This window comes from Acinetobacter sp. GN11 (assembly GCF_054823985.1).
The window spans coordinates 1-46,306 of the sequence record NZ_JRVL01000003.1 but is presented as its reverse complement, the minus strand read 5'-3'; the positions used below and the strand labels follow the sequence as shown (position 1 = coordinate 46,306).

The 46,306-nt window shown below is 39.6% G+C and carries 39 protein-coding genes and 1 pseudogene; 31 read left to right on the top strand and 9 right to left on the bottom strand.

What is annotated here, in order from left to right; all coding sequences use genetic code 11:
• A partial coding sequence (locus tag NL42_RS00435; RefSeq protein ID WP_461311383.1) for a sulfate ABC transporter substrate-binding protein occupies window positions 1-944 on the top strand: 944 nt, incomplete at its 5' end.
• A 79-nt stretch (window positions 945-1,023) separates the two neighbouring features.
• On the opposite strand, the gene NL42_RS00430 is transcribed toward NL42_RS00435, so the two are convergent.
• The gene (locus NL42_RS00430) at window positions 1,024-1,623 is read right to left on the bottom strand and encodes a TetR/AcrR family transcriptional regulator (RefSeq protein ID WP_461311382.1); all 600 of its coding nucleotides are present in this window, start codon (window positions 1,621-1,623) and stop codon (window positions 1,024-1,026) included.
• A 122-nt stretch (window positions 1,624-1,745) separates the two neighbouring features.
• Between NL42_RS00430 and NL42_RS00425 the strand changes: the two genes are divergently transcribed.
• From NL42_RS00425 to NL42_RS00390, 8 genes are all read left to right on the top strand, one after another.
• On the top strand, window positions 1,746-2,351 hold the full coding sequence (locus NL42_RS00425) for an NAD(P)H-dependent oxidoreductase (RefSeq protein WP_461311381.1): 606 nt from the start codon (window positions 1,746-1,748) through the stop codon (window positions 2,349-2,351).
• 257 nt (window positions 2,352-2,608) lie between these two features.
• Window positions 2,609-3,532, top strand: a complete 924-nt coding sequence (gene rsmH, locus NL42_RS00420) for a 16S rRNA (cytosine(1402)-N(4))-methyltransferase RsmH (RefSeq protein ID WP_461311380.1) — start codon at window positions 2,609-2,611, stop codon at window positions 3,530-3,532.
• Window positions 3,532-3,864, top strand: coding sequence for a cell division protein FtsL (gene ftsL / locus NL42_RS00415; RefSeq protein WP_004789835.1), 333 nt, complete (start codon window positions 3,532-3,534; stop codon window positions 3,862-3,864). The genes rsmH and ftsL overlap by 1 nt, the downstream gene beginning before the upstream one ends.
• Before the next feature lie 11 nt (window positions 3,865-3,875).
• Window positions 3,876-5,708 (top strand): penicillin-binding protein PBP3, encoded by a 1,833-nt coding sequence (gene ftsI / locus NL42_RS00410; protein WP_461311379.1) that lies wholly within the window; start codon window positions 3,876-3,878, stop codon window positions 5,706-5,708.
• Between the two features lie 3 nt (window positions 5,709-5,711).
• Entirely contained in the window at window positions 5,712-7,211 is a 1,500-nt protein-coding gene (locus tag NL42_RS00405; protein WP_461311378.1) for a UDP-N-acetylmuramoyl-L-alanyl-D-glutamate--2,6-diaminopimelate ligase, read from the top strand.
• Between the two features lie 8 nt (window positions 7,212-7,219).
• Window positions 7,220-8,620: a UDP-N-acetylmuramoyl-tripeptide--D-alanyl-D-alanine ligase gene (locus NL42_RS00400; protein ID WP_461311377.1), complete on the top strand. Its 1,401-nt coding sequence runs from the start codon at window positions 7,220-7,222 to the stop codon at window positions 8,618-8,620.
• Complete coding sequence (gene mraY / locus NL42_RS00395) at window positions 8,621-9,739, top strand: phospho-N-acetylmuramoyl-pentapeptide-transferase (RefSeq protein ID WP_461311376.1); 1,119 nt, start codon at window positions 8,621-8,623, stop codon at window positions 9,737-9,739. It abuts the gene before it with no gap.
• A gap of 52 nt (window positions 9,740-9,791) precedes the next feature.
• Entirely contained in the window at window positions 9,792-10,610 is an 819-nt protein-coding gene (locus NL42_RS00390) for a putative RNA methyltransferase (RefSeq protein WP_461311375.1), read from the top strand.
• 91 nt (window positions 10,611-10,701) lie between these two features.
• On the opposite strand, the gene ponA is transcribed toward NL42_RS00390, so the two are convergent.
• Entirely contained in the window at window positions 10,702-13,263 is a 2,562-nt protein-coding gene (ponA, locus tag NL42_RS00385) for a penicillin-binding protein PBP1a (protein ID WP_461311374.1), read from the bottom strand.
• Between the two features lie 161 nt (window positions 13,264-13,424).
• On the opposite strand from ponA, the gene NL42_RS00380 reads away from it, so the two are divergent.
• The 16 genes from NL42_RS00380 (at window position 13,425) to NL42_RS00305 (ending at window position 33,638) form a co-directional block, all read left to right on the top strand.
• Window positions 13,425-14,483, top strand: a complete 1,059-nt coding sequence (locus NL42_RS00380; RefSeq protein ID WP_461311373.1) for a pilus assembly protein PilM — start codon at window positions 13,425-13,427, stop codon at window positions 14,481-14,483.
• On the top strand, window positions 14,483-15,124 hold the full coding sequence (locus tag NL42_RS00375) for a PilN domain-containing protein (RefSeq protein ID WP_461311372.1): 642 nt from the start codon (window positions 14,483-14,485) through the stop codon (window positions 15,122-15,124). Before NL42_RS00380 ends, NL42_RS00375 begins: the two co-directional genes overlap by 1 nt.
• On the top strand, window positions 15,121-15,870 hold the full coding sequence (locus NL42_RS00370; RefSeq protein ID WP_461311371.1) for a type IV pilus inner membrane component PilO: 750 nt from the start codon (window positions 15,121-15,123) through the stop codon (window positions 15,868-15,870). Before NL42_RS00375 ends, NL42_RS00370 begins: the two co-directional genes overlap by 4 nt.
• A gap of 10 nt (window positions 15,871-15,880) precedes the next feature.
• Window positions 15,881-16,408 carry a pilus assembly protein PilP gene (locus NL42_RS00365; protein ID WP_461311370.1) on the top strand — a complete coding sequence of 176 codons (528 nt, stop codon included), beginning with the start codon at window positions 15,881-15,883 and terminating at the stop codon, window positions 16,406-16,408.
• A 62-nt stretch (window positions 16,409-16,470) separates the two neighbouring features.
• Window positions 16,471-18,582 (top strand): type IV pilus secretin PilQ, encoded by a 2,112-nt coding sequence (pilQ, locus tag NL42_RS00360; RefSeq protein ID WP_461311369.1) that lies wholly within the window; start codon window positions 16,471-16,473, stop codon window positions 18,580-18,582.
• 11 nt (window positions 18,583-18,593) lie between these two features.
• A complete protein-coding gene (gene aroK / locus NL42_RS00355) occupies window positions 18,594-19,163 on the top strand; it encodes a shikimate kinase AroK (protein WP_004789808.1) in 570 nt (189 codons plus the stop codon).
• Between the two features lie 28 nt (window positions 19,164-19,191).
• Window positions 19,192-20,274 (top strand): 3-dehydroquinate synthase, encoded by a 1,083-nt coding sequence (aroB, locus tag NL42_RS00350; RefSeq protein ID WP_461311368.1) that lies wholly within the window; start codon window positions 19,192-19,194, stop codon window positions 20,272-20,274.
• 16 nt (window positions 20,275-20,290) lie between these two features.
• A complete protein-coding gene (locus tag NL42_RS00345; protein WP_461311367.1) occupies window positions 20,291-21,172 on the top strand; it encodes a hypothetical protein in 882 nt (293 codons plus the stop codon).
• A gap of 461 nt (window positions 21,173-21,633) precedes the next feature.
• Window positions 21,634-26,109, top strand: a complete 4,476-nt coding sequence (gene gltB / locus NL42_RS00340) for a glutamate synthase large subunit (protein ID WP_461311366.1) — start codon at window positions 21,634-21,636, stop codon at window positions 26,107-26,109.
• A 69-nt stretch (window positions 26,110-26,178) separates the two neighbouring features.
• Window positions 26,179-27,600 carry a glutamate synthase subunit beta gene (locus NL42_RS00335; RefSeq protein ID WP_461311365.1) on the top strand — a complete coding sequence of 474 codons (1,422 nt, stop codon included), beginning with the start codon at window positions 26,179-26,181 and terminating at the stop codon, window positions 27,598-27,600.
• A 174-nt stretch (window positions 27,601-27,774) separates the two neighbouring features.
• Complete coding sequence (locus tag NL42_RS00330; RefSeq protein WP_461311364.1) at window positions 27,775-28,638, top strand: metal-dependent hydrolase; 864 nt, start codon at window positions 27,775-27,777, stop codon at window positions 28,636-28,638.
• A gap of 155 nt (window positions 28,639-28,793) precedes the next feature.
• On the top strand, window positions 28,794-29,384 hold the full coding sequence (locus NL42_RS00325; RefSeq protein WP_013196703.1) for a LemA family protein: 591 nt from the start codon (window positions 28,794-28,796) through the stop codon (window positions 29,382-29,384).
• Window positions 29,385-29,408: 24 nt separating this feature from the next.
• On the top strand, window positions 29,409-30,491 hold the full coding sequence (locus NL42_RS00320) for a TPM domain-containing protein (RefSeq protein WP_461311363.1): 1,083 nt from the start codon (window positions 29,409-29,411) through the stop codon (window positions 30,489-30,491).
• Window positions 30,485-31,045, top strand: a complete 561-nt coding sequence (locus tag NL42_RS00315; protein ID WP_461311362.1) for a TPM domain-containing protein — start codon at window positions 30,485-30,487, stop codon at window positions 31,043-31,045. The genes NL42_RS00320 and NL42_RS00315 overlap by 7 nt, the downstream gene beginning before the upstream one ends.
• Window positions 31,046-31,393: 348 nt before the next feature.
• The gene (locus NL42_RS00310; protein WP_461311361.1) at window positions 31,394-31,837 is read left to right on the top strand and encodes a pilin; all 444 of its coding nucleotides are present in this window, start codon (window positions 31,394-31,396) and stop codon (window positions 31,835-31,837) included.
• A gap of 172 nt (window positions 31,838-32,009) precedes the next feature.
• Complete coding sequence (locus NL42_RS00305; protein WP_461311360.1) at window positions 32,010-33,638, top strand: PglL family O-oligosaccharyltransferase; 1,629 nt, start codon at window positions 32,010-32,012, stop codon at window positions 33,636-33,638.
• Between the two features lie 43 nt (window positions 33,639-33,681).
• Here the strand turns inward: NL42_RS00305 and bfr are convergent, their stop codons facing one another.
• From bfr to gmk, 7 genes and pseudogenes are all read right to left on the bottom strand, one after another.
• The gene (gene bfr / locus NL42_RS00300; protein ID WP_016140000.1) at window positions 33,682-34,146 is read right to left on the bottom strand and encodes a heteropolymeric bacterioferritin subunit Bfr; all 465 of its coding nucleotides are present in this window, start codon (window positions 34,144-34,146) and stop codon (window positions 33,682-33,684) included.
• Between the two features lie 245 nt (window positions 34,147-34,391).
• Window positions 34,392-34,586: a bacterioferritin-associated ferredoxin gene (locus NL42_RS00295; protein WP_461311359.1), complete on the bottom strand. Its 195-nt coding sequence runs from the start codon at window positions 34,584-34,586 to the stop codon at window positions 34,392-34,394.
• 220 nt (window positions 34,587-34,806) lie between these two features.
• Window positions 34,807-35,190: a RidA family protein gene (locus tag NL42_RS00290; protein WP_004789789.1), complete on the bottom strand. Its 384-nt coding sequence runs from the start codon at window positions 35,188-35,190 to the stop codon at window positions 34,807-34,809.
• A gap of 144 nt (window positions 35,191-35,334) precedes the next feature.
• Window positions 35,335-37,440: a RelA/SpoT family protein gene (locus NL42_RS00285; protein WP_461311358.1), complete on the bottom strand. Its 2,106-nt coding sequence runs from the start codon at window positions 37,438-37,440 to the stop codon at window positions 35,335-35,337.
• 39 nt (window positions 37,441-37,479) lie between these two features.
• Window positions 37,480-37,569, bottom strand: a pseudogene (locus NL42_RS00280) (hypothetical protein); the annotation flags it as partial.
• 80 nt (window positions 37,570-37,649) lie between these two features.
• Entirely contained in the window at window positions 37,650-37,928 is a 279-nt protein-coding gene (gene rpoZ, locus NL42_RS00275) for a DNA-directed RNA polymerase subunit omega (RefSeq protein ID WP_002116990.1), read from the bottom strand.
• Window positions 37,929-38,000: 72 nt separating this feature from the next.
• Window positions 38,001-38,630, bottom strand: a complete 630-nt coding sequence (gmk, locus tag NL42_RS00270; protein ID WP_461311357.1) for a guanylate kinase — start codon at window positions 38,628-38,630, stop codon at window positions 38,001-38,003.
• Between the two features lie 122 nt (window positions 38,631-38,752).
• Here gmk and ispH point away from each other — a divergent pair, with 122 nt between their 5' ends.
• The 6 genes from ispH to NL42_RS00240 all read left to right on the top strand — a co-directional run.
• Window positions 38,753-39,703 carry a 4-hydroxy-3-methylbut-2-enyl diphosphate reductase gene (ispH, locus tag NL42_RS00265; RefSeq protein WP_461311356.1) on the top strand — a complete coding sequence of 317 codons (951 nt, stop codon included), beginning with the start codon at window positions 38,753-38,755 and terminating at the stop codon, window positions 39,701-39,703.
• 171 nt (window positions 39,704-39,874) lie between these two features.
• The gene (locus NL42_RS00260) at window positions 39,875-40,321 is read left to right on the top strand and encodes a pilus assembly FimT family protein (protein ID WP_461311355.1); all 447 of its coding nucleotides are present in this window, start codon (window positions 39,875-39,877) and stop codon (window positions 40,319-40,321) included.
• Complete coding sequence (gene pilV, locus NL42_RS00255) at window positions 40,318-40,839, top strand: type IV pilus modification protein PilV (RefSeq protein WP_461311354.1); 522 nt, start codon at window positions 40,318-40,320, stop codon at window positions 40,837-40,839. The genes NL42_RS00260 and pilV overlap by 4 nt, the downstream gene beginning before the upstream one ends.
• 1 nt (window position 40,840) lies before the next feature.
• The gene (locus NL42_RS00250) at window positions 40,841-41,869 is read left to right on the top strand and encodes a PilW family protein (RefSeq protein ID WP_461311353.1); all 1,029 of its coding nucleotides are present in this window, start codon (window positions 40,841-40,843) and stop codon (window positions 41,867-41,869) included.
• On the top strand, window positions 41,869-42,615 hold the full coding sequence (locus tag NL42_RS00245; protein ID WP_263031924.1) for a PilX N-terminal domain-containing pilus assembly protein: 747 nt from the start codon (window positions 41,869-41,871) through the stop codon (window positions 42,613-42,615). Before NL42_RS00250 ends, NL42_RS00245 begins: the two co-directional genes overlap by 1 nt.
• Window positions 42,616-42,639: 24 nt before the next feature.
• Window positions 42,640-46,306: PilC/PilY family type IV pilus protein (locus NL42_RS00240; RefSeq protein ID WP_461311352.1), on the top strand; the 3,667-nt coding region annotated here is incomplete at its 3' end.

Here is a 46,306-nt window from a genome sequence, read left to right as displayed (position 1 = left end):
CTCAAGCTGCTACTTCTTTTTTAAACGTTTCTTATGATCCGACCCGAGAATTTTATCAAGAATATAATCAGGCTTTTGGGAAGTTCTGGAAGCAGCGTACAGGTCAGGATGTTGAGTTTAAACAGTCGCATGGTGGATCTGGTAAACAAGCTCGGGCAGTAGCTACGGGTCTTGAAGCTGATGTTGTAACGTTAGCGTTGGCGAATGATATTGATGAGATTGTGAAAGCTGGTTTTATCCAACCGAATTGGCAAAAAGAATTTCCGAATAATTCTGCACCTTATACCTCTACGGTTGTGTTCCTCGTACGAAAAGGTAATCCAAAAAATATACGTGACTGGAATGACTTAACCAAACCGGGTGTGGAAATTATCACTCCTAACCCTAAAACAGGGGGCGCACCTCGTTGGATTTATTTGTCGGCATGGGGTTATGCCTTAAAACAGCCGGGCGGAAATGATGCCAAAGCTCGTGAGTTAGTTAAAAAACTTTATCACAATGTAAAAGTACTTGATTCGGGAGCACGTGGTTCATTAACAACATTTGCCGAACGTGGCATTGGTGATGTTTTATTATCATGGGAAAACGAAGCTTTATTGGCAACAAAAGGACCAGATAAAGATAAATATGAAATTGTTTACCCATCAGTTTCAATTTTGGCAGAACCATCCGTCGCAATTGTAGATAAAACCGTTGATAAAGATGGGAACCGAACATTAGCAAAAGGCTATTTGAACTTTTTATATTCACCATTAGGGCAAGAGTTGGCTGCTAAACATTATTTCCGACCGCGTAATGCTCAAGTCGCCGCTAAATATGTAGCACAATTCCCAAAAATTAAATTATTTACCATTAATGATGTTTTTGGTGGGTGGGCCAAAGCTCAAAAAACTCACTTTGCTAATGGGGCCGTCTTTGATCAAATTTATGATGGGAAGCAATAATTAATTAAGCTTTTGCTTAGAGCCGCTTATTTAATCATTAAGCGGCTTTTTTGTATTTTTACATCTCATTTTGATTAACTTAGAAATCGCCCAATCTTTTTAATAAAGTGTTGATAAAGATATTAATGTAGTGGTCTATATCATCTTTAAAAATCATATATTGTAAGGCTAGCCCATAACTTAATGATACAAGCTCTATGACAATAGAATCATAGTCATCAGGCTCAGTCATATCCATTAAAGAAAAGAACTGCTTCATAATTTTAGTTACTTCTTGCTGATGAGTTTTCCAAACCTTTTGATACTCCTTAGCGAAGGTAATATCACGTGCAGCAAATAGTTGTAGTTCTATTGATATTTTAAGCCATTCATCGTTTCTAAAAAAAGCGGTCAGCCATTGGCACAATGAATCAATGAGTTGCTCTGTATTTGAGGGGGCACTGGTAAAGATTTCTTTTAATTGTAAATTCTCTTTAGCGAATTGAAGCTGCATAAGCTCAAGCAAAAACTCTTCTTTATTGTTGAAATTCGAGTAGAAGGCACCTTGAGTATAGCCTGCCTGTTTAGAAAGATTCCTGATTGATACCGCGTTATAACCATATTCAGAAATGAGGGCAAACCCAGCGTCAATGAGATGCTGTCGAGTTTGTATCTGTTTTTCATTGCGAGAAAGAGTCATAAGAGCCAGATAAAAGAATAGTTGAGATATCACTTGATATCTTAATTTTTATAAGATATTTTCGCTACTTATTTATTTCAGATATCAACTGATATCTGACTGCGCGACAATAAAGGCGATATATGTCTCAAGTCTCTAAACGTATTGTAGTTATTAATGGTCATCCATCTGATACTAGTTTTAATCATGCATTGGCTCACAACTATGTGGAGCACGTAAAAACATTAGGTGTTCACGTAGATCTTCTCGAGATTGCGAAGTTGGATTTCGAGCCTAATTTAAAATATGGTTATGAGAAACGGATGGATCTGGAACCTGATTTAATGAATGCGCTTGAAAAAATTCAGGCTGCTGATCATTTGGTATGGTTTTTTCCAGTTTGGTGGGGAGGGCTTCCAGCCATCGCTAAAGGTTTTATTGACCGACTCTTTTTACCAAATCTTGTCTTTAGTTACCGAGAAAATAGTAATCGCGTTATTGGTCATTTACAGTCCAAATCAGCACGACTGATTACGACTTTAGATCAGCCAGGCTGGTTTTATCGTTGGTACTATGGCGAGCCAAGTACGCGTCAACTTAAAAAAGCGACTTTGCAATTTTGTGGGGTTAGTAAAGTCAAAGTTAATTATGTTGGAACAGTGCGTGGAGCAAGTTCAGACCAAAGGCAAAAATGGTTAAATCAAATCGGTAAATACGCCGAGAAAGATTGCCAACACATCTCTTCCTAAGGCGAATCTGTGAGCTTCTCTAAGGAATAATCGTAAAAGAAAAAGAGAATTTTTTAGGTGAAGCGTTTAATAAAAAGTTTTATAAATTCGTATTTAACGCTAAAAAATTATTCTTAGTTTCTTATTTTGCTTAAAAAGTGCTAACAAAACGGTTTTATCTATGAAAAATTAATATTTTCCTACAAAAAGCCGTTTGGCGTTGGTCATAAACAAGGTGATAATGTGCAGTTACATTTTCACGCTATGATTTAACACCTATGTCGCATATTTCTGTCTTACTTTCCGAGACCATTGAGAGCTTATTGGCAGATCGCACAACTGGGGTGTATATCGATGCAACCTTTGGAAGAGGTGGGCATACCCGTTTATTGCTTTCTAAACTTGATGAAAATGCGCGAGTGTACGCATTTGATAAAGACCCTCAAGCATTGGAAGTTGCTGCTACTTTGGCACAAGAAGATTCAAGATTTACCATTATTCATGCCAGTTTTGCTGATATCAAAGAGAAGATGCAGGAAATTGGCGTGATGAGTGTTGATGGAATTATGGCTGATCTGGGGGTTTCATCTCCTCAACTTGATCAGGCTGAGCGTGGTTTTAGTTTCATGCAAGATGGTCCGTTGGACATGCGAATGGATAATTCTAAGGGTTTAACTGCGGCCGAGTGGTTACTTAAAATTGAAGAAGAACAATTAGCAAATATTATTTATCAATATGGTGAAGAGCGTTATAGTCGACGTATTGCTAAAGCCATTAAACTCGCTGGAAAACTAGAAACGACAGCCCAATTGGCGGAAGTTGTTAAAACTGCTCATCCAAAATGGGAAAAACATAAACATCCAGCGACACGTGCATTTCAGGCTATTCGGATTGCTATTAATAAAGAGCTCGAAGATATTGAAGTGTTTTTGCCGCAAGCTGTAGACTTACTCAAACCGGAAGGACGTTTGTCTGTTATTAGTTTCCATTCTCTTGAAGACCGACTGATTAAGCAGTTTATTCAAAAAGAATCAACGTTAGCAGAAGATTTCGGTTGGGGAATGCCTGAGCAGCGTGTAGATACAAGAAGAGTAAAGAAAATTTCACGGGTTCGTGCGAGTGAAGAAGAAGTAAAAGCGAACCCTCGATCACGTAGTGCATGGCTTCGGGTTGCTGAACGCTTGGAAGAAAAAGGCGCGTAATGAAAAGCAGTGATGAAATCGCCACCACAGAAAACAAAGTGGTGAAAAAAGTTGTGGTGTATACAGTATTAGTGGCGCTTGTCTTTATAAGTGCCATGATGGTGGTATTTCAAGTATTTGAATATCGTCATGATTATAGAGAGCTTAGCTCTTATATGCGTGAACGTGATGATCTCAATGCTGAATGGGGGCGTTTGCTCATTGAGCAACAAACCTTTGGTGCAACGGCACAGATTGGTACGCGTGCTGTAACTCAGCTAAGGATGTTTTCTCCACCGGCTGCAGAAACGGTGGTAATTTCTTTACCAATGACCTCAGAGCAAAATAAGTAAGGCCTTGCTGTATGGTAGATAAGCGAACAAAACAAACACGGAAAAAACAACAGTCTATTTCGGAAAAACCAACTCTTGCCTTTGATATGTGGCGGTTTTATCTGCTCTGGGCAGTAGTGTTACTCTGTTTTGTTGTTTTAATTGCACGTGCATTTTATGTACAAGTAATTAATAAGGATTTTTTACAAAACAAGGCCAATGCCAATATTTTGCGTACTGAGCGTGTGGAAGCTATGCGTGGCGTGATTAGTGACCGCCATGGTGTACCTTTGGCAATTAGTACACCAATCATGAAAATCGTAATGGATCCACGTGATTATTTCGATACCAAGCACTTATATGACCAGATTACAGCGGAATTAAAGAAAGATCCGAATAATCGTAAATTAAAAAGACAATTACCCGATAAAAACTTGAATCTTGATGAGTTGGCAGACGTCGTTGGTTTAGATCATGCTGATCTTAAAAAACAGATGAATGCACGACCGCGTTCTCGTTATTTAGTTTTGAAAAAAGAAATACCGCCGCAACAAGCAGATCTCATTACGAAGGGTAACTTTCAAGGTGTATATGCCGAGAAAACGTATAAACGTTATTATCCTCAACCACAGCCAAATGCCCAGATCATTGGTTTAACTAACAGTGAAGGCCAAGGGATTGAAGGCTTGGAAATGCAGCTCAATAAACAGCTGTCGGGTGTGGATGGTGAGCAAAAAGTTATTCGTGATAAGCGCGGAAATCGCTTAAAAGTTTCAGAGGTTATCCGTGAGGGTGAGCCGGGCGAAAACATCACTTTAAGTATCGACTCTCGTTTGCAATACATTATGTATAGAGAGTTGACCGCAGCTGGTGTTGCAAATAATGCGCGTTCGGCAACTGCAATTGCTGTAGATGTTAAAACTGGTGAAATTCTGGCAATGACCAGTTGGCCGTCATATAACCCGAATGATAAAAATGGTTTGTCTAATAAAGATGCCATGCGTAACCGCGGTGCGATTGATATGTTCGAACCGGGTTCAACCATGAAACCATTTACAATTTCTTCCGCATTAGAAACTGGCCAATATACGCCTAACACGATTGTAAATACGTCTCCGGGTTCAATGCGTTTAGGTTGGCATACGATTCGTGATACCCATAACTATGGTGCTTTAACTGTAAGTGGCGTGATTATCAAATCTTCAAACGTAGGTTCTGCAAAAATTGCATTGTCACTTCCAAAAGAAACACTGCCAAGCTTCTTTAATCGTGCCGGTTTTGGTAAACGCTCGGCTGTGAAATTTCCAGGGGAAAGCTCAGGTTTAGTGCTTCCGGTAAGTAAATTAAACTCTTCCCAAATTGGTACCATGGCTTATGGTTATGGCCTAAATGCGACTATTCTTCAATTGGCGCAAGGCTATGCAATGCTTGCAAATCATGGCGAGAAAATGCCTTTAAGCCTACATAAGTTAGATCAGGCGCCTAAAGGGGAACAAGTTCTTGCTCCAAAAATTGCCGATCAGGTTTTGCTCATGCTAGAGCAGGTTACGATGCCTGGTGGTACTGCAAAACAAGCTAATATTCCCGGTTATCGTGTTGGTGGTAAAACAGGTACAGCTCATAAACTTCGTGCAGACCGTAAAGGTTATTCAAATAGTGAATACCGTGCTTTATTTGCTGGTGTAGCTCCGATTAGTGACCCGCGTTTAGCCGTTATTGTCGTTGTTGAAAACCCGCAAGGCCGCTATTACGGTGGTTTGGTTGCGGCACCTGTTTTTGCGCGCATTATGCAAGAATCATTGCGTTTAATGAATGTGCCGCTTGATAAGCCCCTTGATACTTCAGTAAATCCTATTCGCAGGTAAGCTATGTCTGTTTCTTTTCAAGAAATTAATCCAGTCGAGATTAATGCACAGTGGTCTAAGCAGCCCTTTCATGGCTTTAGTCTAGATAGCCGTAAGGTTGAATCGGGCCAAATTTTTATTGCTTTGACCAGTTATAGCCAACCTGAAAAAACACGTGCTTTTGCTGAGTCAGCTTTAGCGAATGGTGCACTTGCGATCATTAGCGAGACTGAGCTGGGTGTGGCAAATGAATGGGTATGCCCTGATGTACGTCAGCGTATGGGCGAATGGCAAGAGCGTTATTTGCAACATATAAATCCTGTTACACCAGCACGTATTGTTGCAGTAACAGGCACAAATGGTAAAACGACAATTTCGCGTCTAGTTGCTGAATTAATTAGTTCACAACAACAGCCCTGTGCAGTGATGGGTACAACTGGTAATGGTATTTTGCCTGATCTGACGCCATCAACTCATACTACGCTCGATGCTTTACAACTACAAAATGCATTACATGATTATGCTAAACAAGGTGCAACTTTCGCTTCTTTGGAAGCAAGCTCACATGGTTTAGAGCAAGGTCGTTTAAATGGTTGTGCGATTGAAATTGCTGTTTATAGTAATTTGAGTCGTGATCATCTGGATTATCATGGCACTTTAGAGGCTTACGCAGAAGCAAAGGCTCTTTTATTCCGTTTTAATTCTTTAAAAGTAGCTGTTATTAATCTTGATGATGAACATGCTGCTCTTATGATAAATGCAGCAAAACAAAATCCTGCTCAGCCAAAGATTCTGACGTATTCACTTACCCAAAATACTGCTGATTATTATATTAGTGACTTAAGTTACAGTTTGGCAGGGGCGACTTTTAATTTAGTCAGCTCGCAAGGTTCTTTTGCTGTTCAAAGTCCATTATTGGGGCATTTCAATGTTGAAAACCTGATTGCAGCACTTATTGCTGCTGAGCAAGCAGGTTTTGATTTAAAAGCTTTAGTCGCTTTTGTTCCTAAGCTCATTGGTGCGCCGGGACGAATGCAGGTCATTCGCGACAGTGAGCGTTTATTTGTTGTGGATTATGCACACACACCCGATGCTTTGATCCAGGTGCTTAAGACTTTAAAACGTCATGTATCTAATCAGCTTTGGGCAGTATTCGGATGTGGTGGAGATCGTGATCGTGGTAAACGTCCACTCATGACTCAAGCTGCTTTGAATGGAGCGAATCCGATTATTCTGACTTCGGATAATCCAAGAACTGAAGATCCCGAACAAATTTTTGCTGATATGAAGCAAGGAATTGATTTCTCTGGACATCGCATGCAGGAAATTCATGATCGCCGTGAAGCAATTAAGTTTGTTGCACAGCAAGCTCAAGCTGGTGATATTGTGGTTATTGCTGGTAAAGGTCATGAAAACTATCAAGAAATTAATGGTGTGCGTCACTGGTTTGATGATGTTGTCGAAGTACAATCAGCAATTTCTGCACAGCACCATACTGTAGACGCTGCTTACCCTGCACAATAGGATTATTTATGCATACTTCAACCACTAGTACCGTGCCTTTGGAACCGTGGACAGCTCAACAATTACAACAGGCAACGCAGGGTTATTGGCATAAAGACCAGATCCCTCAAACTGAAATTAAACGTATTTTGACGGATTCTCGTCATGCGGAAAGTGGAGACGCCTTTTTAGCACTTAAGGGTGAACGTTTTGACGCGCACGACTTTGTAGCTCAGGTTGCAGCGAATGGTTGTCAAATCGCTATTGTTGAACGCCCTTTAAATGTAGATATTGCACAATTGGTTGTGGCCGATACTCGCTTGGCTCTGGGGCAACTAGGAGCTTATCGTCGTGAGCAAAATACCCAATTAAAAGTGATTGCGTTAACAGGTAGTAGCGGTAAAACCACAGCTAAAGAAATGTTGGGAAGTATACTATCGCGCTTAGCTCCGACATTAATTACCCGTGGTAATTTAAATAATGACCTTGGTGTACCCATGATGCTGCTAGAGCTTCGCAAGGAACATCAATATGCAGTGATGGAGCTGGGTGCAAGCCATCAAGGCGAGATTGATTACACATCAAAACTTGTTCAGCCCAATGTTGCAGGCATTTTGAATATTGGTACCGCTCATTTGGGTGAATTTGGCGGGCGTGAAGGTATTTGCCGAGCTAAATCGGAAATTTATCGTCATATTTTACCAAATGGCGTTGCAATCGTACCGCAACAAGATGATTTCACTGCTGAGATTCTTGACGCCGCAAAAGCGCATCGTATTTCTACATTTGGTGTAGGTGGCGATGTCTATGCAACAGATATTGAATTATTACCTCAATCAACAAATTTTACGCTACATACGCCGCAAGGCGTCAGTGCTGTTAGACTCCCTTTTGCAGGCGAGCATAATGTTCAAAATGCAACCGCAGCTGTAGCCTTTGCTTTAGCAATTGGTATTGGACTAGAAGATATTGTCCAAGGCTTAGAGCAAGCTCAGGGAGCTAAAGGCCGTCTTAACTTTATTCAAAAGTCACCTTACTTATTTATTGATGATACTTATAATGCCAATCCGACTTCAATGCGCGCTGCTGCACAAGTGTTGTTGCAGCAACAAGGCGTAAAAGTGATGGTCATGGGGGATATTGGTGAGTTAGGTGATAGTAGTTGGCAAGAACATCACGATTTAGGTCGTGATCTTGCCGAGCTTCCTTTAGATCATATTATTGCAGTTGGGCAGTTTGCTTCAGCCGCTCTCGAGGGTGCAGACTCTCATTCCAATAAAGTGAAAGCATTTCAGACACAAGCTGAGGCGCTTCCATTTCTAATCAATCTAATCCAAACACATCAACCACAGTCCATGAGTTTCCTGTTTAAAGGTTCTCGCTTTACTCATATGGAAACGTTGATGGCTGATTTGATGGAGAAACTTTAAATGCTGTTATGGTTGTTTGAACACCTTGCGGGCTATCATAGTTCGTTTCAGGTCGTTCGTTATTTAACATTACGTTCTTTACTCAGTGTATTAACTTCACTGACCATTGGTTTGGTCCTTGGGCCGATCATGATTCGTAAATTACAAGCGTTAAAATACGGTCAGGCAGTAAGTTCATTTGCTCCTGAGAATCATGCTAAAAAGATGGGTACACCAACCATGGGTGGGATTTTAATTCTGCTTTCAATTGGTATTAGTACTTTACTTTGGGCTGATTTATCTAACCCTTATGTCTGGATTGTGCTTGGTGTAATGGTCGTGTTCGGTGCAGTTGGCTGGGCAGATGACTGGATTAAAATTCGCTATAAAGACAATGCTGGTTTACCTGCTCGTAAGAAATTCTTCTGGACTTCAGTTGCATCCCTTGGGGCTGGTATTGCTTTATATTTAATCGCAACCCAACAGTCGAATGCTGATCATACTGCAAACATGCTGGATTTATTGATTCCATTCTTTAAGAATCTTTCAATTCCACTCTCTATGGTTCCTTTAGGCTTGGCATTTATTGTATTTACCTATCTGGTTATTAATGGCGCCTCTAACGCCGTTAATTTAACTGATGGTTTAGATGGTCTGGCAATCATGCCTGTTGTAATGGTTGCTACTGGCTTAGGTGTATTTGCTTACTTGTCAGGTGATATTCGTTTTGCTAACTATTTGCATATTCCATATGTGAAATACACCTCTGAGCTTGTTGTAATCTGTTCTGCCATGATTGGTGCAGGTCTGGCATTTCTTTGGTATAACGCACACCCAGCTCAAATCTTTATGGGCGATGTTGGTGCTTTAGCTTTAGGCGCGATGCTTGGAACGATTGCTGTTATGGTACGCCAAGAAATCGTATTTGCGATTATGGGTGGTGTGTTTGTAATGGAGGCAGTATCTGTCTTCCTGCAAATCGGGTCGCTGCGGATGCGAAATAAACGTGTGTTCTTAATGGCGCCGCTACATCATCACTATGAAAAGCAGGGCTGGAAAGAAACCCAAGTCGTGATTCGTTTTTGGATTATTACAATTATATTAGTAGTTTTAGGTCTAATGACTTTAAAATTGCGTTAAGAAAGGTTTTCACAAGAGCCGGCATTGCCGGCTTTTTTATTGAGAGAAAAACATGAGCGTATTGATGTGTCCTGTTTGCCGTCAGCCTTTAGATCTACTGGATAAAACTTGGCGTTGTGAAAGAGGGCATAGTTATGACATTGCAAAACAAGGTTATGTTAATTTACATGTTGTACAACATAAACATAGTAAAAACCCTGGAGATACGCCAGAGTCGGTCGATGCACGAAGAGCTTTTTTACAAGGTGGTTATTATCAGCCCTTACAACATGCTGTAGTCGCTTTATTAAAACAATTAAGTGTAAAAACCGTACTTGATATTGGGTGTGGTGAAGGTTACTACACTAGTGCTATGCAGCAAGTCGTTGAGCAATGTGTTGGTGTTGATATTGCAAAAAATGCGGTACAACGCGCAGCAAAGCTTAATACTGAGGTGACTTGGGTTGTGGGGACAGGTGCGACTTTGCCTGTGCTTGATCAAAGCATGGATGCATGTACCAGTTTGTTTAGCCCAATTCCACAAGCAGAAATTGCTCGAGTTTTAAAAGATGATGGATATTTAATTGTTGTCACTCCTGCATCTGAGCATTTATATGCAATGCGTGAAGCTTTATTTGAACAGGTTAACCCCCATACACCAGAGAAGTTTATAGAGCAGTTGCAAGATTTGTTTGAGCTTAAGCAAGAGCAAATCATTGATGCCCCTTTTGTGCTTGACCAACAGGCTTTAAAAAATCTGATAGCTATGACGCCGTATGCTTATAAAGCATCTCCTGAGCGTCGTTTGCAGTTAGAGCAGCAGTCGCAATTAGATGTAACGGCATCTTTTCAAATTTATGTCTTTCAGAAACGTAATAAAACAGCTAGCTAACCGTCCATTTTTAAAAGCGTAAAAAGCCATCTAATGATTTATTTTTAAGAGCGCAAAAAAAGAAGCCATCTGATGATGGCTTCTTTTTTTGCTATTCGATCTGATTAATCAGATTTTCTAGTTCATCTTTCTCACGCTTCGGTGCTGCTCCCTGTGAAGGCTTCATAGCAGGAGGTGCAGCTTTTGATGGAATAACAATTTCCTCACCTGGTAAATCGGAGAAGTCATTGTTATTGCTCAGTTTTGGTTGTGGCGGTGCTGGGCGATATAGTGGGCGTGCTAATGGTGGAGCTGCACGATAGGTTTTCTTATCGCCTACTTCGGTAACGGCTGCTTGTTTATCACGTGAAATAGGGCCTTGAGCATCTTTATCTAAACGAACCCAAGATGCTGGCGTACCTTGCAATGCTTGACCCATAAAGTTAATCCAGATCGGTAATGCAGCAATACCGCCATACTCACGACGGCCAAGCGTAGTCGGTTGGTCAAATCCAACCCACGTTACAGTCACTAACTTGCCGTTAAAGCCTGCAAACCATGCATCTTTTGCATCGTTGGTTGTGCCTGTTTTACCGCCTAAATCACTACGGCCAATTTTAAGTGCGGCACGGCCTGTACCATGCTCAATTACATCACGTAAGATGTTCGCCATATCGTAAGCAGAGCTTGATTTTAAAATACGTTGAGCTTGGCGATATTCACTGTTTGCTTTGTCAGTCTGTTTAAGATTAAGTTGCTTAGCTGCCTTTTCTTTCTGCTCTACGTCTTTGTTAGTAACTTCAATGACTTCATCATCTGTTGTTGTCGCTTTCTGCTCGTCATCAGTTGTGTCTGGCGCATTAATACATGGAATACATGCATATTCTGGCTTAGCTTGATAAATCACTTTACCGTATGCATCTTCAATACGCTGAATAAAGTGTGGTTGAACGCGATAACCACCATTTGCAAAAGTTGCGTATCCAGTTGCCATTTGAATTGGTAAAACTTGAGGTGTACCTAGAGCAATGGTGTAGTTACGTGGAATTTGATCTTCTTGTAAACCAAAATCCATGAATAACTGGCGCGTACGTTCAATTCCCACAGTTTGTAAAAGGCGTACTGATACGGTATTACGAGACAAATACAAAGCACGACGTAATGGAATCATTCCTAAATAACGACCGTCTGAGTTTCTCGGTGTCCACTTACCAATTGTGATAGGGCTATCATTCACCATGCTGTACGGCGTCATACCGCGTTCAAGTGCCAATGCATAGACAAACGGTTTGATTGTTGAACCGGGTTGGCGCCAGCCTTGTAAGGCACGGTTAAATTTCGATTGATAGAAGTTATAACCACCTACAATTGCTTCAATTGAACCATCATTCGGGTTAATCGCAATAAGTTGTCCTTGAACTTTTGGAACCTGAACTAAAGACCATGCTGTTTTTGCATCATTTGGACGTAAGCGAACAATATCTTTAACTTGAACAATTTGAGATGCGCGCGAAGGAGCACCACCTACACTATTCGCATTGCGATATGGACGAGCCCATGACATACCGGACCACTGTACAGTAACGGTTGTGCCATCTTGCATGAGTGCATCAAAAGAGCTGCTATTTACCTTGGTGACTTGTGCCGGGTAGGTATTGGCATATGCTCTAAATTCATTTAACGGCTTATCGTGTGCTTCCGCACCACGCCAGCCATGACGGCGGTCATAAGCTTCAAGACCATCTTGCACAGATTTCTCAGCAATCGCTTGGCGTTTAGCATTGATGGTTGTGTAGACTTTATAGCCAGAATCAATGGCTTGTTCACCAAAATGCTTTACAAGCTCTGAACGAACCATTTCACCCGCATACGGGTGAATATTATTTAAATCCCGATTGGGCATGTTGAGGTTAATCGGTTCAGCTACAGCTTTTTGATATTCTGCTTGAGAGATATAGCCCAGCTGTAACATACGACCTAAAATCCAATTACGTCTTTCAAGTGCACGCTCAGGATTAACCACGGGGTTGTATTTAGACGGTGCTTTTGGCAAACCTGCGATCATTGCCATTTGGGCAATGCTCAGATCATTAATACTTTTGTTGTAATAAATTTTGGCTGCTGCTGCGATACCGTAGGCATTTTTTCCTAAGAAGATTTTATTCACATAAAGACTGAGAATCTCTTCTTTGGATAAATTTTGCTCAATTTTTCGAGCCAAAAAGATCTCGGTTATTTTACGTTTTAAGGTTCTTTCTGGGCTCAAATAATAGTTCTTTGCAACCTGCATGGTAATGGTTGAACCACCAGTTTGCACATCAGAACCAGTCACACTTTCACTTAAAGCACGCCCTAAACCCTTAAAACTGATCCCGCTATGTTCAAAGAAAGAAGAGTCTTCTGCTGCTAAAAATGCATGAATAAAAGCAGGAGGAATTTGTTTGTATTCAACAGGAATAGAAAGCTTACCACCATACTCGGCAATCAGTTGATTATCTGATGTGTAGACCTGTAGAGGTTTTAAAAGCGGAGCTTTTTTTAGTGAACTCATTTCAGGGAGCGATGGGGCGATATAGAGATACATGCCATAAAAGCCCATCGGAAGTGAGACTAAGATAATAATAATGATCAAAAAAATTGGACGCACGAAGCCCAAACTGGATAGCTTTTTCATGATAAGTAAGCTTTAATAAGATCGAATACAAACTAATTGTGGTCAGTATAGCCTTTAGACATGCGGATTGTTAGATGAGATATTGTATCCGTGTAAAAATAAAGACCTAGATTATTGGTTTGTAATTTTTTTTGGGGATAAAAAAATAATAGGACAATAGTGTGCTCAGGTTATATCGTAAACCGAATAAGGGGTTAATGGGTGTCGATATTAGTTCGACTTCTGTTAAGTTGTTAGAGCTCTCTGTTAAGAACGGTAAGTATTGGGTGGAAAGCTATGCTTTGATGCCTTTACCCGAGAACAGTGTAGTTGAAAAAAATATCTTGAATCCAGAGGCAGTTGCAGAAGCTTTGGAACGGGCGATGAATTTAGCAAATCCCCAAACCAGTAACGCTGCAATTGCTGTTCCAACATCGACGGTTATTCATAAAACCATCGAAATGGATGCAGAGATGAATGATGATGAGCGAGAAGTTCAGATTCGATTAGATGCGGAGCAGTATATACCGTTCCCTTTGGACGAAGTGAGCCTTGATTTTGAGGTTTTACCAGATCGCCTGCCTAATCCAAACCGTGTGAATGTACTTTTAGTTGCAACAAGAACAGAAAATGTTGAAACACGTGTAGAAGTACTGGAACTGGTGGATTTAACGCCTAAGCTTGCTGATGTCGAAAGTTATGCTGTCGAGCGTGCTTTTAGTGTATTTGCTGATAGCTTGCCAATGGGTGCAAATATCATTGGTATTTTAGATATCGGCCATACCATGACGACATTATCGGTTATGCAAAGTGGCAAAATCATTTATACCCGTGAACAAGTCTTCGGTGGCAAACAGCTTACTTTGGAAATTCAAAGCCGTTATGGTTTGTCTTTAGAAGAAGCAGGGCGAGCTAAAAAAGAACGCTCTTTACCCGATGACTATGACATTGAAGTTTTAGAGCCATTTTTAGATGCGGTCGTACAACAAGCAGCTAGGTCTCTACAATTTTTCTTCTCTTCGTCACAGTTCAATGAAATAGACCATATTTTACTAGCGGGCGGGAATGCCAATATTCCTGGGCTTGCCAAATTGTTGCAACAAAAACTTGGTTACCGTGTGACCATTGCCAATCCATTTTTACAAATGGGTTTTTCTCCTCAAGTCGACATTCAAAAACTTGAAAATGATGCCTCATCATTAATGGTGGCATGTGGCTTGGCTTTAAGGAGTTTTGATTAATGGCGACAATTAATTTACTCCCTTGGCGTGATGGGCTTAGGGAGCAGCGCAAAAAACAATTTATTATTTTCTGTTTTGGGGTCGTTGTTCTGGGGATCACCACTGTATTTTCTGGGTGGTTTTATTTGAATCAAAAATTAAATGATCAAGAGCAAGCGAATCAACTCATCACTAGTACAAACCAGAGTCTAGATCAACAGCTTAAAACCTTAAATGGTCTGCAAGAACAGCGTGATGCCATTATCGAGCGTATGAAACTTATTCAGGGATTGCAAAGTCAGCGCCCTGTTGTCGTGCGTTTGGTGGATGAATTGGTACGTGTGACGCCTACAGCGATGTATTTGACTAAATTTAGCCGAACTGGAGATAAATTTACCATTGAAGGTAAAGCTGAAAGTCCAAATACGGTTGCGGAGTTATTACGTAATCTTGAAGCATCACAATGGTATCGTAACGCTTTCATGAATTCTTTCTTGGCGGCTGAAGAGAAAAAAGATAAGGCTGCGAGTTCGCTGCTTCCTAGAGTGGAAGATGGTTATGGCAGTTTTGTTGTGACTGTTGATTTGGGCGAAGCGGGGGTGACTACAACAGATGATACCGCCAATACGTCTGTAAGTACGGATAAGGGGGCGGTTAAATGAGTCCGGATGAACTTCATGAGTTGGCGTTAGAACAAGCTCCATCTAAGAAAAAACAGATCACTTTAGAAAAGTTTCTTCAGCAATTTAACACATTAGATATGAACAGTTATGGTAGCTGGCCATTATCTGTGAAAATTACTTGTTGGATTTTTATTTTCTTTGCTGTGTTGGCTTTGGGATATTTTGTTGTTATTCAGCCAAAGCTACAAGCAATTGATAATGCGCAGGCACAAGAAAGTAATTTGTTGAATGAATTTCGAGAAAAAGATTCCAAATTACGTAACTTGCAGCAATATCAGCTTCAACTTCAAGAGATGCAAGCAAACTTTAATCAGCAGTTAGAGCAATTGCCAAAAGAAACCGAAATTCCAAGCTTGGTTGAGGATATTAACTTAACTGGAGTGAATTCTGGTCTGAAGTTTAAGAATATCCGTTTAGAAGATGAAGTGAAGCAGGAAATCTTTATTGAACAGCCTATTACGATGGAAGCAACTGGCGATTATCACGCTTTTGGGGCTTTTGTTAGTAGTATTGCGGCATTACCCCGCATTGTAACGATGCATGACTTTGTTGTAGAAGCTGCGCCTGTTAAAGATAGTAAGTCAGATATTCCTGTACTTAATTATTCTATTAAGGCAAAAACTTATCGCTATATGGGCACCGTAGAAAATGCTGAACATCCGGAAAACAACGCTTCGGCTTCAGTAGCACCTGTTTCCTCTACTGCTAATACACAGTCGAAATAGGAGCATTACAATGAAACTTAAGCAAATTTCTTTTTCTATTTTGGCATGTTTAGTTTTAGTCGGATGTGACTCTAGAATTGATGCTGTAAATCAGCAAATGGCAAATATACGTAACCAGCCACCACAGCCGATAGACCCAGCCCCTGTTTTCACACCTGTACCACAATTTAATTATGCGGCTCATCAGCTAAAGAGTCCATTTTTACCAAGCTCACTTGCTGCTGAGCTCAAAATTATGGCAGGAAAACGAGTCTATCCGAACTTCTCACGAGCACCTCAGCCTCTAGAAAGTTATGCATTAGAATCCTTAAACATGAAAGGAAGCATTCGTAACAACCGTGGGCAAGTGCTGGCTCTTATCCAGTCGCCTGATCAGCAAATTGAGCGAGTACAGATGGGGAACTATATGGGGATGAATCAAGGGCGTATTACCCATATTGGTCCAACCCAAATTGATCTGGTGGAAATTGTCCCTGATGGGCGCGAAGGCTATGTGGAAAGACCAAGAACCTTAGTGTTAATTGGGCCCGCACCCTAAAATTTAGGGAATAACAAAGAAAAAGTATTTTTAAAGATTATTTAATTGGGGATGGTCAGACAATGAATCACGTATTCCGTCAGTTTTCTATGGGGGCTGTAGCCATTGCAGTTATGCAGGTTGCCTCTGCACAGGTCAGCATGACGAATATTGTACCGACACAAATTGCAGGTCAAGGTACAGAAATTAGAGTTATGTTTAATGGTTTGCCACCGCAACCACAGGCATATCAACTTGAAAATCCTTCACGTTTGATTTTGGATTTTAATAAAGCTCAGCAGACTTTAACACAGTCAAAAGTAGCGATTGGTACAAATGAAGCGAGCTCGGTCGATGTAAGTTCTGACGATCAGCGCTCACGTTTAACCGTAAATTTAAAAGAGGCAGGTGCGTTTACAACACGTATTGAAGGTAATACTTTTATTTTAAAGATTAATTCAGCTCAAACTGCTGTTAAACCTTTACCAGCAACTATGGTTCAACCCCAAGGTGTTTCAAATATTGGTTTTCAGCGTGGCGGTCAAGGTGAAGGGTTAATTGTTATTGATTTACTAGGAAGTAATACCCCTGTAGATGTTCAACAACAAGGCAGCAAAGTTGTAGTGAGAACACTTGGCTCTAAAATTCCTACCCATTTAGCTAAACGTTTAAATGTGAATGATTTTGCAACCCCTGTTTCTACCATTGAATCGTATAACGAAAAAGGTAATGGTGTTATTACGATCCAATCTAGTGGTAGCTATGAATATATGGCTTATCAGGCGGAAAATAAACTCACCATTAGCTTAAAACGTCCTCAGGACAAAAGTGTAAGTACTGCATCTAAGCCATCTTATTCTGGTAATAAGCTTTCTCTGGATTTCCAAGATATTGAAGTTCGTAGAGTTCTACAGCTACTTGCTGATTTTACTGGTATTAATATGGTTGCTGCCGATAGTGTGCAGGGTAATATTACTTTGCGCTTGAAAGATGTTCCGTGGGATCAGGCACTTGATATTATTTTAAAAACTAAAAACTTGGATAAGCGTAGAAATGGTAATGTCATCTGGATTGCTCCAGTTGCAGAGTTGATTAAAGCGGAAGATGATGAAGCAAAAGCTTTAGCGCAAACAATTAAGTTAGCGCCGATCCAAACCGATTATATTCGTTTGAATTATGCGAAAGCAGCAGATGTACTTAAGCTAATTGAAGATACTCGTGATGGTAAGGGGGCTGTTGCAAACCGTACTGCCAATTCAGATGCTCTTGCTTTAGAAAGTTTATTGAGCCCACGTGGCAGTGCTGTTGCTGATACACGGACTAATACTTTGATTATCAATGATACAGCCCAAAATATTGATAAAATTCGTAAAATGGTTGATTTGATTGATGTGCAGGTCAAACAAGTTATGGTTGAGGCGCGGATTGTAAGAGCCTCTACTTCTTTTACCAAAGAGCTTGGCGTTAAGTGGGGGATATTATCACAAGGGGTGAACAACAATAATAGTTTGTTGGTTGGGGGGAGTGAAACAACCTTGTGGAATTTAAAAAATCCAGACAGTAAAGGAAAGTATACCATTGAACGGCCAGATAATTTAAACGTTGATTTGGGCGTTACATCAGCTGGAGCAAGTAGTATAGCCTTTAGTTTAATTAGTATGTCTGATTTTATGCTTGATCTAGAACTTTCTGCATTACAAGCCGATGGTTATGGTGAAGTTATTTCAACACCGAAAGTCATGACTACAGATAAGCAAACTGCCAAAGTTGCGACAGGTCAGCAAGTTCCTTATCAAACTGCTGTTACTTCTGCTACGGGTACTACAGCTACTACTTCTTTTAAAGATGCGCTGTTAAGCTTGGATGTTACTCCAAGTATTACGCCTGATGGTAAAATTCAAATGAAATTAGATATTTCTAAGGATTCTGTAGCAGGCGAAGCCCCTAATGGTGAATTAATTTTAAATAAAAATAATATTAATACGAATGTATTGGTTAATAACGGTGAAACGGTCATTTTAGGAGGGGTGTTTGAGCAGACCACCTCTAACTCACAAACCAAGGTTCCTTTCTTTGGTGATATTCCTGTACTTGGGCATTTATTCAGAAAAGATGTGAAATCTGATGATAAACAAGAGTTACTGATTTTCGTTACGCCACGAATTGTTAATGACACTTTGGTGAGAAATCATTAATATATTTTTTAATGAAAGCAATTGAAATAGGTGGCGCCTTGCCAAGCAAAGCGTTTGAAACCCTGCCAAATATTTATTTGGTGGGGCCCATGGGGGCAGGAAAAACAACCGTTGGACGTCATTTAGCCGAAATATTAGGGCGTGAATTTTTAGATAGTGATCATGAAATTGAACGCAAAACAGGTGCTACTATTCCTTGGATTTTTGAAAAAGAAGGGGAATTTGGATTTCGTGCTCGTGAAACCATCGTGTTGAATGAGTTGACTTCCCGCAAGGCTTTGGTTTTGGCAACAGGTGGTGGTGCGATTACTCAAGCACCCAATCGTGAGTTTCTAAAGCAGCGTGGTATAGTTGTTTATCTTTACACTCCAGTGGAACTACAATTACAACGAACTTATCGCGATAAAAACAGACCTCTATTACAAGTTGAAAACCCTGAACAAAAATTGCGAGATTTGTTAAAAATACGTGATCCTTTGTATCGTGAAGTTGCTCATTACACGATTGAAACCAATCAGGGTGCTGCACGCGATCTTGCACAAAAGATTTTGCAACTTATTTTGTCTAACACGCTAAAATAGCCAAACTTACTCGTGGTTTAATAAACTCATGCAAACGTTACATGTTGAATTAGGCGAACGCCGTTATCCTATTTTTATTGGCAGTCAACTTGATCCTAAACAGTTGCTTGAGCCTTATATTCATGGTCAGCAGGTCATGATTGTGAGTAACGAAACGGTTGCTCCTTTATATTTATCTCACTATCAAGAAGCACTAAAAAGTTTGGGTAAAACGATGGCTACTTGTATTTTGCCCGATGGTGAAAAATATAAAGATATTCAACATTTAAATTTAATTTTTGATGCACTACTTGAAGCTGGCTTTAACCGAGACTGTACGGTTTTAGCTTTAGGCGGTGGTGTTATTGGTGATATGGCTGGCTTTGCCTCAGCATGTTTCCAGCGCGGTGTGTATTTTGTTCAAGTTCCTACTACGCTTCTTTCACAGGTCGATTCAAGTGTAGGTGGTAAAACTGGAATTAATCACCCACTGGGTAAGAACATGCTTGGTGCATTTCAGCAGCCTCAAGTTGTTTTGGCTGATATGGCTCAACTCAACACTTTACCAGATCGAGAATTGTCTGCTGGATTATCAGAAGTTATTAAATATGCCTTGTTAGGTGATGCTGATTTTCTGGTGTGGTTAGAGCAAAATATGGATGGGTTGGTTGGACGAGATGCTGATCTTTTAGCAGAAGCTGTTTATCGTTCATGTGCCCATAAAGCCCGTATTGTTGCAAATGATGAAAAAGAACAGGGCGAGAGAGCTTTACTCAACCTAGGTCATACCTTTGGTCATGCGATTGAATCTTACCTTGGTTACGGCACTTGGTTGCATGGCGAAGCAGTAGCTACTGGCATGGTCATGGCGGCTGATTTATCACAGCGTTTAGGCTGGATTTCAATCGATGATGTAGAGCGTACAAAAAAAATTATTCAACGCGCTAATTTGCCGATATCATGTCCAAAAATTCCATTGGATGAATTCCTTGGATATATGGCACATGATAAAAAAGTCCTCAATGGTCAATTACGTTTAGTGTTGTTAAAGCAACTTGGACAAGCTGTAATTACTAAAGACTTTGATGTTGAACTCATGAAACAAGCTATTTTGGCAAATCAACACGGATAATAAATTAAGGTAACACATGACTGTATCACGTACACTTTGGCAGAATGTTCAACAATATATCTGGTTGGTGGGTGGTATCGTCTGCTTGTTTCTGGCTTTTCTTTTCTGGGTAATGACTGATAGTAAGAAGCTTGTAGAAGTTGAAAAAGCAGCCGATTCAGAAACACCCGTGCAAATTCAGCCAGAAAAAGTGGCAACAACGGCTAATTTAGGGGCTTTAGCTGATGAAGTTAGGCCTCTTGATTTAACGACTCGGACTGTTGTATCTGGTCAGCATGAGGCGGAGTTCCGCGGTACAAAGTTTATTAACGAAAATAAGAAACAGTGGACGCTTGAGCTATTCCGCGCATCTGATGAAGATATTGTTAAAAACTTTTTAAAGAATCGTTCAGACCGAAATAAATTCATCTACTTCAGATTAAGTGGTGATAAGCAATCTGAACAATATGTTTTGACATATGGTGTATTTAAACGTTCTGAAGATGCAATTCAGCAGTTAACACAGCTGAATCTTGATTTGCCTGAATCAATTAAGCCGCAACCTCAACAATTTTCGACCTATGTACCACTGGTTAATGACTTGGGGGCAGATGAAATGAAAGGTGGGGTTAGTCAAACTTATGAAGTGCGTTTACGTCCAGCTGCATTGCCTAGAATTGATGAGTCTTTGCTTATAGGCACAGGTGCAAATAGTGCTATAAGTGCGCAACCTAAAGTAGCTGCTCCAGCAACGAATTCCACAACTCGGACAACCATTATTCGCCGAGATGCTGAAGGAAATGTCGTGGATGTACATCAGTCGAATTCTGCTGCTGATACTGCTAAAAAGGCTCAACAAAATCGTGCAACTGAAGCTCCTCCTAAAAATGCAACAAATGAGGGCACAAGAGGGAACTAAGGATAAGAATAATGTGCACAAATATAGTGCAGTAACAAAAGATATATATAATTTTTGATCAAGTGTGGTGCATATTTGGTCATTTATTAAAATGATAACCTGAATAAAACCGATCTATTTTTAATAAATATAAACACTTAAGCTTTAAAAATTATATTGGCATAGTTTTTGCTTTATTCTTGTGCTTATTAATGTACTGCTAACTATTTTGGCGCTCTAAAGAGTGAAGTCTATGCAGAGTCGTGGGGTCGAGCTGCTTTAAAAGAGTGCGAAATAAGTCAAAACATTTTTCTAGCAAAAACCAGTGTACGTAAAAATGGAACAGCGTATATTGGCTTATCAGCCCAAAATTTTTTTTTGCGAAACATTGAGCTAACTATCGTCCATAGGCAATATCGCAGAAATAAGTTGTTTGTTTGACGCTCGAAAGAGCCTTATTGAAAGAAGGGTACGCTATGCACATGCCATCGCCTAATACTGTAGCTCCCGCTCAAGGTTTATATCAACCTGATGAGTTTAAGGATAACTGTGGTTTTGGACTGATTGCCCATATGAAGGGTGAATCAAGTCATCATCTTGTAGAAACCGCGATTCACAGTTTAAGTTGCATGACGCACCGTGGTGGTATTGCCGCAGATGGCAAGACGGGAGATGGTTGCGGCTTATTATTGGCGATGCCAAAGCAATTTTTTCGTGATGAAGCAAAAAAACTGAGTGATATTACACTTAGCGAAGTTTTTGCTGTCGGTACTGTATTTTTAAATGTTGATCCGGCATTAGCGCAGCACTCTAAAAATATTTTAACTAAAGAAATTGAGGCTGATGGCTTACGCGTACTAGCTTGGCGTGTTGTCCCTACAAATAACGATGCACTAGGTGAAATTGCACTTCAATCTTTACCAGCTTTTGAGCAGGTCATTGTGAACTGTCCAATGGGTGTAACAGAAGTTGAGTTTAACCGTAAACTATTTTTGGCACGTCGTCGTGCAGAACAACAATTACTAAATGATTCATCGTTCTATGTGAACACGCTTTGTTCGACAGTAATCAGCTATAAAGGCTTGATGATGCCGGCTGCGATTGCTGAGTTCTATACAGATTTAGCAGATGAGCGTTTAAAATCTCATATTGTGGTATTCCACCAACGTTTCTCGACTAACACGTTACCGCGTTGGCCTTTGGCTCAGCCTTTCCGTTACCTTGCGCATAATGGTGAAATTAATACTATTACAGCAAACCGTAACTGGGCATTGGCACGTACGCCTAAATTTGAAAATCCATTGTTGCCGGGTTTAACTGATCTTAATCCAATCGTGAACCGTACAGGTTCAGATTCTTCAAGCTTAGATAACATGCTTGAAATCTTGGTCGGTGGCGGTATGGATTTATTCCGTGCATTGCGTATGCTCGTGCCACCAGCTTGGCAGAACGTTGAAACTTTAGATGCAGACCTACGTGCATTTTATGAGTTTAACTCTAAGCATATGGAAGCTTGGGATGGTCCAGCGGGCTTGGTTATTCAAGATGGTCGTCATGCGATTTGTATGCTTGACCGTAATGGTTTGCGTCCTGCACGTTGGGTCGTTACCAAAAATGATTATATTACCTTAGCATCTGAAATTGGTGTTTGGGGTTATGAGCCTGAAGATGTAGTTTCTAAAGGTCGTGTTGGACCAGGCCAAATTTTGGTAGTTGATACTTTAACGGGCAAAGTACTTGATACAAAAGATGTAAATACACATCTTAAAAATATGCGTCCGTATCGTGAATGGTTGCGTGACCATGCAATTCGCTTAAATGCCAACCCTGAACTTGAAGAACAATTAGTTGATAAGGGCTTAACTGGCGATGCTTTAAAAGCAGCTCAAAAAATGTTTATGGTGACATTTGAAGAGCGAGACCAGTTGTTACGTCCTATTGCTGAAAGTGGTCAAGAAGCTGTAGGTTCTATGGGTGATGATACGCCAATGGCTGTATTGTCTCGCCAAGTACGCCATGTGACTGATTATTTCCGTCAACAATTTGCGCAAGTAACAAACCCTCCAATTGATCCATTACGTGAATCGATTGTAATGTCGCTCGAAACCTGTTTAGGTCGTGAGCAGAATGTATTTGAGCAAGGTCCAGAGCACGCAGATCGAATCATTATTTCGAGCCCTGTTCTGTCTAACTCAAAAATACAGCAAATCCGTAGTATTGATCGTGCAGGCTATGAGTCTGTTGACATCAATTTGAACTATGCCGAAGAAGAGGGTTTGCAAGCTGCGATTACTCGTATTTGTGAAGAAGCGGCTCAAGCGGTTCGTGATGGTAAAACTTTAATTGTTTTAACTGATAAAAATATTCGTCAAGGTTTCTTGCCTGCAAACGCAGCGCTTGCAACAGGTGCGGTACACCATTACCTCATTAAAACTGGTTTACGTACTGATGCGAACATCATGGTTGAAACTGGTTTTGCACGTGATCCGCACCAATTTGCGGTATTACTTGGTTTCGGTGCAACCGCTGTTTACCCATACCTTGCATATGACGTGATTAATGATTTGATTGCTAAAGGTGAGCTTTTAGGTGATCCAATCCATGCTCAAGCGAACTTCCGTAAAGGTATTGAGAAAGGCTTATTAAAAGTTCTTTCAAAAATGGGTATCTCTACCGTTGCTTCGTATCGTGGAGGTCAGCTTTTTGAAGCCGTGGGTTTGTCATCTGAAGTTGTAGATCAGTGCTTCTTGGGTGTTCCAAGTCGTATTCAGGGTGCAACATTTGCTGATCTTGAAAAAGACCAGAAAAAATTAGCTGCTACAGCATGGTCAAATCGTAAACCAATTGATCAAGGTGGTCTGCTTAAATTCGTATTTGATAAAGAGTATCACGCCTTCAACCCAGATGTGATTAACTCATTGCACAAAGCAGTTCGCTCTGGTAAATACGAACACTTTAAAGAATATGCTGAGCTGGTTAATAACCGCCCAGTGGCGACTATTCGTGACTTATTTAAGTTAAAAACAACGAATCCAATTCCAGTCGAGCAAGTTGAATCAGTTAAAGACATCTTGCCTCGTTTTGACTCGGCAGGGATGTCTTTGGGTGCTCTTTCTCCAGAAGCGCATGAAGCAATTGCAATTGCGATGAATACGATTGGTGGTCGTTCAAACTCTGGTGAAGGCGGCGAAGATCCTGTTCGCTACGGCACAATTCGTAACTCGAAAATCAAACAGATCGCATCTGGTCGTTTTGGTGTAACTCCTGCGTACCTGACTTCTGCTGAAGTGTTGCAAATTAAAGTTGCTCAAGGTGCAAAACCGGGTGAAGGCGGTCAGTTACCAGGCGGTAAAGTAAATGGTTTAATTGCACGTTTACGTTACTCAGTGCCGGGTGTAACACTTATTTCACCTCCACCACACCACGATATTTACTCAATTGAAGATTTGTCTCAGTTAATTTTTGACTTGAAGCAAGTTAACCCGCAAGCAATGGTTTCGGTAAAACTGGTATCTGAGCCGGGTGTCGGAACAATTGCAGCTGGTGTTGCTAAGGCATATGCAGACTTCATTACCATTTCTGGTTATGACGGTGGTACAGCAGCATCTCCACTTTCATCAATTCACCATGCGGGTTCTCCATGGGAGTTGGGGTTAAGTGAGGCGCATCAAGCACTTCGCGTTAATGACTTACGTGGAAAAGTACGCGTACAAACGGATGGTGGTTTAAAAACTGGTCTTGATGTGATCAAGGCTGCAATTTTAGGTGCGGAAAGCTTTGGTTTCGGTTCAACACCAATGATTGCGTTAGGCTGTAAATACCTACGTATTTGCCACTTAAACAACTGTGCAACTGGCGTTGCAACTCAACAAGATCACTTGCGTCAAGAGCACTATATTGGCGAGCCAGAAATGCTGATCAACTTCTTCCACTTTATTGCGGAAGAGACTCGTGAATGGTTGGCAGCATTAGGTGTTTCTTCATTGAAAGACTTAATTGGTCGTGTTGATTTACTTGAAGTGTTGCCAGGTGAAACTGAAAAACATGCTCATCTTGATTTAAGTGCATTGTTAACGTCTCATCCATCTGCTGACGGTAAAGCACAGTATTGTGAAGTACAAGGTAATGCACCATTTGATAAAGGTGTATTGGCTGAGAAAATGGTTGCAGAAATGCTTCCTGCAATTGAATCAAGTGCAGGCGGTCAGTTCAACTTCAAAGTTGTGAACTGTGATCGTTCGATTGGTGCTCGTGTGTCAGGTGAAATCGCTCGTCGCTACGGTAACTTGGGCATGGAAGTGCATCCTGTTGTAATGAACTTAACAGGTACTGCAGGTCAGTCACTGGGTGTATGGAACGCTGGTGGTTTACACATCCGTCTTGAAGGTGATGCCAACGACTATGTGGGTAAAGGTATGGCAGGTGGTCGTATCTCAATCTTCCCACCACAAGGTTCGCCTTTCCAAACACAAAACACAGCAATTATTGGTAATACCTGTTTGTATGGTGCAACTGGCGGTAAGCTTTTTGCAGCGGGTACAGCAGGTGAGCGTTTTGCAGTTCGTAACTCTGGTGCATTTGCTGTAATTGAAGGTGCTGGTGATCACTGCTGTGAATATATGACAGGTGGTGTTGTGACTGTACTTGGTAAAGTAGGCCATAACTTTGGTGCGGGCATGACCGGTGGTTTTGCTTATGTACTTGACCTTGATAATGATTTCGTAGATTACTACAACCACGAATTGATTGATTTAAATCGTATTTCAACAGAATCTATGGAAGATCATAAAGAGTTCTTGTTGCGTATTATCGATGAGCATATTAAAGAAACAGGTAGTGCCTGGGCTTATAAAATCCGCAATGAGTTCGATTTCTACAGCCGTAAATTCTGGCTTGTGAAACCAAAGGCTGCTAATTTACAAACGCTTTTGAAAACTACACAAGCTGATCCACAATAATTCCACGACTGCAACGACATAGGCAGGTGCGGGCAACAGTGAAAACCGCGCCTACCCACGGAGAGAGACATGGCAGAACGCCTAAATAATGACTTTCAATTTCTGGATGTAGCACGCCAAGATCCAGAGAAAAAAGATATTACTGTCCGCAAAGCAGAATTTGTGGAAATTTATAAACCTTTTACATCGGAAACTGTCGCTAATCAGACTCACCGTTGTTTAGGTTGTGGTAACCCATATTGCGAATGGAAGTGTCCTGTACATAATTACATTCCAAACTGGTTAAAACTCATTGCTGAAGGCCAAATTTTCCAAGCGGCTGAGCTTTGCCATCAAACCAACACATTACCTGAGGTATGCGGTCGCGTATGTCCACAAGACCGTTTATGTGAAGGTGCTTGTACCTTAAACGATGGTTTTGGTGCAGTGACTATTGGTAATGCTGAAAAATATATCAATGACACAGCCTTCGCTTTAGGTTGGCGTCCAGATATGTCAGGCGTGAAATGGACTGACAAAAAAGTTGCAATCATTGGTGCTGGTCCTGCAGGTTTAGGTTGTGCAGATATTTTAGCTCGTGGTGGTGTTAAGCCAGTTGTATTTGACAAGCGTCCTGAAATTGGTGGCTTACTTACATTCGGTATTCCAGAATTTAAAATGGAAAAAGATGTAATGAAACGCCGTCGTGAAATTTTCACAGGTATGGGCATCGAGTTCCGCTTAAATACTGAAGTTGGCACAGATGTCACCATTGATGAATTACTTGCAGAATATGATGCTGTGTTCATGGGTATGGGAACTTATACCTACATGAAGGGTGGTTTCCCAGGTGAAGATCTTAATGGTGTTTATGATGCTCTTGATTTCTTGATCTCTAACGTGAACCGTTGCCAAGGTTGGGAAAAAGACCCAAGTGAGTACATCAGCTTAGATGGTAAAAAGGTGATTGTACTTGGTGGTGGTGATACAGCGATGGATTGTAACCGTACTTCATTACGTCAAGGTGCTCATGATGTAACGTGTGCATACCGCCGTGATGAAAGCAACATGCCAGGTTCTGCACGTGAAGTAAAAAATGCCTATGAAGAGGGTGTGAAATTCCTATTCAATCGTCAACCGATCGAAATCGTTGGTGAAAATGGCAAAGTAACAGGCGTAAAAGTGGTAACGACACAAATGGGTGCACCAGATAGTCGTGGCCGTCGTAGCCCTGAGCCAGTTCCGGGTTCTGAAGAAGTATTACCAGCCGATGCTGTTCTACTTGCATTCGGTTTCCGCCCAAGTCCAGCTGACTGGTTTGGTAATGCGAATATTAGTCTTGATGGTTCGGGCCGTGTTGTCGCAGCTGAAAAGCAAGAATTCAAATTCCAGACATCAAATCCGAAAATCTTTGCTGGTGGCGATATGGTTCGTGGTTCAGACCTAGTTGTGACTGCGATTTGGGAAGGTCGTCAAGCTGCCGAAGGCATTTTGGATTACCTCGGTGTTTAATAAAGTCATTTGTTAAAACACTTAAAAAAAGCCTACTTCAAGTGGGCTTTTTTATTGTCTACCATTAGTCAGTTTGATGCTTTTGGCAAATACAATAAGCTTTTTTGCCCTTTTTAGCTTTTTAAGCTCGCGACATACTCAATGCTTCCTTCTTCAATGCAATAGGTATTGAATATGAACATCGCAGGTATGACGGCAGAAAAATCATATTTAAATCGTCGAAAAGCGTTGGGTATTACAGTGCGTCGTCTTGAGTTTAATCCAACGGCGATTAAACGGCACTATTTTGCCAATTCTCCTCTCATGTCTCACTTTTTAACTGCACTTTCCTCGACTTTTCCTGTAGGAGAGCAATTTTTTGTAAATAGCGTACGTAATGTGCGTGATAAGGTTTCCGATCCTCAACTACAAGCACAAATTGCAGCTTTTATTGGGCAAGAGGCTATGCATTCCAAAGCGCATAGTGAGTTTAATGAAGCTTGGCGGCGTGATGATTATAATCTGGACAGTTTTCAAAACTGGTTAAATGAGCGTGATAAATATTTAAGAACGATTCCGCCTAAACTTCAATTGGCTCTTACCTGTGCTTTTGAGCATTTTACAGCTCTCCTTGGAGCATATGTTTTACAACATCCAGAATTGTTAAAAACCTTAGATCAAGATGCATTAAAACTTTGGGTATGGCATGCGATTGAAGAAATTGAGCATCGTTCAGTCGCATTCGATGTCTATCAGCATGTATATGGAGATGACCGTATCCGCCGTTTACTCATGCGTAGTGTCACTACTGGGTTTGCGAGTCTCGCTTTTTATGGGACAACTCGTTTATTTTGGCAAGATAAATGGAACAGCTTACCTAAGATCGGAGGTAATTTATTTGGCTCATATTTGCTGATTAAGATGCTTGTCCAATTAATGCCAGAATACTTCGCATATTACAAAAAAGATTTTCATCCGAGTCAAAAGGATTACGACAAGATGGTCGATTACTGGAAAAGCTCTTTAGCAGAAGACTATCAAATGGCAAGTTTTCAATAAGAAAAAGAACAAAGATTAAGTTAATAGATAACCGGATTTAAAAATCCGGTTTTTTAAAAATCAATAAAATAAAAGCAACACAATAATGCCAAATTCATCATACAATCGGGTAAAGAGGTCAAAAATATAAAGAAAAACTTGAGGATAATGTGACGATGAAAACGTTGAAACAATTTGCAATCGCAACGACACTTGCCAGTACCTTACTATTTTCGGGGTGTGGCTATAACACGTTACAAGTAAAAGATGAGGCTGTGACAGCAGCGTGGTCTGAAGTACAAAACCAATATCAACGTCGTTCAGATTTGGTGCCAAACCTTGTCAATGTGGTAAAAGGTTATGCTAAACATGAAGAGCAAGTATTAACCGAAGTAACACAAGCACGCTCGAATGTTGCAGGTTTAAAAGTTGATAAAGAAGTTCTTGAAGATCCAGCTTTACTTGAAAAATATCAACAGGCTCAAAGTCAATTAACAGGGGCATTATCTCGACTTATTGCTGTGTCTGAAAACTACCCAGATTTGAAAGCCAACACCCAATTCCAAGAATTACAAGTTCAGCTTGAGGGTACAGAAAACCGTATTGCAGTTGCACGTAATCGTTATATTACAACAGTGCAAGATTACAACGGATATGTACGCCAGTTCCCGCAAGCAGTGACTGCAAAAGTAATTGGCATGCATCCAAAAGCCAATTTCTCAGCAGAAGCTTCTGCACAACAGGCTCCAAAAGTTTCTTTTGATTAATTTAATAAATCAAAGGAGGGCCGTATGAGAAATATTATATTGCTTCAGTCTAAGCAAATTAAGGTCTTTATTACGACCTTAATTTTGCTCTGTTGTGGTGTTCTTTTTCAGAATACGGCATGGAGTGAAAGTAATACTGCAACTGCTACTGATGAGACCGACACAATAGTAGCGGGCAAAATTATTCAAAAGCAGCAAAATCAAGGCACCGCATCTAAATCGGGTGAACCACCTGCTTCAAGTGTTGCTGCTTCGCCTAAAGTCTCTAACGATATGGCAGATGGTGAGTCAATTCGTGGTTTGCCAACTTTAAACCAACCTGTTATTGATCAAGCTAATATCCTAAGCGAGACAGAAAAGCAGCAACTCGACCAAAAAATTCTAAGTTTATACCAACAAGGCAAAGCGCAAATTGGTATCGTTATTGTTCCAACTACGGGCCAAGAAGATATTTTTGATTATGCATTACGAGTGGGTGAGCAGTGGCAATTAGGCTCAGCTAAACGTGACAATGGATTACTCATTGCAGTTGCGGTAAATGATCGCCGTATACAAATTTTAACCGGATATGGTTTAGAAGGCGTGTTGCCTGATATTGTCGCAAGTCGGATTATTCGAAATCAAATTACACCTTATTTTAAACAAGCCCAATATGCACAAGGTTTAAATGCGGGTCTTGATGAAATCGGAAGAATTTTAAATCTTGATCCAGAAGTTGCTCAGCAAGCTGCTCAAGATTTAAAAGAAAGACAACACCAAGCCGCAGAAGAGCAACAAGCCAAACAAACAACGCTGACAATGGCTCTATTTATTCTTGTTGCTGGAATTGTTGGTTCATTTATTGTAGGACGACCTCTTAGTGCATCTACTGCTGGTGTTGCTGCCGCTGTAGCAGGTTTTGTAAATGGCGCAGGTCTAGTGACTAGTTTATTACTCGGTTTTGGAATCTTCTTTTTACTCATTACTTCTATTGCCCAACTTATTTTACAGGTTATTTTGAGTGGCTCTGGCGGCGGTGGACGTGGAGGAGGCTTCGGCGATGGTGGCGGAGGCTATAGCGGCGGTGGAGGTCGTTTTGGCGGTGGAGGTGCTTCAGGCTCATGGTAACAACATCAGAAACAACACAAATTATTACTCAACCCAAAATTGAGGAATCTGTAGAGCCAAGCCTAAAACGTTGGTTTAAACATTTATGTTATTTTCCGGCCAGTAGTCGTTATTTTTCAAAACAAGATAAGCAAACTATTGCCGATGCTGTACAACAAGCAGAACAGGGTCATGTTGGAGAAATACAGGTGGTAATTGAAGGCCATATTCCATGTTCACAGGCCTATAGACAAAACACACGTTTACGAGCACAGCAGTTATTTGCAGAATTAGGCGTTTGGGATACTGCATTAAATAGCGGCGTATTGTTATACCTAAATTTATGTGAACGTACTGTAGAAGTTATATTTGACCGTGGTATTAGAAATGCGACTAATGATCAGGTCTGGCAACAGATTTGTGAGTCTATCGTTCAACAACTTAAACAAAAACAATATCAACAAGCTGTAGTGATGGGTGTACAGCAAATTGGAGAGGTGTTGTCACATTTTTATGACGAAAACATGCCCGATCAATTCAATGAATTGGGAAATGCTCCAATTATTATAAATTAAGTTATTTTCTAAAAGTTCTATATCTCATAATTTTTAAGTTTTTATTTCTTAAGGTGGCTGACAAAAAATGTCACCTATTTATTTATTTTTAAAGAGAATTTGTTCACAAAAGCAAATAAAAAGTTTGATGGATTTTATTTACTTTTTTTTATGTGTGATGTGTTGTGGTAAAAAGTTATATGACGTTTTTTGTCAGTTATTTACAGAGATTTCATATTCAATAAATTTAAAAATTAATGTAACTTGTTGTTTTGTAAATAAAATAAAAGTTGGCATAGATGCTGCTATGTAGTTGATAGCTGAAAAAGCTTATATAAAAACATACATACAATCTTTGGGGAAAAGGCTATGAATGCACAAAAAGGTTTTACATTAATTGAACTCATGATCGTGGTTGCGATTATCGGTATTTTGGCGGCAATTGCGATTCCTGCATACCAAAGCTATATTGCTAAATCACAAGCTTCTGAAGCATTTACATTAGCAGATGGTTTAAAAACAACAATTGCTACTAATTTGCAATCAGGCACTTGTTTTGCTTCTGGCGCCGCCGCCGCCGCTGCCGCTGATTCAATCGCTGGAAAGTATGGAACTGCAACTATTACAGCAGATGCAACTACGGGTGGTAGTGGTTGTGGTGTTAGTTATACATTTAAGGCTACTGATGTATCAGATAAATTAACAAGCAAAGTAATTGGTATGTCTGTAACTGAAAATGGTGTAATTAAGCCATCAACTGTTACAGTAACTGATACTACTCTAGCTGATTATTTACCGCAGTCTTTTAAATAACAATCTAACTATTTGAAAATATTGATAGTTATTTTACAAAACGCATCTTTAGAGATGCGTTTTTTATGTATAAAGCAATTGTAATCAACAATAATTAATTGGAACTTTAGATTCAGTTGACTAAGTTATCTGTATAATTCCCTGCAAGTTCTAAGTCTTTTCATTCGTTACTATGCAAGTATTCTTCCTATTCCTCGCTGCAATCCTGTTAGGTTTTGCATGGTTGTCTCCATTTCACTATAGCCCTTGGGTCATGTTCTCAAGTGAAGTGAGTACTTTTGGGGCTGGATTATGCGTATTAGCTGCTCTGATACAGCAAAATATTAAAATTCCTAGAGCGCAACTATTGTTGCTGCCATTTACTTTAATTCCAATAGTGCAGTGGGGTTTTGGTTTAGTTTTTGATTTGAGCACAGCCTTATTGAGTTCATTTTACTTATTAGGTTTTTGGTTTATGGTCTTGGCTGGTTATAACCTGTCTTTAGATCAACAAAAACGAGATCAAATCTTTTCTGGTTTTAGCCTACTTGTAATTATTGTATCGCTTATTACTAGTTTCATTGCAATTTGCCAATGGTTGAATATTGAGTCTCATATTCCGTATGTGCTTAAGTTACTGGGTAATCGTCCTTACGGTAATTTTGGCCAACCCAATAATATGGCAACCTTTTTAATCATTGGATTATTAGGGTGTTTATATTTATATGAAAAGAATAAAGTAACAATTTGGTTGTTACTGCCTTCAACGCTCATTATTTTATTTACAGTTGCATTGAGTCAATCAAGAACTTCATGGATAGTTTTTCCATTCTTACTCATCTATTGGATGATTAAGCAGTTTAGAAAGCAAAAAAGATTTGGATTTGCTCAAGGTTTCTTGTGGTGCTTAACATTTTTCTTAATTGCTGGATTCATCTTACCGTATATTACTCAATTCATTGAGTTCTCTACAAATACACAGATTACTGAAACAAGTACATTTGTTGCTCGTGCAGGTTCGGGGCATGAGCGTGTAGGCATGTGGATACAAATATTACATGCCATAGCACAGCAGCCGTGGGCAGGGTATGGATGGAGTCAAACAAGTGTCGCTGTAGTCGATAGTATTCAATATGGAACTGTACATGTATGGTTTAATAGTGCCCATAATGTACTGCTTGACTTAATTGTTTGGAATGGTATTCCATTAGCAGCTGTAATTATTGCTTACTTTACGTGCTGGTTCCTTTGGTTAAATCAACAGGCTAAAGAAACTATCTCAATTATAGCGATTATGATGGTGTGTGCGGTGTTTATTCATGCCATGTTTGAGTTCCCACAGCGCTATGCTTATTTCTTGCTTACCTGTGGTTTCTTGCTCGGTATTGTTCAGGCGCAGACTCCAGTACTCAAGGGAGTTGTACTTAATAAGCAACTTTTTCGCTTAATATGGGTAGTTGGTTTACTGCTTATTATTGCGATTTTACGTGATTACAATGTGTATGTTCTGAATAGTAATTTACTTTATAAGAATAAAAAGCCAAATGCAGAGTTCATGGGAAGCAGCAGAATTTTTGTTTTAACGCAGTTTGAAGAGCGTTTAAAATGGATTGAACTTAATCCAAAAACTAAATTACCTGAAGCTGATTTAGTCCAGTGGGGGAACTCGGTAAAGAATAAAGCAACTCCATATAATTTGCGTAAATATGCAAAATTGCTGGCTTATAATGGAAAACTAGAGCAGGCACAGCAGCAAATATTAATTTTAAAGCATCTCTATAAGCAAAAAATAACGCTACCAGAGTTATTAAAAGAAAAGTAATAAAAAAATCCCCTTGTATGCAAGGGGATTTTTTTATGAGAAATTACATTTGACTCTGGATGTAATTTTCAATGCCAACGTTGCCGATAAGGTCAATCTGAGTATCTAACCAGTCCCAATATTCTTCTTCTTTTTCTAAAATTTCTTGAACGAGATCACGAGTCACATAGTCTTGTTCTGTTTCAGCGAGAGCAACTGTTTTTTGAATCGCCTCTATATTTTCTTTCACTTTACGAATGTCACATTGCAGAACTTCTTCTGTGTGTTGGCCGATATAAAGTTTGCCTAAATGCTGAAGATTAGGCAGACCTTCTAAAAACAAAATACGTTCAATAATTTTGTCTGCATGCTTCATTTGACGAATTGATTCTTTATATTCCGCCGAACCAAGCTGCTCAATTCCCCAATCATTAAACATGCGTGAATGTAAAAAGTATTGATTAATTGCGGTTAAATGATGATACAGCACTTGGTTGAGCTGATTAATGACATCACGATTGCCTTTCATTGTAGCTACTCCAAAACAATTTCTGCCTCAATTCAATTAAGGCAATCTATAAAACCATTTTAGTGAACAAACACTGATATGGCGAGTAATTTATAGAACAGCAAATGAAAATCGCAATCAAAAACAACACAATATTAGGAAAGGAGAGTTTCCAGCCAAAAAAAACCGCTTGAATGAGGAACTATTAACGTTCCGCAAAAAGCGGTGGAGGAGCTAATAAATACTGTTAAATGTTTATAATTCTTTTACGCAGCTATGGAAATACGAGCAGCGATTTCTGCTAATTCTTCATTAATAATAGCACGTGCTTCTGGTGCACAGCGTCCACAGCAAGTACCAAGATCAAGCAATTCACGAATTTCGCGATAGCTTTCGGCGCCATTTTCAACAGCGTCTTTGATATCTTGATCGGTAATGCCACGACACAAGCAAACGTACATGGGAGTGATCCCCAAATATAAATGCGATAATTGATATTATTGATAATTATTATCGTTTGTCAATGAAATTCATTTAAAATCTCATTTATTATTATTGGGAATTCGGATAAAAAAATACCACCTGAGCGGAAATCTGAGTTGTGTTCAGATTTTATACAAAGGTGGCTCATGATTTAGAGCTAAGAATTTAACGGGAAATATTCAATATATTTTTTATATCTTATTGATTAATAACTACAATGCCATCCATTTCAACTAAAGCACCTTTGGGTAAACTTGCTACACCAAGTGCTGCACGTGCAGGATACGGTTGTGCAAAATATTCACCCATAATTTGGTTTACGAGTTGGAAGTTTGATAAATCAGTTAGAAAAATATTGAGCTTGGCAATGTCTGCTAGAGAGCCACCGGCAGCTTCACAAACCGCTTTTAAATTATCAAATACACGACGAATTTGAGCTTCGATACCTTCTACAAGTTCCATACTGTATGGGTCTAAACCAATTTGCCCTGAAAGATATAACGTATTATCTACTAAAATAGCTTGAGAGTATGTGCCGATAGCAGCAGGGGCATTTTCAGTATGAATCACTTGGCGGGACATTTGGTTCTCCTTGATTAAATCTCATTCCATCATAATCGATGATAGGTTTTGACAAAAGTATCATCGATTTAACTGATTGAGTGAATTTGGAAAGTTTGATTTTGTTAAAGAAACATAAACCTGACCAATAGTCCTTGTAAAGACTTAGCTTACTTTTGAAATTTCCATTTGTGGATTAGGTGCATCCAAGCGTTCAATACGTGGGAATCCATAATGCATACGTAAGTCACGGATGACTTTCGCAATATGTTTACGGTTGTTAACTACAATATTAACAAACGTTCTTTGCTCATTTGAGTGAACCATTTCTACCCCTGCATTGTTTTTACGGCATTGATAGATCAGATCTGATACCTGCTCATCATTCATTGCCATATCTATAGCGAGGTAGGCTGTAAAACGAACATCATCTACGTCATCTGCTTTCCATTGAAGCGGCATGATATTTTCAGGATGGAGATGTTGCTCATGCAGTAGGTTATGGCAGCGTATGCGATGCACAATCAATCCACGACGTGTTAAATGTCCTTGAATTGGGTCACCTAGAACTGGGTTGCAGCAATGCGCATATTTAACGTCGATACCTTCAGTACTTTGAATGAGCCGATCTGAATTTTCCACTTGTGGATGCTTGTCATGAGCAAATAAGTGATTAGCTACAAGTTGAGGTAGTAAGTCACCAACAGCAATTTGTTCATACAATGTATTTTTATTATCGATGTGGCGCCATTGAAGTAAATCTAACCAGTCTGCTTCAGAAAGGTCATTGATCGAACGGTTAAAGAGTTTTAGGGCGCGAGAAAGTGCTTGCGCACCGACTAAACGTTGTTCTTCAATGTCTTGATCTTTAAGGACGTGTTGTAATGCACGGCGAGCTTTTTGCGTATTAATAAAACTTAACCAGTCTGGATTTGGTGTTGCTAAAACATCCGTAATAACTTCGATAACTTGACCGCTAATTAATGGTGTCGACAATGGTTTAATTTCACCATCTACTTTTGCACCAACGGCATGGTTACCTAGAAATAAACTAGCTGAATAAGCAAAATCAACTACGGTAGCACCTTGGGGTAACTCATGGAGTTGGCCATGCGGTGTATATACCCAAATTTTTTCTTGATGTAAGTAATCTAACAAATCATTGAAGGTCGTTTTTGCACATTCTCCATCGATAAGCGTATTCAGGTTTTGCATAGAGGCCTGAATGGCTGAACGACAAGTTTGTGGGGCATTTTCACCAAGCACTACCCCAAAACGAGCAGCTTTACGCATAAGCTCGGTTTGAATGGTAAGAGATAGTGTAGTTTTTTCGCCTTTAAGTTTAATCAGTAAAGATTGGTTACCACCTGGTAGCGGACGACGGATATGATCCTGATATTGAATGACCTGAAAGTTTTCTCTTAAAGCATCAACTAGGCGGTCACAGTCGGCAATTGATTGTAAAACGATTTCAAAAGCATGGCTGTGGGTAAGCTCTTGTAAATCCATCTCATTTTTAACGAAATGGCGTAATAATTCGATATTGTTATTTTTCTTTTTAATGCGGCCTTGAATATGATAATTGTGGAGAAGTTCAGCGAGGTTTTGTTCCCAGATACTTTGATATTTACATCGCTCTGGTTTGGTTAGACGTAGTGCATTTTGCACGTTATCAAACATATCAAGATCAAGATTTTGATAACAAAGATTTTCTAGATTATCGCCCATTTCATTCATGCCGACTAATCTTGCCATTGGCACGAAGATATCAAGCGTTTCTTGAGCAATGCGGGCGCGTTTATCTGGACGTAAAGCACCTAGAGTTGTCATATTATGATAGCGATCAGCTAATTTAATAATAATGACACGCGGGTCCTGTAGGGTCGCTTGCAAGATTTTTCGGAATGAGGCGGCTTTGTTATATTCTTTATCACTTGACTGGCTAAGTTTGGTTACGCCGTCAACTAGCTCGGCAACCGTCAGGCCAAATTTTTCAGTAATATCTTCTTTTGTATATTGAGTGTCTTCAATAACATCATGCAAAAGGGCTGCCATTAAGGTTTCAGCATCTAAACGCATGTTCGCAAGAATGCAGCTAACAGCAATTGGATGCAGAATGTAGGGTTCACCACTTTTACGTGTAATGCCACTATGCGCTAGATCGGCAAAATCACAGGCAGCAAGCACTTTCTCGACCTCACTTACCGATAAGTAAGGGTCGATAATCAATTTAAGCTGTTGCTTGGCTTGGCTGACCTCTTCGCCTGGCATAAATCACCCTTTTTCCTAATGCTGAGAAACTACATCTATCTACTTCTTAATGAAAAGCATATTGCGGAACTTGTCAATTTTTTCATTTGAAAAAGTGTATTTTTTTTTCAATGAAAATAATTGCTTTTTTCAATCTCTTTAAATTCAAGGCAAAGCCAAATAAAAAACCACCGCAGAAAAACGATGGTTTTTTTATTAAACAGAATAGATTAGAAAGAAAAACCTTCTAAATTCAAGCTGTTTGTAGAAAGAGCAAGATCAAGACTAGAAGTTTGATAATCTTGTTCACGTTGCTTAAGAATTTCCTTAGTAACGTGACCTGCCGCGATTTCGCGCAAAGAAACTACAGTCGGTTTGTCGTTATCCCATTCTACAGTTGGCTCCATGCCTTGACGTGCCAATTGACGAGCACGTTTACTTGCAACGAGCACAAGCTCAAAACGGTTGTCTACATGATCTAAACAATCTTCAACGGTGACGCGTGCCATAAAAGTTCTCGTTTTGGAATGGTGAATTTGAACAGACTAAACAGTATAAAAGGCTTTCGATCTAGACTCAAGTTATTCCTGTTTTGGTTGAGGAGTAATCAAGTCTTGAATTAATGTCTGATAGCGTTTCGCTTGCTGAGATAGCACTAGACGGTTTGCTGTAATCACAGCTTCAATCTCATGTAAGGCTTTATTAAAGTCATCATTAATAATGATGTAATCAAAGTTCGTGTAATGCTGCATATCTTCAACTGCACAGCTTAAACGATGTTCAATGACTTCAACTGAGTCAGTACCGCGATTAGATAAACGCTGACGTAAGTCAAACTGTGTTGGCGGTAAAATAAATATTTGCTTGGATTCAGGAAAAAGTTTGCGTACTTGCTCTGCACCTTGCCAATCAATTTCAAGTAGAACATCGTGTCCTTGAGCTAACTGTTGTTTTACAGTTGCTTGAGAAGTGCCATAGTAATTACCAAATACTTCAGCGTATTCGATAAAGCCTTCATGGTTTACTTGGTCTAGAAAGTCATCTTTTGTAGTGAAGTGATAGTGAACACCATCTAACTCACCAGGACGTTGACCTCGGGTAGTATGCGAGACTGAAACATGTAAATTGCTCACACGGTCAAGCAGGGCTTTCACCAAAGATGTTTTGCCCGTTCCTGATGCAGCAGAAACGACAAACAATAGACCCGACATGATATTTTTCCTGATATGATAAAATATCTTCGCTATTGTAGTGTACCGTGCGTTTAAACTGAATAGTTTTAATTGCAAATATTCAAGAGAAATTCCCCTGTTTTATTAATTTTGAGGCTGTTATGGAAATTGTGTTAGCTAATCCGCGTGGTTTTTGTGCCGGTGTTGATCGAGCCATAGCAATCGTCAATCGGGCTTTAGAATGTTTTAACCCTCCTATTTATGTACGTCATGAAGTTGTACACAATAAATTTGTGGTAGATGACTTACGTCAAAGAGGAGCAGTTTTTGTTGATGAACTAGATCAGGTTCCGGATGACTCAATTGTAATTTTCAGTGCGCATGGTGTTTCAAAAGCAGTTCAACAAGAAGCGGAGCGCCGAGGCTTAAAAGTTTTTGATGCGACTTGTCCTTTAGTTACTAAAGTTCATATTGAAGTGACTAAATATGCGAGAGAAGGTACTGAAGCCATTTTAATTGGTCATGAAGGGCACCCAGAAGTTGAAGGAACAATGGGCCAATATGACAAATTGAAAGGTGGTGAGATTTATCTGGTTGAAGATGAAGCTGATGTTGCTGCGCTTGCAGTAAGACATCCTGAAAAACTTGCATTTGTAACTCAAACAACTTTATCTATTGATGATACAGCTAAAGTTATTGATGCTTTGCGTGCAAAATTTCCTCATATTCAGGGTCCGCGTAAGGATGATATTTGCTACGCTACTCAAAACAGACAAGATGCTGTGCGTGATTTGGCCGAACAGTGTGATGTAGTCTTGGTTGTAGGTTCACCTAACTCATCAAATTCAAATCGTTTACGTGAGCTTGCAGAGCGTATGGGTAAAGCTGCTTACCTTGTAGATAATGCTGATCAGTTAGAACGGTCATGGTTCAATGATATGTGCAAAATTGGTGTGACAGCGGGTGCTTCAGCGCCAGAAATTCTCATTAAGCAAGTAATTCAACGTTTACAAGACTGGGGCGCGCAAGCACCTAAAGAATTAGATGGACGTGAAGAGAATATAACTTTTAGTCTTCCTAAAGAATTACGTATTCATGTGACTCAAGCATAAAGTGTGACTTGTTTAACATACTGATTTTAAAATAGTAAAACAGATAATTGTTGATGTGACGATTATCTGTTTTTTTATACCCTTTATCTGCTTTGTATTTGTTTTGTAAATCTAAACCGTAAAATTTAAATAATAAATAAAAAATTCTTAAGTTTATTTGGGGTTCTGGGGATGAGGGGAATTATTCCGCAAGAAGGGTTCACCTTGGTTGAGCTCATGGTGACGATTGCAGTAATGGTCATCATTGCGATGATGGCTGCGCCGTCTTTTACGCAACTCATGGCTAAGCAAAGATTAAATGCAAATACGAGAGAGCTGATCTCTACCTTATCTCAAGGGCGTAGCCAAGCTGTTTTATTAAGAACAAATGTTACTGTCCATTTAGTTGATGGAACCAATACAAATACAGATTTTTATTGGGAACCTACTACAGGAAATCGAGTAACTGCACCTACCTCTATAAGTAGTATTACTTTTGGCAGAGATGGGGCGTTAGTTTTAGGTATTTCAGCGGATACAGATTTTGTGATTTGCAATTCAATCGCTAAAACTCAAAAAACCTTTGCATTAACCCGGATGGGAACTGTTTATTCAAAAAACGACGGAACTTGCTCATGAATAAATATAATCAAAAGGGCATAGGGATGATGGAAGTATTAGTTGCTTTGCTGATTCTTGCGATAGGGGTTCTAGGATTTACTGCCCTACAGTTAAGAGCCGTTGATGCCACTGATGAGGCTATGAGTAAAATTCAAGCTATGAATCTTGCCAGAGATTTAGCTGAACGTATTCGTGTAAATAGGGCTGCATTTAGTACCTATGGCGATAATTTAAATGCAACAACACAAAGTACAACAGCGACTCCAGAATGTATTCAAACGACAAATACAACACCATGTACTACGTCTGTTCAAATGGCAAATTATGATACGGCACAGGTTGTGAGTCAGGCAAATGATTTAGGAATGATGATTCGTTTACCTGACTGTCAGGTGAGTGGTACTCAAAACCGTAAGTGTGTCTATGTCGCATGGGGAAAAACAAAAGCAATAAATAGTTCTACTGATTCAGATGCTTGTACGAATGGTGGTGCATATTTACCTCAAGCAAAATGTGTCATCATGGAGTTATATTGAGATGAATAAAATATATATTCAGCAGGGGTTCACACTTGTCGAATTCATGGTGGCAATTGTTTTGGGGCTATTAATTACAGCTGCTGCCGCTCAGCTATTTCTTACAGGACAAATTTCTTTAAATACTCAACGCGCGATGGCTGATCTACAGGAAAGTGGAAACTTTGGATTACGCTATATCTCGAATGACATTCGCAAGAGTAACTATGGAAACAATAACATCATAAATGATCGACTGGCTAACGGTGGAATTGTAATAACCACGAGACAAACTTCCCGTTTCCCAGCAGTAGCAAGTCCAACTTATACGGCAGATACGATTCCAACGAATATCCCAGACACAATTCCTTCAACAGTAGCTGTGCCAGTGACAAGTTTCGCGACTAAGGCTAGTAACGTACAAGTTTCGGCGGTACCGCCCGCTACTGGAAATGTAAATCAAGGCAGCGATCAATTGGTTGTCCAATTCTTTGCAGAGCAGGCTGGTGTTGATTGTGAAGGTAATAATTATGAGGCGAATAGATACATTGTTGAGCGTTTCTTTTTAAGATCAGATTCAAATGCCATATCAAATGAACCTAATGCTGCATTAGCACTTGCATGTGAAGCGGGTTCATATGTAGCGGGTGACACTACGATTTTAAAAAACCCTTCAACTTCTACGACTGTATTTGGTACGACAGAAGGAGAAATTTTGGTAAGACGTGTAGATCATTTGCACTTTCTGTTAGGCATTTCTGATGATACCAATACAACAAATTTTCGGTATATCTCGATTGGGCAATATCTTGCTTTGAATGCAAATCCACGTCCGCGAGTCAATTCCATTCAAGTTGGTGTACTTGTACGTTCCAATGAAAGCATTCGTGAGAATGGTTTAGTTTCAAATAACCAAACTTATAAAGTGCTTGATCAAAATGTATCTATTAAAGTGCCGACAGGGAACCCTCCAAAATATTTGCGTACAGTTATTACTCAAACTATCGCCTTACGTAATGGTTTGTTTTCTCAAGATACGGCGGTAATGTAATGAAAGTACAAAAGGGTTCAACATTAATCGTTGTTTTAATTTTATTGCTAGTGATTACCGTGATTGGGACGTTGGCTGTTCGTCAAAGTCTTACAAGTTTAAATATTGCAACAAACAGTCAAGCGCAGCAGTTGCTCATGCAGTCATCTGATTCTGTACTTTACCGATTAGGTGCCGAAGGCTTCGCTAGTACGAGTGGTAATCCCACAAGTTTACTTGGCTATGCATTACAAAATCAGGGAAAAGAAGTAGTTTTTTGTTTTAGAAGTCAGACCTCTCCTGCAACGTCTTTCTCTGTCGCAAATACAAGTACTTTACAATGGAATGAAGAAAATACAGACATTACTGTAAATGGTGTATCTGGGTTTTGTAATTTGAGTGCTGTAAATGATTATGCTAGTCGTCGCAAAGCACAAATGACACAAGTTGCTATTGTTGTAAATCCACCGCTAAGCACACCTGCACGCCCATTACAAATTGTCACTTTAGGGAGCGATCTTGAAAGTTTGGGGAAATTGGATAATGAGCAAACAAAAAGAATAAGAGTATATGTGACATCTATTTTACCCAATTTATCCGATGCTTCTCAGGCTGCTATTACAAATTGTCTGAAACGTCCAAATAGTCAGCCATTATCAGGTTCAAACTCAACAGTATCGAGTTGTTTACAAGATTTGAATGTTCCATTTAATACGCAGTTTCAGGATTTTGTGTTGAGTACATATCAACGTCAGAACTCGGTTTAATTGGATTATTGGGGAATAGATGAAATGAAGATATTAAATACAAAAAAAGCTAACGTTTTAAAGTATAAAGTACTCGTCATGGCGATATCTGCCATTATGACTAGCACCGTAACAACATCAGTTGTTCGCGCAAGTGATGTGCAAATTTATCAAAATCCAACGGCAACCAAATATCCAATTATCATGTTGGCAATTGATAATTCTTTTAGTATGGCAATTAATGATGCCTATTATAATAATACAAGAATGTCGCGTTTAGATGCCTTGAAACGTTCTTTAGTCACTGCTTTACAGGCTTTGAATACGGATGGCACATATAAAATTCCAAATATCACTTATATGGGATTATCTAAGTTTGCTGGTGATGTTAGTAATGCGAGACGTTCTAGAATTTGGGTGCCAGCAAAAAGACTTGATACTTTAGTATCAGGCACAAAAACACAAAGACAATTTTTAATAGAGCAGATTAACGGACTAGGTGCGGATTCAAGTACACCAACTTCAACTTTATTTGCAGAAACTTATGCCTATCTATTAGGTAGTCGTACTGATAGTCCTAATGCTGTAAATAATTTTTCAAATGGTTACCAAGCCGATCTTTCTGGTATCAGTAATGCTGCAACAGGTACTGTTTTAAATGGTAAATACATTGCACCCATTGAATCTTTACCAAATGAAAATGATAAACAGTGTTCAACACAGGGTGTATTCTTTTTAACCGATGGTGCACCTTCTGGTATTCCAGCAACAAACACACAATTATTGCTTAAAAATGTTGCTGCAAATGCAGGCATCACAGGAGTGGATGCTAATACCATTAGTGGTTCTGTTACAGATGTACCTGCTGTTTATTATAACTATAGTAAAGCTCGTAATTCAGCTACCACAAATGGTGAGTTTTATGAGATGAAACTATCAGCAACCGCTAATGAGATAACGACTAATAATACAGTAACAGGTTATCAAGATCGAAGTGGGTGGTCATATATTGCAGATCTAGTTAAAGCGACATCAACAACTGCAACACCTATCTCAAAGAAAAGAATTTATTTAGCTACAGTTGGATTTGGGCCTCTTTTTAATACCGCAGTTAATAGTAGTGGTAATCAGGTTGAAACCTGTGACAAAGATTCAACTGGACGCAATATCCATTGTTATATTGGTTCTGGAGGAGCTGTAAATACCAATCTGGGTAATTCTGATACTAGTCCTTACTCTAACACTCTTAATGCTGATGCATTAAAGATGTTGGGAGATAAAGTTGGTGAAGGCGATACTTATGGAACTGATAAACCTATTGGTGGCTATACCTATGCAGATACAGGTGAAAAAGTACAAAATGCTTTATTAAGGTTTGTAGGCGCAATTTCACAAGGGACTTTTGAGGCAGCTAGCTTCGGGACTTATGTGGTACCAGCTGATCCAATGGCAACCAGTGCATCTTATTCTTATGTTTTTGCACCACAGTTTCAGCCTAAAGTAAGTGGATCGGGTGGGACGATAGTCTCTACTCAACAGTTATGGTTAGGTAACCTTAAAAAATATACCTTAAACTCATCTGGTACTATGGTTGATGTGAATGGTAATGCCGTATTAAAAAATACAGGTGGTATTAATACCTTAACTCAGGACTTTTGGAATGCTGAGAATGTTAATGATGGAGATGATGCTCTTAAAGGTGGGGCGTGGTCACAACTATCAGTTCCAAATGCGTCTTCAGGTGCGCTGAGTGCAGTAACTAATGCCTCGGATATTCAAACCCGACCTCTCTACATTAATGCGACGATTCCGACAGCTTTAACTGATACGAATAAAAATAAAGTTGTAGCTGCAAATAGTTTAACTCAACTGAGTACGCAAAATGTTCTGACTGCTAGCTATATTGACAGTACAGCAGGTTCAGGAACGACAGCATGGCGACAAAACGTTTACCAACCTTATCTGTTATCTGCACTAGGTTATAAGCTTACAAAAACTGAATTAGAAGCTAAAACCGGAGGCTATAAGTGGGATACTGTTGATAAAGTAAAAAACTTAAACGTTATGCAGCAAATGGGTGGCGTATTACATTCTGACCCATTACTAGTGACTTTAGAAGCTAAATATGACCCAACTACAGGTGCAATTTTAAGTAATACTCAAAGTACAGTAAACCGTAAAGATTATATTGTGATGGGATCAATACAAGGTTTACTACACATACTGAATCAAGCCACTGGTAAAGAAGAAATGGCTTTTCTTCCCAATGAAATTCTTCAGGATGCTAATCGTCGAGATGCTCTATTAGATGTAAGTAACACAACCACATCTACAACAAATCCATTTTATGGTATCGATGCTCAATGGGGTTCTTGGGTCGAATATAATATTGATGCGACGAATAATAAATTTAAAGCCAATATTGCCAATATTTATGGTGGTATGCGGATGGGTGGAAAAAGCTATTATGGCTTAAATATTAAAAATCCAGCAGATCCAAAATTTTTGTTTCAGATTGACCCTGTAAATGGGGTAATTAATAGTGGCACTAGTGGTGTATCTGCTACAGGGAACCAAGTAACTGCACTTCAGGCAATGGGGCAGAGTTGGTCCAAACCAACACTTGCAAAAATTCGTCTCAATAATCAAGTTAAAAACGTCATGATTGTAGGAGGTGGATATGATCCAGCTTATGAGACGGATGGTTATCAGCCGACTTCAACCACTGTAAATGCTGGCGCTGGTATTTATATTTTTGATGCGACTACAGGTGCTTTATTGTGGGATGCTCGTTACGGCAGTAGTAATAGCACTAGTACGGTTGACGTCAAGGATAATAATTTAAAATATAGCGTAGTGAGCCAAATCAAAGCTTTTGATCGAGATGCAGATGGTTTGGTTGATAATTTATATTTTGGTGATTTAGGTGGACAAATCTTTCGCGTTGATTTGAATAATGGTTATGGAACCTCAACAACAAATTTTGGTCGAGTAAATCGACTCGCGAACTTTTCAGCACTTAACCAGCGTTTCTATGAAATGCCGACTTTAAGTATCCATGATCGTAATGGTAGTCGTTTTGGTGTGCTTGGCATCGCCTCAGGTAATCGAAGTTTTCCATTGAACAAAGCCAATAGTAATGATAATCGAATTTATGCCTTATATGATTATGATATTGCTTCATCTAATTTATACAGTTCAACATTCTCTAAAACCAGTAATTTAACAGAATCAGATTTATATAATTGGAGTGCTATTGCCAGTACAAATGTAGCAAATCTGATGAACAATACTAAAAAGGGTTGGTACTATGTTTTGCGTGAAACTGATGGAACGGCCCAAACTGCAAATACAGGTACAGTAAAAGCACTTAATGGATACCTTGTAGTTGCAAATACAGCTCAATTTTCAGATTTCTACGTATCTTTATATAATCCAAATCATGCTTCAACCAAACAGCCAAATGCGTGTACAGGTGGTATTACAGGTTCGAGTGTAATACGTCGTTTATGTTTACCTTATGGGGTTTGCGGGGATGCAACCGATGCCACTAATTTTAATACAAATAAGATTGGCGGCAATGTGGGTAATGCTTCTGATGGTATTAGTAAAATTAATGCTGGAGGATTTTCAAATGGCGTAAATAATTTGATTAAACTACTACCAGAAGTTGGGCGAAATTATAAAACGACAAAAATATTTCAAAGTACAA

What these genes read in the sequence shown, in the direction of transcription:
- NL42_RS00430 (WP_461311382.1), bottom strand. Translation starts at nt 1,623, where the DNA reads ATGACTCTTTCTCGCAATGAAAAACAGATACAAACTCGACAGCATCTC.
- NL42_RS00425 (WP_461311381.1), top strand. Translation starts at nt 1,746, where the DNA reads ATGTCTCAAGTCTCTAAACGTATTGTAGTTATTAATGGTCATCCATCT.
- rsmH (WP_461311380.1), top strand. Translation starts at nt 2,609, where the DNA reads ATGTCGCATATTTCTGTCTTACTTTCCGAGACCATTGAGAGCTTATTG.
- ftsL (WP_004789835.1), top strand. Translation starts at nt 3,532, where the DNA reads ATGAAAAGCAGTGATGAAATCGCCACCACAGAAAACAAAGTGGTGAAA.
- ftsI (WP_461311379.1), top strand. Translation starts at nt 3,876, where the DNA reads ATGGTAGATAAGCGAACAAAACAAACACGGAAAAAACAACAGTCTATT.
- NL42_RS00405 (WP_461311378.1), top strand. Translation starts at nt 5,712, where the DNA reads ATGTCTGTTTCTTTTCAAGAAATTAATCCAGTCGAGATTAATGCACAG.
- NL42_RS00400 (WP_461311377.1), top strand. Translation starts at nt 7,220, where the DNA reads ATGCATACTTCAACCACTAGTACCGTGCCTTTGGAACCGTGGACAGCT.
- mraY (WP_461311376.1), top strand. Translation starts at nt 8,621, where the DNA reads ATGCTGTTATGGTTGTTTGAACACCTTGCGGGCTATCATAGTTCGTTT.
- NL42_RS00390 (WP_461311375.1), top strand. Translation starts at nt 9,792, where the DNA reads ATGAGCGTATTGATGTGTCCTGTTTGCCGTCAGCCTTTAGATCTACTG.
- ponA (WP_461311374.1), bottom strand. Translation starts at nt 13,263, where the DNA reads ATGAAAAAGCTATCCAGTTTGGGCTTCGTGCGTCCAATTTTTTTGATC.
- NL42_RS00375 (WP_461311372.1), top strand. Translation starts at nt 14,483, where the DNA reads ATGGCGACAATTAATTTACTCCCTTGGCGTGATGGGCTTAGGGAGCAG.
- NL42_RS00370 (WP_461311371.1), top strand. Translation starts at nt 15,121, where the DNA reads ATGAGTCCGGATGAACTTCATGAGTTGGCGTTAGAACAAGCTCCATCT.
- NL42_RS00365 (WP_461311370.1), top strand. Translation starts at nt 15,881, where the DNA reads ATGAAACTTAAGCAAATTTCTTTTTCTATTTTGGCATGTTTAGTTTTA.
- pilQ (WP_461311369.1), top strand. Translation starts at nt 16,471, where the DNA reads ATGAATCACGTATTCCGTCAGTTTTCTATGGGGGCTGTAGCCATTGCA.
- aroK (WP_004789808.1), top strand. Translation starts at nt 18,594, where the DNA reads ATGAAAGCAATTGAAATAGGTGGCGCCTTGCCAAGCAAAGCGTTTGAA.
- aroB (WP_461311368.1), top strand. Translation starts at nt 19,192, where the DNA reads ATGCAAACGTTACATGTTGAATTAGGCGAACGCCGTTATCCTATTTTT.
- NL42_RS00345 (WP_461311367.1), top strand. Translation starts at nt 20,291, where the DNA reads ATGACTGTATCACGTACACTTTGGCAGAATGTTCAACAATATATCTGG.
- gltB (WP_461311366.1), top strand. Translation starts at nt 21,634, where the DNA reads ATGCCATCGCCTAATACTGTAGCTCCCGCTCAAGGTTTATATCAACCT.
- NL42_RS00335 (WP_461311365.1), top strand. Translation starts at nt 26,179, where the DNA reads ATGGCAGAACGCCTAAATAATGACTTTCAATTTCTGGATGTAGCACGC.
- NL42_RS00330 (WP_461311364.1), top strand. Translation starts at nt 27,775, where the DNA reads ATGAACATCGCAGGTATGACGGCAGAAAAATCATATTTAAATCGTCGA.
- NL42_RS00325 (WP_013196703.1), top strand. Translation starts at nt 28,794, where the DNA reads ATGAAAACGTTGAAACAATTTGCAATCGCAACGACACTTGCCAGTACC.
- NL42_RS00320 (WP_461311363.1), top strand. Translation starts at nt 29,409, where the DNA reads ATGAGAAATATTATATTGCTTCAGTCTAAGCAAATTAAGGTCTTTATT.
- NL42_RS00315 (WP_461311362.1), top strand. Translation starts at nt 30,485, where the DNA reads ATGGTAACAACATCAGAAACAACACAAATTATTACTCAACCCAAAATT.
- NL42_RS00310 (WP_461311361.1), top strand. Translation starts at nt 31,394, where the DNA reads ATGAATGCACAAAAAGGTTTTACATTAATTGAACTCATGATCGTGGTT.
- NL42_RS00305 (WP_461311360.1), top strand. Translation starts at nt 32,010, where the DNA reads ATGCAAGTATTCTTCCTATTCCTCGCTGCAATCCTGTTAGGTTTTGCA.
- bfr (WP_016140000.1), bottom strand. Translation starts at nt 34,146, where the DNA reads ATGAAAGGCAATCGTGATGTCATTAATCAGCTCAACCAAGTGCTGTAT.
- NL42_RS00295 (WP_461311359.1), bottom strand. Translation starts at nt 34,586, where the DNA reads ATGTACGTTTGCTTGTGTCGTGGCATTACCGATCAAGATATCAAAGAC.
- NL42_RS00290 (WP_004789789.1), bottom strand. Translation starts at nt 35,190, where the DNA reads ATGTCCCGCCAAGTGATTCATACTGAAAATGCCCCTGCTGCTATCGGC.
- NL42_RS00285 (WP_461311358.1), bottom strand. Translation starts at nt 37,440, where the DNA reads ATGCCAGGCGAAGAGGTCAGCCAAGCCAAGCAACAGCTTAAATTGATT.
- rpoZ (WP_002116990.1), bottom strand. Translation starts at nt 37,928, where the DNA reads ATGGCACGCGTCACCGTTGAAGATTGTTTAGATCATGTAGACAACCGT.
- gmk (WP_461311357.1), bottom strand. Translation starts at nt 38,630, where the DNA reads ATGTCGGGTCTATTGTTTGTCGTTTCTGCTGCATCAGGAACGGGCAAA.
- ispH (WP_461311356.1), top strand. Translation starts at nt 38,753, where the DNA reads ATGGAAATTGTGTTAGCTAATCCGCGTGGTTTTTGTGCCGGTGTTGAT.
- NL42_RS00260 (WP_461311355.1), top strand. Translation starts at nt 39,875, where the DNA reads ATGAGGGGAATTATTCCGCAAGAAGGGTTCACCTTGGTTGAGCTCATG.
- pilV (WP_461311354.1), top strand. Translation starts at nt 40,318, where the DNA reads ATGAATAAATATAATCAAAAGGGCATAGGGATGATGGAAGTATTAGTT.
- NL42_RS00250 (WP_461311353.1), top strand. Translation starts at nt 40,841, where the DNA reads ATGAATAAAATATATATTCAGCAGGGGTTCACACTTGTCGAATTCATG.
- NL42_RS00245 (WP_263031924.1), top strand. Translation starts at nt 41,869, where the DNA reads ATGAAAGTACAAAAGGGTTCAACATTAATCGTTGTTTTAATTTTATTG.